Raw genomic sequence first — 56,922 nt, forward strand, 5'->3', positions numbered from 1 at the left:
ATCTTGCGGATCAGAGAGTAGCCGTTGGAGTGGGGGCCGGAGGAGGCGAGGGCGATCAGGGTGTCGCCGGTGTTCACCTTGCTGCCGTCGATAATCTCATCTTTTTCCACCACGCCGACGCAGAAGCCAGCCAGGTCGTAATCATCACCTTCGTACATGCCTGGCATCTCGGCGGTCTCACCACCGACCAGTGCGGCACCTGCCAATTCACAACCGGCGCCAATTCCGGTCACGACATCGGCGGCCATATCCACGTTCAGGTGGCCGGTAGCGTAGTAGTCGAGGAAGAACAGCGGTTCCGCGCCGGCGACTACCAGATCGTTGACGCACATTGCGACCAGGTCGATACCGATAGTGTCGTGTTTGCCCAGGTCCATGGCCAGGCGCAGCTTGGTGCCGACACCGTCTGTACCTGAAACCAGTACCGGCTGGCGATAGCCGGCAGGTATCTCGCACAGTGCACCGAAACCGCCTAGACCCCCCATCACTTCGGGACGCGAAGTGCGTTTGGCGACGCCTTTTATGCGTTCGACCAAGGCGTTACCGGCATCGATATCAACACCTGCATCCTTGTAGCTCAGGGATGTTTTTTCAGAACCTGTAGACATGGGACGAATCAACCTTTCAACAGCGGGAAGAGTAGCATTTAAGAAGGCGCCTAGTTTACAGCGCGCAGTAGGGGTAAGGCCAGTTTTAGAGCCTCGCTTTGTCGATGCCGATATCGGTGGCGCTGGCTGCATGGCGCCGTTTGTGTGATAGAGTTGTGCCGGCGCACAGGGTTCCGGCTGATGATCGGGGTTTAATGTGCATGATATATACGAAGACGGTCGCCAGTTGCCAGGGGAAGAGGCAGAGATGTATTCCGCACAGTTAGTCCGCGTAATCCAATACGGGATCCTGTTTTTATTGTTCGCAGGGGGCGCTGCGTCTGCCGCGCAGGTCACTGGGCTTTACAGTGCTAGTGTAGACGCGGATACGCCGGTTGAGCGTCGCGTTGAGAATGCGTTGGCTCAGGTCTTGGTCAAGGTCAGTGGCCATCGCGATATCATGCAGCGTCCGGAAACCCAGACCTTGCTTGATAACGCCAGCTTGCTGCAACAGGCGCAGGCGGACGAACGGAGCATAGGCTTCGATCCGGTCGGTCTGAAGAATCTCATGAGTAGCTTAGGCTTGCCGGTGTTGCCCGATGATCGGCCAGAGCTGCTTGTGTGGCTTGCGCAAGATAATGGCGAAGTGGCTGAGCTGGTAGAATCCGGTGGCGATATCTACGGAGAGATCTATCTCGCCATGCAGCAGCGAGGCGTTCCTCTGCGCCAGCCGCTGCTCGATCTGACCGACCAACTGGCGCTTACCGCCCAGGACCTGTTAAGCGGAGATCCCAGTGTGTTGCAGCAGGCTTCGGCTCGCTATCAACCGGATGCCATTCTTGTCGGGGTGCGCAAGGGGGCAGCATTGAGCTGGACCCTGTGGTGGGATGGACGGCAGATTCGTGAGCAAAGCGCTACCGAGCCCCCGGCACTGCATCAGGTTGCGCATGCGTTGGCAGATCAGGTGTTGGGTATACGTGATCTCGAGCAGGAGTCCTCCGTACAGGGTACGCTGGTACCTGAGCCGGTCGGTGCATTCCAGCCGGACGGTATAACGCTTGAAATAGAGGGGGTCGCAACGTCTGCAGCCTATCTGGATCTTACCGGTTGGATACGCCGGCAACCCGGAGTACTGCAACTCTATACAGCGGGGCAAAACGGTCAGCGTCTGACGCTGATTGTGCAATTCGAGGGCGGTAGCGGTGCACTGGGGCAGTTGCTGGCGCAGAATCCGCAGTTGATGTACGAGACTGAAGGGCGTTATCGATGGATAGGGCTCTGAAGCCTTAAAAGGGGGAACAAGGATGAGCGAATCCCAACGTTGGTTTCTTCTGATTACGCTGGTCGTGGCCTGCGGGTTGGTCTATCTGCTTGCACCGATCCTGTCGCCCTTTCTGATTGGGGCGTTGCTGGCCTATCTGACCGACCCCATCGCCGACCGCTTGGAGGCGAAGAAGTTAAGTAGAACCCAGTCCGTGGTTCTGGTGTTCATTGTATTGACGCTGTTACTGGTGTTGGCGGTGCTGCTGTTAATCCCTCAATTGACTGAGCAGATCCAGACCATGGTGCGGCAGGTGCCCGCCGTTATCGAGGTATTGCATGGTCGTTTGTTGCCTTGGATCGAGCAGAATACGGGGCTCAGTATCGACCGGCCCGATCTGGAGAGTGTCCGGCAGCTGTTCGCTCAGTATTGGCAGCAGACCGGTAGCGTTGCGGCCAAGTTGATGGGCGGTATTACCCGTTCGGGGTTGGCGTTGGCGGGTTGGGTCGCCAATCTGGTGTTGATTCCCGTGGTTACCTTCTATCTGTTGCGTGACTGGGATGTGATGATGGCGAACATTCAACATCTGCTGCCGCGTAACCTCGAGCCCAAGGTGACGCTTTGGGCGCGTGAGTGCGACGAGGTGCTGGGGGCTTTCGTTAAGGGGCAGTTGCTGGTGATGCTGGCACTTGGCGTAGTGTATGCCACCGGTTTATGGATCGTTGGGCTTGATCTCGCGCTGTTGATTGGTATGCTTGCCGGCCTCGCCAGTATCGTGCCGTACATGGGGTTCATCATCGGTATCCTGGTGGCAGGTGTAGCGGCCTATGTGCAGTTCCAGGAGCCAACCATACTGGCCTGGGTCGGACTGGTGTTCGCAATCGGCCAGATGCTGGAAGGGATGGTATTGACTCCGCTGCTGGTTGGCGACCGTATCGGGCTGCATCCGGTGGCGGTGATCTTTGCGATCATGGCGGGCGGTCAGCTGTTCGGCTTTGTCGGTATACTGCTGGCGCTGCCTGTTGCGGCGGTGATCATGGTACTGTTGCGCCACCTGCACGATGGGTACAAGAAAAGTCGGTTGTACAGTACCGACGAGCCGGAACAAACCGGTGAAGTAGAGTGAAATGACGACGAAAAAGGCTCCAATTCAGCTTCCTCTTGGAATTACCTTGCGGGACGATGCTCGCTTCGAGAACTTTGTCAGCGGGGAGAATGGGCTTGCCTGCGCCCAGCTCGAACAGGCGGCCCGTGGCGAGGGGGAGCAGTATATCTATCTTTGGGGTCATCAGGGCGTCGGCTGTTCTCATCTGTTGCAGTCCTGTTGCCACGCCGCAGATCCGGTACGAAGGACTGCCGTATACCTGCCGCTTGCCGAGTTGAGCTACGCGGGTCCCGAACTGCTGGACGATCTCGACCAGCTGCAGATCGTTTGCATCGATAATCTTGAGCAGATAGCCGGCCTGCCGCAATGGGAGGAGGCGCTGTTCCATCTGTTCAACCGCATGCGGGCCGCCAACAACGTGCTCGTACTTGCGGCCGATCGTTCGCCGCGCTCGCTCGGTGTCAAACTACCCGACCTGGAGTCGCGCTTGAATTGGGGGCTGGTGTTCCAGGTCAGGCCGCTCGACGATGCGACTAAAGAGGTGGCGCTAAAATCGCGGGCCCGGGCGAGGGGGTTACAGCTCTCGGATGAGGTTGTGCGTTACCTGATGCATCATGGCAGTCGGGATATGGCAAACCTGCTGGTCACATTGGATCGGCTCGATCGGGAATCGCTCAGTGCCCAGCGGCGCATTACAGTTCCCTTCGTAAAACAGGTGATGGACTGGTAGCAACCCGGCCCGTTGTCATCTGCATTTAACCCAGGATTTATATGCTGTACCGATCGAGTCAAACTCAGTCGGGTATTCAGTTATGGGGCATTCTGCGAGGCAGGGCCAGATCGAAGCGGGGAGTGCTGGCCAGTATGTTCTCCAGTTGGCTGATGTGCCTATGACGTTGGCGCATAGGGTCTCGCCTCAGCGGGGATACGTGCCGGCGCTCGCCCGGCATTGGTTCAGAGGTAGTGTCGCGATGGCGCCGTCCTGTTTGCTGATCTCCAGTGCCGGCCTGGTGATCATGGAACTCTTGATCCCTCCCGAGATCGACTACTGCTGCCTGAGCCTCGAGCTGCCGACGCCGGCCTGCCTGGAGTTGATGATCGATGCCGATTATTGTACCCGTCAGTTGCGAGGGCTATGGGAGCTAAGGCTATATACCGCTGAAGCTGAGCGGGTGGCTGGCTACCTGGATGGGGCGTCTCGCTCAGCTTGAACTGGTTGTGACTTTTGGTGACAATCGCCTGTCAATTCGCAACTCTTCCCCTCATCACATGTATCAGCTCATTGCTCAGACCGAGCAGTTTATCGTTATCAGTAAAGATCCTGGCGTCAGTGTGCATCGTGACCAATCCGACAAAGGCTTGGTGATGCAGCTGGAGCAGGAGTTGGGCATCAAACTGTGGCTCGTGCATCGCCTGGATCGGATCACCTCCGGCGTGATGCTGTTGGCGACCTCTGCAGAGGCATGTAACCAACTGGCTGAGCTTTTTCGTCAGCGGCGGGTCGAGAAATATTACATCGCGTTGAGTGATCGCAAGCCGAATAAGAAACAGGGGCGAGTGATCGGCGATATGCTCAAGGGGCGGCGGGGTGGTTGGCGCTTGGCGCGTACCCGGGAAAATCCGGCCATTACCGAATTTTACAGCCGCTCAGCCGGTGAGGGGGGGCGGTTGTTGCTGTGTCGTCCGAGTACAGGCCAGACCCATCAGATCCGGGTGGCGATGAAGAGTGTGGGCGCGCCGATCATCGGCGATCCGCTCTATCATGAGCACATGGAGCCGGCGCCCGATAGGGGCTATCTGCATGCCTGGCAGCTCAGCTTTGAGTTGGCCGGGCGGGCATATCATTATGTCGCCGAGCCTGACCGGGGGCAGCTGTTCCGCCTCGAGTCGGTTCGCGAGGCTTTGGCGGCCTGGGATCCAGCGTCTATGCGTTGGCATGAGGCTGGATCCCGGGATACGCCGGCGGTATGATGCGGCAGATTTACTGTAGGCAGTCTGTGTGATGAGTGAGCCCCCCATTTCCCGCGATTTTTTTGCCCGGGACGCCGAAGAGCAAGCCCTTTTCCTGCACGAAACCTGGTGTGACCACTGTCAGCAGCTCAATCTCGGCATGCGTGACCCGATCGAATATGAGCTGCACGGCATCGTCTTCATCGAGGGACGTTGCTGTCAGTGTGGTGAGGTTGTACTGACTGAGCTCACCGACGACGATTTCTAGCCGCGAGAGGTACCCTGTGGACGATCAGCGACAGCGTTTTGGTGGAACCGTCCGTCTCTATGGGCATGAGGCGGTCGACCTGTACCGCAATAGTCATATCGCAGTCGTTGGCGTCGGCGGTGTCGGTTCATGGGTGGCGGAGGCGTTGGCGCGCTCGGCGGTCGGCGAAGTGACGCTGATCGATCTGGACGATGTGTGCGTGACCAATACCAATCGTCAGATCCATGCGCTTAACTCAACCATCGGTCAATCGAAGGTTGCGGTGATGGCGGAGCGTATGCGTGATATCAACCCCGACTGCCTGGTGCATGAGGAGGAGGCATTCGTCAGTCGGGATAATGTTGATGAGCTGATTCATGATGGCTTTGATTACGTCATCGATGCGATCGATGCGGTGGGCGTCAAGGCGGCGATGATTGCGCACTGTAAACGCAGGAAGATCCCGATTATCACGGTTGGTGGTGCTGGTGGACAGGTCGATCCCACGCGTATTGCGATTACTGATCTCAGTCGTACCGAGCACGACCCTCTGGCTGCCAAGCTGCGCAACCTGCTGCGGCGGCACTACGGCTTCAGCAAGAGCGGGCGCCGGTTCGCGGTTGACTGTGTCTACTCCACAGAGCAGTTGCGCTATCCTCAGCCTGACGGCTCTGTTTGCCAGCAGAAAACCCTGCATGAAGGCCAGACACGGCTGGATTGCTCGGGCGGATTCGGTGCCTCAACCTGTGTTACGGCGACCTTTGGCTTTGTTGCGGTCTCTCGGGTATTGCAAAAACTTTATGAACGGCATCAGCGGCTTACGGCCGGATGATGGTTGGTGCGACAGGCTGAAAGCGCTGTTGCGCCCGTTCGCTGGACTATGCTTTAATCCAGTCACTCCTTTCGCGCGGGTGTAGTTCAATGGTAGAACGGGAGCTTCCCAAGCTCTTAACGTGGGTTCGATTCCCATCACCCGCTCCAGCTTCTCTTCTCTTGTGTAACAGTCCTTAGGCGCATATCGGCTTCAGCTGAGTGGCGGGCGTGTCGCTGTCTCTGCGTAAACGTCGGAAGTGTATGCGATCACGCAAAACTGATTACTATGGCTGGAAACAAAACTGCCCGCGAATGCGGGCAGTTTGGCCAAACTATATGCGATTACTTGCTCGGGTAATCGCGGAACTTTGGTCCTGTGTAGAGCTGGCGTGGGCGCCCGATCTTGTTCGGGCTGGAGTGGAACTCGTTCCAGTGTGAGATCCAGCCGATGGTGCGCGACAGTGCGAAGATTACGGTGAACATGCTGGTCGGAATGCCGATTGCCTTCAAGATAATGCCTGAGTAGAAGTCGACGTTCGGGTAAAGCTTGCGCTCTACGAAATAGTCGTCTTCCAGGGCGATCTGCTCGAGACGCTTGGCAATCTTCAGCAACGGATCGTTTTCGATTCCAAGTTCCGCCAGAACTTCGTCGCAGGTCTGCTTCATGACCTTGGCGCGCGGGTCGAAGTTGCGATATACGCGGTGACCGAAGCCCATCAGGCGGAACGGATCGTTGGGATCCTTGGCGCGCTCGATAAACTCGGGGATGTTTGCTTCGTCACCGATCTCTTCGAGCATGACGAGTACGGCTTCGTTGGCGCCGCCGTGGGCAGGTCCCCAGAGGGCTGCGATACCGGCTGCGATACAGGCGAACGGGTTGGCCCCGGAGGAGCCGGCAAGACGTACAGTGGAGGTGGATGCGTTCTGTTCATGATCTGCGTGCAATACGAAGATCTTGTCCATGGCGCGTGCCAGGGTCGGGCTTACCTTGTACTCACCGCAGGGGGTGGCGAACATCATGTGCAGGAAGTTTTCTGCATAGCTCAGTTCGTTGCGCGGATACATGAACGGCTGGCCGATGGAGTACTTGTAACACATCGCTGCCAGGGTTGGCATCTTCGCGATCAGGCGATAGGCGCAAACTTCACGGTGGTGGGCATCGTTGATGTCCAGAGAATCGTGGTAGAAGGCGGACAGGGCGCCAACGCAGGCCACCATGATCGCCATTGGGTGCGCATCGCGACGGAAGCCATTGAAGAAGTGGCTCATCTGCTCGTGCACCATGGTGTGGTTGGAGACGATGTTGACGAACTCTTCTTTCTCTTCAGGTGTCGGTAGCTCGCCATTGAGCAGCAGGTAGCAGACTTCCAGGTAGTCAGAGTGGTTGGCCAGTTGCTCGATCGGGTAGCCGCCGTGCAGCAGGATGCCTTTGCCGCCATCTATATAGGTCAGCTTGGATTCGCAAGCCGCTGTTGATACGAACCCGGGGTCATAGGTGAACAGGCCTTGTCCGGTTAAAGGACGGACATCGATAACGTCCGGGCCTTCTGTTCCGCTATACACTGGAAGTTCGATCTCTCCTTCCAGACCATCGACTGTCAAACGTGCTTTCTTGTCAGCCATTCGAGGCTCCTATCATTCAGTTGTAATAGCTGCGACTTGTTGTCAGCCGCTTGTCTCCGGCGTACAGGATCAGCTGTACCCCCGAATTAAGTGAGCATCCACTATAGTGTTTGAAGCGTGATTGTCAATTTAGTCATTGGGTTAATATGCTGCAATGCATCATGAGGAAAATTGCAATCCAATCAATGTCGTCCCGCCGTTCGGTCGGTGCGCATTTCAACTGACCTTTTGTGCTGCTGGGGTATTGGACATAAGGCTAATGCGGGCGTCGCTTCATTGTGTTCGCAGGGCGAAGTGTCTATACTCCGGCTCCTGAAATAGCTCCTAAAGCAAAATAATAATTGAGCTCATTTCAGCATCTCGAGGTACTACTCTCTGAGCACTTCCAAGCAACCGAGCCTTGCAACAGGGCCGCAAGAGTGTGAACTAGAGCCGTGAACAAAAAAAGACCTGTAAACCTAGATCTGCGAACTATTAAACAGCCACTACCGGCGATTACTTCCATCCTGCACCGTGTATCGGGTGTTGCGCTGTTCTTTGGCGCCATCTTCATGGTGTACGCGTTGGGATTGTCGCTGGAATCTCCGCAGGGCTTTGCTGAAGCCCAGGAGATGCTCCAGGAATCCTTCCTGGCAAAACTCATTGCATGGGGTCTGGTATCAGCGCTGCTTTACCATTTCTTTGCAGGGATCAAGCATCTGATTATGGATGCTGGCTTCTGTGAAGAGCTGGAGAGCGGTCAGCGTGCAGCTAAAGTCACGCTGATTGTTGCGGTGGTAGCAATCCTTCTGGCGGGGGTGTGGATATGGTAACAAGTATTACAAGCTTCGGCCGCAGCGGTCTGTATGACTGGATGATGCAGCGTATTACCGCCGTCATCCTGCTGACTTACACCGTTTTCATGATTGGCTACCTGCTGTTCAACCCGGATCTGGATTACAACCAGTGGAGAGGGCTTTTCGATGGTACCGGTATGCGTATTTTCTCGCTGCTGGCTCTGCTCTCTATGGTAGCTCATGCCTGGATCGGCATGTGGTCGGTTTCCACTGACTATATCAAGCCGACCGGTGCTCGTTTCGTATTCCAGTCCGTATGTGGCCTGCTGGCGTTTATCTACGTTGTGTGGGGCATCCAGATTCTTTGGGGTATCTAAGACATGTCTAAACTGCGTACGCTCTCTTTCGACGCGATTGTGGTCGGCGGTGGCGGTGCGGGCATGCGTGCTGCACTGCAGCTGGCACAGTCCGGCTTGAACACTGCTTGTGTGACCAAGGTTTTCCCAACTCGTTCCCACACCGTTTCTGCTCAGGGTGGTATCACCTGTGCGATCGCCAGTGCCGATCCTAACGATGACTGGCGCTGGCATATGTACGACACCGTCAAGGGCTCCGATTATATCGGTGACCAGGACGCTATCGAGTACATGTGCTCAGTCGGTCCGCAGGCGGTATTTGAGCTGGATCACATGGGGTTGCCGTTCTCCCGCACTGAAACCGGTCGTATCTATCAGCGCCCGTTCGGCGGTCAGTCCAAGAACTTCGGTGAGGGTGGTCAGGCTGCTCGTACCTGTGCTGCTGCCGACCGTACCGGTCATGCACTGCTGCATACCCTGTATCAGGCCAACATGAAGGCGGGTACTACCTTCCTGAATGAATGGTATGCCGTCGATCTGGTCAAGAATGCCGATGGCGCGGTCGTTGGCTGTATCGCTATCTGCATCGAGACAGGTGAAACCGTCTACATCAAAGCCAAGGCAACCGTGCTGGCGACTGGTGGTGCCGGTCGTATCTATGCCTCAACTACCAACGCGCTGATCAATACCGGCGATGGTGTCGGCATGGCCCTGCGCGCGGGTGTGCCGGCGCAGGATATGGAGATGTGGCAATTCCACCCGACCGGTATCGCCGGTGCGGGCGTTCTCGTAACCGAGGGCTGCCGCGGTGAAGGTGGTTACCTGATCAATAAGAACGGCGAGCGCTTCATGGAGCGTTATGCGCCGAACGCGAAAGATCTGGCCGGTCGTGATGTTGTGGCTCGCTCGATGATCCTGGAGATTCTGGCCGGTAATGGTGCCGGTGAGAACGGTGATTACGTGTTCCTGAAGCTCGATCACCTGGGTGAAGAGGTTCTGCACTCACGTCTGCCTGGTATCTGTGAGCTGTCCAAGACCTTCGCGGCGGTCGATCCGGTGAAGGAGCCGATTCCGGTAGTGCCGACCTGTCACTACATGATGGGTGGTCTTGCCACCAATATTGGCGGTCAGGTAATTGCGCCGGATGCCGAGGGCAACGACCAGATCATCAATGGTCTGTACGCCTGTGGTGAGGTGGCGTGTGTGTCCGTACACGGTGCCAACCGTCTCGGCGGTAATTCCCTGCTTGACCTGGTGGTGTTCGGTCGTGCCGCGGGTATGCAGATCGAGCAGCAGATGCGTGAAGGTTACGAAGTGGCCGATGCGACAGATGCCGATATCGAAGCTGCGATGTCACGCCTGAATCGCGTGAACAATAGCACTGGCGGTGAAAGTATTGCGGACGTGCGCAAGGATCTGCAGAGCACCATGCAGCTCTACTTCGGCGTGTTCCGCGATGGTGAGAGCATGGAGAAGGGGCTTGAGCTGCTTCGGGGTATCCGTGAGCGCGTTGCCAATGTCCATCTGGAAGATAAGAGTCAGGCGTTTAATACCTCCCGTATTGAGGCGCTTGAGCTTGAGAACTTGATGGAAGTGGCCGAGGCGACCGCTATTGCGGCGGTGGAGCGCAAAGAGTCTCGCGGTGCACATGCCCGTAATGACTACACTGAGCGTGATGACGAGAACTGGCTGTGCCACTCTGTCTTCTTCCCGCAGGATAAGCGCATCGGTAAGCGTGCGGTTAACTTTGCACCGAAGACGATGGAGCCGTTCCCGCCGAAAGTTCGAACCTATTAAGGGGCTGGTACGATGCTGGTAAGTGTATATCGCTATAACCCTGAGATTGATGACGCGCCGTACATGCAGGATGTCCATATCGATATCCCGGGCGGCAAGGACATCATGGTGCTGGATCTGCTCCAGCTGCTGAAAGAGAAAGATTCCACGCTGGCCTATCGTCGCTCTTGCCGTGAAGGTGTTTGCGGTTCCGACGGTATGAACATGAATGGCAAGAACGGCCTGGCCTGTATCACGCCGCTGTCAGCTGTGGTTGAGGCCGATAAGCTGGTGCTGCGCCCGCTGCCGGGCCTGCCGGTGATTCGTGACCTGGTGGTCGATATGACCCAGTTCTATCGCCAGTATGAGAAGATCAAGCCTTACTTGATCAACAATACACCGGCGCCGGCTATCGAGCGTCTGCAGTCGCCGGAAGAGCGTGCTGAGCTGGATGGTCTGTACGAGTGTATTCTCTGTGCATGCTGTTCAACCGCCTGTCCGTCGTTCTGGTGGAATCCGGACAAGTTTGTCGGGCCTTCTGGTCTGCTGCAGGCTTACCGTTTCCTGGCGGATAGTCGTGATACGGCGACTCGCGAGCGTCTGGCTGATCTGGACGACCCGTTCAGCGTATTCCGTTGCCACGGGATCATGAACTGCGTCAATGTCTGTCCGAAGGGGCTTAACCCCACCAAGGCGATCGGCAAGATTCGAAACATGCTGATCCAGCAGGCGACCTGATCCGGGTCTTGAAAAAAGCGGCACCAAGTGCCGCTTTTTCTTTGTCCGCCAGCAGGCAATCCGTCGATGGGTCGGAAAAGGAGAAAAAAGAGGGAACTTTAGTATTATCCGCGACGACAAGCTGTGTTAAGGCTGGATGAAAAGTCGTAGAATATTCCCCGCAATTTTGCGCGACCCGTTAGATTGCAGCTGAATAACAAGTCAGTAATTCAAAGAAGGGGCGGTGGAATTCGTGAGCAGGAAATGGTGCACCCTGAGCGCGCCCTCGACCCCTGAAGCCAGGGTGATATCATAATGCAAGACGGCATAATGGAGCTGATGTGGAAAAATGCCCATCTGTACGGTGGCAACCTTTCCTACGTTGAGCAACTATACGAAACTTATCTGATGGATCCGAACGCCGTTCCACAAGAGTGGCGTGAAGAGTTTGACCGACTCCCTAAAGTCGGTGACAGCATCTCTCAAGACGTTCCCCACTCTCCTATACGGGAACACTTTCTCTATCTCTCCAAGAATCAGAAACGCGCTCAGCCGGTAGCGGTAAGCAGCGTCAGCTCAGAACACGAGAAGAAGCAGGTTCGTGTGCTGCGTATGATCAACGCCTATCGTGTACGTGGTCATCAGGCCGCTAATATCGATCCGTTGAGCTTGCTTGAGCGTGAGCACGTGCCTGATCTGGAACCGCGTTTCCATGAGCTGTCCGAGGCGGATTACGACACCGTATTTCAGCTCGGCTCGCTCTTCTTCGGTAAGGAAGAGGCGCCGCTGAAGGAGATCCTGGCTGATCTTAAGAAAACCTATTGCACCACAGTCGGCGCTGAGTACATGCACATCGTCGACACCCAGGAGAAGCGTTGGATTCAGTCTCGACTGGAGCCCGTTCGCTCTCATCCCGATGTCGAGCACGAAAAGAAATTGATGGTGCTCGAACGCCTGACTGCGGCAGAAGGGCTGGAGAAATATCTAGGATCCCGCTATGCCGGTGCCAAACGCTTCGGTCTCGAGGGCGGCGAGTCCCTCATCGTGTCTTTGAATACGCTGGTCCGTCGAGCCGGTAAGCAGGGCGTGAAAGAGGTTGTTATCGGCATGGCCCACCGTGGCCGCCTTAACACCCTGGTCAACATCTTCGGTAAGAACCCGGCTGAACTGTTCGGCGAGTTCGAAGGTAAGAAGCTGGTTGAGACCTCTGGCGACGTGAAATACCACCAGGGCTTCTCCTCCAACGTCATGACCGAGGGCGGTGAGGTGCATCTGGCGATGGCGTTCAACCCGTCGCATCTCGAGATCGCCGCGCCGGTGGTTGAGGGTTCTGTGCGTGCACGACAGGATCGCCGCAAGGATACTGTCGGCGATACCGTGCTGCCGGTGAACCTGCACGGTGATGCTGCTTTTGCGGGCCAGGGTGTGGTCATGGAGACGCTGCAGATGTCTCAGACCCGTGCCTACAAGACCGGTGGCACCATCCATATCGTCATTAACAACCAGGTTGGCTTCACCACTTCCAAGAAGGAAGATGCGCGCTCCACCGAGTACTGTACTGACGTTGCGAAAATGGTTCAGGCGCCTATTTTCCACGTAAATGGCGATGATGCGGAAGCGGTGCGTTTCGTGACCCAGTTGGCGGTAGATTACCGCAACGAGTTCAAGAAAGACGTGGTTATCGATCTGGTCTGCTACCGTCGTCGCGGCCATAACGAAGCGGACGAGCCGTCTGGCACTCAGCCGCTGATGTACGCCAAGATCAAGAACCATAAAACCACTCGCACGATCTACGCTGAGCAGTTGGTCAGCGAAGGCGTGATCTCGGCCGAAGAGGCTGCCGAGATGGAGAAGGAGTATCGGCGCGCGCTGGAAAACGGCGAGCATGTGGCCAAGTCGCTGGTGCTGGAACCCAACACCGAGCTGTTTGTGGACTGGCGCCCCTACCTGGGCCATGAGTGGAGCTTCGAGTGCGACACGCGTGTCGACATGAAGCTGCTGCAGGAACTGGCGAACAAGACCTGCGAAGTGCCGGAAGGCTTCGCTGTGCAGCGTCAGGTACAGAAGATCTACGAAGATCGCAAGAAGATGGCGGCCGGTGCCATGGAAGCCAACTGGGGCTTTGCTGAGACTCTGGCATATGCCACTCTGCTGGCAGAGGGCTACCCAATTCGCCTGACCGGTCAGGACGTTGGCCGTGGTACCTTCTCGCACCGTCACGCCGTGCTGCATAACCAGAAAGATGCATCGACCTACGTATCGTTGCAGAATCTGGCCGATGAGCAGCCACCGTTCGATATCTATGATTCATTGCTCTCGGAAGAGGCGGTGCTTGGTTTCGAATACGGCTATGCCACCACCACGCCCAATGCGCTGGTGATCTGGGAAGCGCAGTTTGGTGACTTCGCCAACGGCGCGCAGGTCGTTATCGACCAGTTCATTACCTCCGGTGAGCAGAAATGGCAGCGTCTGTGCGGCCTGACCATGCTGCTGCCGCACGGTTTTGAAGGACAGGGGCCGGAGCACTCCTCTGCGCGTCTGGAACGCTTCCTGCAGCTGTGCGCCGAACACAACATTCAGGTTTGTGTGCCGACTACACCGGCGCAGATCTTCCATCTGCTGCGTCGTCAGGTCGTGCGTCCGCTGCGTAAGCCGTTGGTTGTGATGTCACCGAAGTCGCTGCTGCGTCATAAGCAGGCTATCTCTACGCTTGAAGATCTAGCAGACGGTGGTTTCCAGCCGGTGATCCCGGAAGTCGATGCTCTTGACCCGAAAAAGGTCAAGCGCCTGGTACTGTGTAGCGGCAAGGTCTACTACGACCTGTACAACCGTCGCACCGAGTTGGCGAAAGACGACGTGGCGATTCTGCGTATCGAGCAGCTCTATCCGTTCCCGGAAGATATCCTGCTTGAAACGATCAGCCAGTACAGCAACCTGGAATCAGTGGTGTGGTGTCAGGAAGAGCCGATGAATCAGGGCGCCTGGTACTGCAGCCAGCATCACATGCGTAACGTATTGCACAAGCTCGACCCCAAACTTTACCTGGATGGGGTGGGTCGTCCGCACGCGGCGGCACCGGCTGTTGGCTATATCTCTGTTCATCTTGAGCAGCAGGAAAAGCTGGTCAACGAGGCAATCAACGGTTAATGACAGTTCGTTAGCAGAAAAAACGAGCACAGTATTTAAGGAAATAGCATGTCCATCGATATCAAAGCGCCAACTTTTCCGGAGTCCGTAGCGGACGGTACCGTTGCAACCTGGCACAAGCAGCCTGGAGAGGCCTGCTCTGCTGATGAGCTGATTGTCGATATCGAGACCGATAAAGTGGTTCTCGAGGTCGTTGCACCAGCTGATGGTGTGATCAAGGAGATCGTGAAAGGCGAAGGCGACACCGTACTCAGCGACGAGGTCATCGCGATCTTTGAAGAGGGTGCTGCCGGTAGTTCCGCATCAGCCTCTGCGCCGGCTGCTGCGGAAAGCAGCGCCGAAGCTCCGGCTGGCGAAACCGGTGAGGGCGACAAGATCGGCCCGGCGGCTCGTAAGCTGATTGACGAGAACAACCTGGATGCCAAGTCGATTCCTGCTACCGGCAAGAACGGCGGGATCACTAAAGAGGATGTTCTGAACTATCTGAAGAACAAGCCTGCTGCGCCTGCTGCTGCGCCGGCTGCCGCCCCAGCGGCTGCGGCTGCCACGGTCAGTGTTCCGGCTGGTGAGCGCACCGAAAAGCGTGTGCCGATGACGCGTCTGCGCGCGACCATCGCCAAGCGTCTGGTTGAAGCACAGCAGAATGCCGCCATGTTGACCACCTACAATGAGGTTAACATGAAGCCGGTCATGGATCTGCGCAAGCAGTACAAGGATCTGTTCGAGAAGACCCACAACGGTACCCGTCTGGGCTTCATGTCCTTCTTCGTCAAGGCGGCTACCGAAGCGCTCAAGCGGTTCCCGGCTGTTAACGCCTCTATCGACGGTAACGACATGGTTTACCACGGTTATCAGGATATCGGTGTGGCCGTATCCACCGACCGCGGTCTGATGGTGCCGGTTCTGCGTGATACCGACAGCATGAGCCTGGCTGACGTCGAAGCCACCATTGCGGACTTCGGTAAGCGTGGTCGTGACGGTAAGCTGGGTATGGACGATATGCAGGGCGGTACCTTCACCATTACCAATGGTGGTGTTTTCGGTTCTCTGATGTCCACTCCGATCCTGAACCCGCCGCAGACTGCGATTCTGGGTATGCACAAGATTCAGGAACGTCCGATGGCGGTAAACGGTCAGGTCGTAATCCTGCCGATGATGTATCTGGCTCTGTCATACGACCATCGTATGATCGATGGCAAGGAGGCGGTACAATTCCTCGTCACCATCAAGGATCTGCTGGAAGATCCGGCGCGTATGCTGCTGGATATCTAAGCGGACTCACAATCGAACGAGTGAACAGACAGACAGGATTAAGTGATGTCAGATAAATTTGATGTAATTGTTATCGGTGCAGGGCCTGGTGGTTATGTGGCGGCTATTCGCGCTGCCCAGCTGGGTTTGAAGACTGCTTGTGTCGAGAAGTGGGTTGACGAAAAAGGCACCGCAGTCCTTGGTGGTACCTGTTTGAACGTGGGTTGCATACCGTCCAAGGCGCTGCTGGAAACCACGCATAAGCTGCACGAAGCTCAGCACGGTTTCGCCGCTCAGGGTATCGTTGCCGATAATGTGCAGATCGATACCAAAAAGATGGTCGAGCGCAAAGACCAGATCGTCAAGAACCTGACCGGTGGTATCGGAGGTCTGTTCAAAGCCAACGGCGTTACCCTGTTGCAGGGTACCGGTAAGCTGCTGGCGGGCAAGCAGGTCGAAGTTACCGATAAGGACGGCAATGTCTCCGTTCATGGTGCCGAGAACGTGATTCTCGCGTCCGGTTCTGTGCCGGTCGAGATTCCGCCGGCTCCGCTGACCGAAGGTCTGATTCTGGATAACGCTGGTGCACTGGATATCACCGAGACGCCGAAGCGTCTGGGTATCATCGGTGCGGGTGTTATCGGTCTCGAGATGGGCTCGATCTGGGCGCGTTGCGGATCCGAAGTTACCGTGCTTGAAGCGATGGACGATTTCCTGGCTCTGGCCGATATCGATGTCGCCAAGGAGGCCAAGAAACTGCTGACCAAGCAGGGGCTGGATATCAAGCTGGGTGCACGTTGCACCGGTACCGAGGTCATCGATGGTAAAGAGGTGAAGGTCAAGTACACCGACACCAACGGCGATCAGGAGATCGTCGTCGACAAGCTGATCGTAGCAGTCGGCCGTCGCCCGCAGACCAAGGGACTCCTTTCTGAAGATTCCGGCGTCAAGCTGGATGAGCGCGGTTTCATCTTCGTTGATGAGAACTGTCGCACCGACGCACCGGGCGTCTACGCGATCGGTGACTCCGTTCGTGGCCCGATGCTGGCACACAAGGCCTCGGAAGAGGGCATCATGGTTGCAGATATCATCGCTGGCCATAAGGCTGCGATGAACTATGACTGCATCCCTAACATCATCTACACCTTCCCGGAGCTGGCCTGGGTAGGTAAGACTGAGCAGGAGCTCAAGTCTGAAGGTGTTAAATATAAAGTCGGCAAATTCCCGTTTGCGGCGTCTGGACGTGCGATGGCAGCCAATGCCACTGACGGCTTCGTCAAAATGATCGCAGATGAAGCGACCGACCGCATACTGGGCGTGCATATGGTAGGTGGCATTGCATCCGAGTTGATCGCTCAGGGTGTGATCGCTATGGAGTTCGCCTCCAGCGCCGAAGATCTTCAGCTTACTGTTTTCGCTCACCCGACAGTAAGTGAAGCGGTGCACGAGGCGGCGCTGGCCGTGGACAATCACGCCATCCATATCGCCAACCGTAAAAAACGTTAAGTACTGAGGGTTGCATTACGCGGGTCGGGCCAAAAGCTCGTCCCCTGTGTGATAGCACTGATGAAAGCGCACGGCGCCGTCTACTCATGGCGCCGTGTATGAACAACCGACACAACAACGGATTAGAGCATGAACCTTCACGAGTACCAGGGTAAACAGCTGTTTGCCGCCTATGGTCTGCCGGTTTCCAAGGGAATCGCGGTGGATACTCCGGAAGCAGCAGTAGAAGCAGCCAAGCAGATTGGCGGAGACAAGTGGGTCGTCAAGGCTCAGGTACACGCCGGCGGCCGCGGTAAAGCGGGCGGCGTGAAGCTGGTCGACTCCCCGGAAGAAGCTAAGGCCTTCGCTGAAAAGTGGTTGGGTCAGCGTCTGGTCACCTACCAGACAGACGCCAACGGACAGCCGGTTTCCAAGATCCTGGTTGAAACCTGCACCGACATCGCCAACGAACTCTACTTGGGCGCTGTCGTAGACCGCTCCAGCCGTCGTATCGTCTTCATGGCCTCCACCGAAGGCGGTGTTGAGATCGAGAAGGTTGCCGAAGAGACTCCAGAAAAGATCCTGAAAGCAACCATCGACCCGCTGACCGGCGCGCAGCCCTACCAGGGCCGTGAACTGGCGTTCCAGCTGGGCCTGAAAGGCGACCAGATCAAGCAGTTCGTCAATATCTTCCTGGGTCTGGCGAAGATGTTCGAAGAGAAGGATCTGGCCCTGCTCGAGATCAACCCGCTGGTCATCACTGACCAGGGCAACCTGCACTGCCTGGATGCCAAGGTCGTGATCGATGGCAACTCCGTGTACCGTCACAAAGATCTGCAGGCGATGCACGATCCGTCTCAGGACGATGCCCGTGAAGCCCGTGCGGCAGAGTGGGATCTGAACTACGTGGCGCTGACCGGTAACATCGGTTGCATGGTTAACGGCGCAGGCCTGGCCATGGGTACCATGGATATCGTATCCCTGCACGGCGGCTTCCCGGCCAACTTCCTCGACGTAGGCGGTGGTGCGACCAAGGAGCGTGTTACCGAAGCGTTCAAGATCATCCTCGAAGACAGCAAGGTTAAGGCCGTTCTGGTCAACATCTTTGGTGGTATCGTTCGCTGCGACCTGATCGCCGAAGGTATTATCGGTGCAGTCAAGGAAGTGGGTGTAGAAGTACCGGTTGTGGTACGTCTGGAAGGTAACAACGCAGATCTTGGCTCCAAGCTCCTGTCCGAGTCTGGCCTGGATATCATCGCCGCAACCAGCCTGACCGATGCGGCTCAGCAGGCGGTTAAAGCAGCGGAGGGTAAATAATGTCCATTCTGATCAACAAAGACACCAAAGTTATCTGTCAGGGTTTCACTGGTGGTCAGGGTACCTTCCACTCTGAGCAGGCGATCGCATACGGCACCAAAATGGTTGGCGGTGTAACCCCGGGTAAGGGCGGTACCGAGCACCTGGGTCTGCCGGTTTTCAACACCGTCAAAGAAGCGGTAGAGGCCACTGGTGCTGAAGCATCCGTTATCTACGTTCCGGCTCCCTTCTGCAAGGATTCCATCCTGGAAGCGGCTAATGCTGGCATCAAGCTGATCGTTACTATCACCGAGCACATCCCGGTTATGGATATGCTGCAGTGCAAGGTGAAGTGTGACGAGCTGGGCGTGCGCCTGATCGGCCCGAACTGCCCGGGTGTTATCACTCCGGGTGAGTGCAAGATCGGTATCATGCCGGGCCACATCCACCTGCCTGGTAAGGTTGGTATCGTATCCCGTTCCGGTACCCTGACGTACGAAGCGGTCAAGCAGACCACTGATGCAGGCTTCGGTCAGTCCACCTGTGTCGGTATCGGTGGTGACCCGATTCCGGGTTCCAACTTCATCGATATTCTGGCCATGTTTGAGCAGGATCCGCAGACCGAAGCGATCGTTATGATCGGTGAGATCGGCGGTTCGGCTGAAGAGGAAGCGGCTGCCTTCATCAAGGCCAACGTGACCAAGCCGGTGGTTTCCTACATCGCCGGTGTGACCGCACCTCCGGGCAAGCGCATGGGTCATGCCGGTGCGATCATCTCCGGTGGTAAGGGTACGGCAGACGAGAAGTTCGCGGCGCTGGAAGATGCTGGTGTGAAGACCGTGCGTTCCCTGGCCGATATCGGCAAGGCACTGTCGGAAGTTACCGGCTGGTCTATGAAGTAAGGGTTTTATCCCTGGATAAAAAGGCAGCTTCGGCTGCCTTTTTTGTTATAAATCATGAGCTATTGATTCGGCTGAGTATAAATGTTTTCTAACGGAGTCATTTCTGCTTTGATAGGCAAAAAGTCGCCAGTCGTGGAGTTGATAACGCATGAATAGAGTATCAGTCTTAATCATATTGAGCGCGATGCTAGTACTGCCCGCTCAAGCATCGCTTGCACAAACCGCAGAAGAGACCGTTGTTAAGCATTGCCAGTCCTGTCATAACGCAGGACTGGGCGGTGCACCAGCGCTTGGCGACAACGCGGCCTGGGCGCCCCGGTTGGATAAAGGGGTGGATGGCATGTTGGCGACAGTGCGTGCCGGCAAGGGAGCGATGCCGCCCAAGGGTACCTGCATGAGCTGTAGCGACGATGAGTTGCGTGCAGCTATCGAGCACATGATCGCAGGCGTTCGCTAAGCCTTTCGAAGGTCCAGGGCCAACGGAGTCCGTCAGTCGCTCATTGAGTCCAGCTGCGACATGGTGTCATTGACCCATTCAAGGCTGGCAATATGGCAGCGTTGATATAGCGGGTGATCCGATACGTTCAGTTGGCTCCACTGTCCGTCGTAGTAGGCGCATACATTGGTCAGCAATGTACCCAAAGATCCGCTGCCGTCGCGAACAGCGGCGGTTATCTGATCGCTGACGGCTATCTGACGCAGCAGTTGCTCTTTTTCTATGTCGAGAATGGCGTCCAGGCGGCTCAGCAGGCCGCAGAGGAAGGCGCTGTTTGGTGGCATCTCTGCGCTTTTAAGGTTTTCTGCCAGCAGCTCGCACATTTTGGCCAGCACCAGTGTTTCTCTAACCAATTCTGACGGCTTTCTGCTTTGGCCGGAAAGTGCAATCAACGAGATCCACTTGCGAATCTCGGCAAGTCCCAGGATAACCAATGCTTCCTTGATGTTCTCGATATTGCGTTGCTGCGACAATGCGGCCGAGTTGACGATTTTGAGCAATCGGTAGGTAAGGCTCGGATCCTGTCCAATCAGAGCGACCAGTTTTTCAGTATTGGGTTCGGCATTGTTCAATTCGGCCAAAAGCTGCAACAGTACCGTCTCATTGCTGTCCAGCCGTCGGCCCTCGACGATCTCAGGTCTGCGCAGAAAGTAGCCCTGAAACAGCTTGAAACCGAGATCGATACACTCGCGCAACTGGTCGTAGGTTTCAATCTTCTCCGCCAACATCGTGAGCGGAAATCGCTTTAGCTGTCTGACCGTGTAACGTACATCCGGCATCCCCAGGGCGAGTATGTCGACTTTAACGATGTCGGCCAGGGCCAGCAGTGGATCGTACTGCGGTGAGTATATAAAGTCGTCGAGAGCAATCCGGTAGCCCGCCGCCTTGTACCGTTTAACCGACTCGATCAGCGTGTCGTCGATGGTTACGTCCTCCAGCACTTCTATCACCAGTTGGCGATGAGACATTGCCGGCAGGGAGTCTGTTTCAAACATCTCGCGGGGAAGATTAAGGAAGGCGGGTAGTTGGCGGCGCTCCTGATTGGCGATGATGCTGGTATAGGCGTTCACCAGTACGTTCGAAGTGGCTTGGTGGCCGTTGAACACATTGGCGATCTCTCTTTCGTCGTCCGAACGGTATAACAGCTCGTAGGCAACCACCCGAAGCTCCTTGTCGAAGATCGGCTGCCTAGCCATTAGTACCTGTGGCTGCTCTGGCACTATCAGACTCCCTGTTCATATAGTGATCTGTCGCAACAATATCACAATTACTCGTTCACGCTAGGTTGCTGCTAAGATTTACCGGTAACCAGGACTGTACGCTTGATCGACAATGCTAAGGGCGTCCCTCGCCTGCAGTGTTGCACTTGGCACCATGAGCATGGGGGCGTTGGTTGGCTTACCCGGTGCGGGCGCCAAGGCTGTCGGGGGAACGGTTCACGGTCATGGGTGCGGCGAATAACACTTTGATCCACAGAGATAATCCGGTAATTTCTGGGATAGCCCTTGGTGAAGGGGGCTGAGGCTCATGAAGTTCATTGGGATATGGAGCGCGGGGAGAGTCGTGATGACGCAAGAGGTCGAAAATCGGGCTGAGCGGTATGAGGCAATACTCGAGGTGTCTCGGGACCTGCTGATGGTGCTTGATGGCGAAACGGTGGTCATGTGTCGGGCGGGTGAGTCGGAATGGCTCAATGAATCGATTGTCACCGGGAGAGATCTGGAGACGCTGCTTGCCGAGGATCTCCTGGCTAAAATTCGTGCTGTTATTGCGCTTGCTCAGACTACACCGGGCTCGGTGCAATCGCTCGAATACGTACTCCGCCCGGAACAATTGCCGATGTTGCACGAAGCGGGTCTGCGCGAACCCATCTGGTACGAGGCGCGCTTCATCGCCACTCCGGCTGGTGAGCTGATCTGGAGTGCGCGAGATATCAACGAGCGTAAGAAGCTGCAGCGTAAAGTCACCAACCAGGCACAACGGGACCCGCTGACCGGGGCGTACAATCGCCGCGCATTGCTGACGGTCATGGAGCAAACGGTTGCGCAGGCTCAGCGGTATGATTGGACCTGTAGTGTGTTGCTGATCGATGTGGATGACTTCAGCAGTATCAATGAGCAGCACGGTTGGGATGCTGGCGATCAGATGTTGCAGCAGATCGTGACAGGGTTGTACAAGCTAAAGCGCACCGCCGATTTTCTGGCCCGTTACGGTGATGACCAGCTGGTGCTTTTCCTGCCGGAAACCAATCATGAGCAGGGGCTGGCGGCAGCGGAGCGAGTGCGGCGCCTGATTCAGGAGTTGGAGATGCCATACCCCACCGGGGAGTTGCGCTGCACCGCGAGTGTGGGTGTAGCGGGCATGCGGGGGATTGAGGATAGTGCGTCCGAGATGCTAAAGCGCGCGGAGGAGAGCCTGTTCATAGCGCGCAATAGCGGTGGCAATAGGGTGGAGGGCGAAGCCTGAGCTCGCTGGAGGCGTTTTGTCACCGTTTTGGGACTGTGACTAGCGTCATGACAAGCAATGGCTGGAAAGCCTGGCTGGTAAGGCACAGGCTTTCCAGCTCCTGCAAGCTGAGCGTGGCGAGCAGGCGGCAAGGTGTGCAATCAAGTTGTGTGTGAGATGTCCGGATGTGTTTCCAGCGCGGATACCAAGCGTTTCATCTCCTCATCCGTTCCGATAGAGATCCGTAGAAAATCCGCTATCGCAGGCTTGTTGAAATGACGCACGAGAATCTTGCGTTCACGCAGATAGCTCATCAGCTCAGCACCACCCAGTTGGCGATGGCGGGCGAATATAAAATTGGTGCTGGACGGCAGTACCGAAAAACCCAGCTCCTCCAACCGCTTAGCGCTACGATCCCGAGTTTCGATAATCTGTTCGCAGGTGCGTGTAAAGTACTGCCGATCGGTCAAAGAGGCGCAGGCCGCTTCAATCGCGAGCATATCCAGCGGGTACGAGTTGAAGCTGTTTTTAACCCGCTCCAGGGCGTCGATCAGCTCCGGGTGCCCGAACGCGAAGCCGATGCGCAGACCGGCAAGTGAGCGTGATTTGGAGAAGGTCTGCACCACCAGTAGATTTGGGTATGAGGCAATTAGCGCTTTTGCGCTCTCACCGCCAAAGTCGATATAGGCTTCATCGACTAATACCAGGCTGTCGGTATTGCGCTTCAGTAGTGCCTCGATCTCTTCGAGCCCGACGGCGATCCCGGTGGGGGCGTTGGGGTTGGCAAATATGATACCGCCGTTGTCGACGGGGTAGTCGCTCAGGCGAATGCGAAACTGGTCGTCGAGCGGAAGTTTGCGGAAATCGATATCAAACAGGTTGGCGTAGACATCGTAGAAGCTGTAACTGATCTCCGGCATCAACAGAGGGCGTGGCTGACGGAAAAACGCCATAAACGCCAGTGCTAATACCTCGTCAGAGCCGTTGCCAACGAACACCTGCTCCTGGGTCAGGTCGAACTCCAGCGCCAGTGCGTCTTTCAATCGACTGGCGTTGGGGTCTGGATAGAGGCGCAGACGTTCGGTGGAGAAGTGCTTGAGAGCATCCGTAACAGCTGGAGAGGGCGGATAGGGGTTTTCGTTGGTATTCAGCTTGGTCAGTCCCTCGATGCGAGGCTGTTCGCCTGGCGTATAGGGCTCCAGTGACTGAATGGCGGGGCTCCAGAATCTGTTCATTGCGGATCGCTCGGCTTGGGCTGTGTGCGCTTAAAATAGAGCAGGCAAGGATAGCAGAGCTGCCAGAGGTGGAGAAGCATCTGTTCTCGCGCTGTTCCTCTTGTGCTGGCGTCATGGAGGGCGACTATAGTTGAGTCAGCGTCTCTGTACCTGGAGGGATTGTGGTGATTACGCCCGGCGCTGATAGAATTGCGCGGGGTTTTCTGACGACCTGTCTATTGGAGTAAGTTTGCGTCAATTTAAACACAAGTATCTTGATGCTCGGCGCTTCGGCAGTGAGCTGTTGCTGGCCGCTTTGCTGTTTCTGTCAGTGTACCTGATCTCATCGGAACTGGATCTGGCTGATCGCCTCTATGCCTGGACGCGCCGTTTTGAATCGGTAAATCTAGACGAGTTTCTGATCAGTTTGTGCCTGGTTGGTCCGTTTTATCTGGTGCTTTTTGCCTACCGCCGTTTGCTCGAGATTCGTGCGCTGGTGGAGGAGGCCAATACCGATGTCTTGACCGGTATCCTGAATCGGCGGCGCGCCATGGATGTGCTGTCGGGTGAGGTGCGCCGGGCGCATCGTTACAGGCGGGATCTGTCGGTCATTCTTTTCGATATCGATCATTTCAAAGATATTAATGACGTCTACGGTCACCCGGTGGGCGATCAGGTGCTGCGGCAGTTTGCTGCCCTCGCGGCCAGTCGGATACGTAACCTGGATCTATTGGCGCGCACCGGTGGTGAGGAGTTTATGGTGATTGCGACTGAGACCGCAGGCAAGGGCGCTGCCGAACTGGCCGAGCGGCTACGCATAGCGATCGTATCTACCAATTTGGGTGTCGACCGGACCGTGACCGCCAGCTTCGGGGTGTCACAGCTGCGTCCGGGGGAGAGTTTTGCGGCTCTAATGCAAAGGGCGGACGAACGTCTTTATTGGGCCAAGCGTGAGGGGAGAAATCGGGTGGCGGGGCCGGCTTCACAAAGTGCGGTTCAGCCCCCTGGTAACGCCTCTTGAGTTGGATTGTGGCGTGAACGTCTTAAAGCATGTGGCGATCGAGAGCGCCAATGTCGAGCATTGGTGCGGCATCGATTTGATCGGCTTCCAATAGTTCCGAAACATGTTCGAGCGCCGCTATTACCATCGACTGTTCCCACTCTTTCAGGCCGGCGAACTTTTCTACAAATCGGTCCTGCAGCGTTGTCGGCGCTGATTTCAGCAGCTCTATGCCGGCCTGTGTTGGGCAGGCAAGAACCTTGCGTTTATCGCTCTGGCTGCGCTCCCTTTTCACCAGTCCTTTCAGCTCCAGCCTGTCGAGGATGCTGGTCACTGTCGCCTGGGCCAGATTCATCTTCTTGGCCAGTACGCCGATGGTGATCGAGCCCTCGGTGTCGAGTGTCTGCATGGTCATCAGCTGAGGCATGGTCAAGCCTGTCATGCGGCTGAGTTGTTTGTCGTGCATATCGGTTACACGAATGATCTGGCGCAGCAGCACCAGTACTTCCTGACTTCTAGACATTGGAATCCGAGGGTTGTCTGACGGGGCAATCAAATTCTGTAGCGGGTTTTTAGCCTGATTTGCAAACCATCGCAATAGAAAGCTGGAATTATGTCGTAAAAGTATTGTAGCGCGATGCAATGTAAAATGACATCTTTTATGTGTATTAATCTATTAAGTATATGATAAATAAAGATTATAAAATATTAGCTCGATTAGTGTATCGATCGAGCTTGTGGTTGATTAATGCTCACCAATATGTTTTAAAATAAAAAGCATCGTAAAGCTAAGCAATCAGGGATGCTATGGATACCCATAAGAAAATTCACTTCCGGAAGCCGAGGGCTCAAGACGGTGCCGAGGTTTTCCGACTCATTGAACGTTGCCCCCCTCTCGACACCAACTCTATGTACTGCAACTTGCTGCAGTGTGGTGATTTTGCCGATACCTCAATCGCTGCTGTCGACGACAGTGGGAAATTGGTGGGATTTATCTCCGGTTATCGCCCGCCCGAGCGACAGGACACCCTGTTCGTTTGGCAGGTCGCTGTTGATCCCGCGGCTCGCGGTCAACGACTAGGTAATCGCATGTTGATGGCGCTGGCTGACCGGCTGTCGGATGACGGTGTTCACTACATCGAGACGACCATTACGCCCGACAATCAGGCGTCCCGGTCCATGTTCGCGCGCTTCTTCTCCAGGTTGAGCGCACCCGTCGAGGAACGAGTTCTGTTCGCACGGGAAGAGCATTTCGATGGCGCTCATGAAGATGAGGTGCTGTACCGCGCGGGGCCGTTCAAACTCGCCGTTGCACTGGCGTCTTGAAGCAAATCACTCACTCAAGCAGGAGTTTGTAATGAATATTTTTGAGCAGGTTGAGTCTGAAGTACGTTCCTATTGCCGTTCGTTTCCAGTCGTTTTCAACCGGGCCCAAGGGGCTGAGCTCACTACCGAGGAAGGGCGGACCTATATCGATTTTCTGGCTGGTGCCGGAACGCTCAACTACGGTCATAACCATCCTGAGCTCAAGGAAGCGCTGATCGATTACATCAGCTCCGAGGGGATCACCCACGGCCTGGATATGCACTCGAGTGCCAAGGCGCGCTTTCTTGAGGCGTTCCACGAATGGATTCTGAAGCCGCGTGGAATGGAGTCGTTCCGCGTGATGTTCACCGGTCCTACCGGTACCAACGCCGTCGAGGCGGCGATGAAGCTGGCGCGCAAGGTAAAAGGCCGCAGCACCATCGTCTCCTTTACCAACGGATTCCATGGTTGCAGTGGTGCAGCCCTGGCAGCGACCGGTAACCAGCATCACCGTGGTGCCATGGGGACCTCGCTCAATGATGTCTTTCGCATCCCGTTCGACGGCTATCTCGGCGAAGGCGTCGACTCCACCGAATATTTCGAGAAGCTGCTGAGTGATCCGAGCAGCGGACTGGATCATCCGGCAGCGGTTATCGTTGAGACCGTGCAGGGCGAGGGTGGTCTGAATGCCGCCAGTGCCGAATGGCTGCGTAATCTGGAAGCGGTGTGCCGTCGTCATGACATGCTGCTGATTGTCGACGATATTCAGGCTGGTTGCGGACGCACCGGCAGCTTCTTCAGCTTTGAGGAGATGGGTATTCACCCCGATATGGTGACGCTATCCAAATCTCTTAGCGGTTACGGCCTGCCGTTTGCGATCCTGACCTACCGGGATGAGCTCGATATATGGGAGCCGGGTGAGCATAACGGTACCTTCCGTGGTAACAATCTCGCCTTTGTGACCGCAGCCAAAGCGATTGAGCTGTTCTGGCGTGATAGCGAGTTTGCGGATGAGGTCAAACAGAAAGCACAGCACCTGCGTAACGGGCTAGAGCGTCTGATTCGCCGCTACGGCCAGAACAGCCTGACGCTCAAGGGACGCGGCTTGATGAGCGGCATTGAGTGTCCGGATGGTGAAATGGCGGGCGAGGTGATCCGCGATGCTTTCCAGAACGGGTTGGTAATCGAAACCAGCGGCGCACATGACCAGGTCGTCAAGTGCCTGGTACCGCTGACCATCAGCACGGCGCAGATCGATTTCGGTCTGGGGGTTTTGGATAAAGCCTTTGCCAAGGCGGCTGCCAAGCGCGAGCGCAAGGCTTCGTAAGCGGACAGCGGGTTAATTCGACATACTTTCCTTTAAAGCCTCTGGAACAGGATACTGACATGATTGTACGTACGCTGAAAGAGTGTGCAGAAAACGGCCGCAAGATCTTTTCTGAGACGAATACCTGGGATAGCACACGGCTCTCTTTGAAAGATGATGGTATGGGCTTCTCCTTCCATATCACCAATATCTACCCCAACTCTGAGACCCACATCTGGTACCAGAATCATCTGGAAACCGTCTACTGCATCAGCGGCTCCGGCGAGGTGGAGACTCTGGCTGACGGTAAGATCCACAAGATCGAGCCCGGTACGGTCTACATTCTCGATAAAAATGACCGCCACCTGCTGCGTGGCGGTCCGGATGGGATGCAGGTCGCCTGTGCCTTTAACCCGCCGCTAAATGGGAAGGAGGTGCATGATGAGAATGGCGTCTATCCACTTGAAGCGGAGGTCGTTAATGCCTGATCGGAAGCGGGCTGCAGCGGGATTGCATAGCGTAGAGAAGATCGGCGGTACCTCCATGAGTCGATTCGCCGAGCTGATGGACACGATCCTGATTGGCGGACGCAAAGGAACCGATCTGTACCAGCGGATCTTCGTTGTGTCTGCCTACGGCGGGATGACCAATCTGCTGCTGGAACATAAGAAATCAGGAGAGCCTGGCGTTTACGGGCGTTTCGCCAACGGTGAGCAGGAAGCAAGTTGGCATGAGTCACTCGACGGCGTTCATCAGCGTATGCTGCAGATGAATGCCTCCCTGTTTGGTGCGACCGAGGCCTGCAAGCGGGCGGACGCCTTCATTACGGAACGTATCGAAGGCGCGCGCAGTTGCATGCAGAACTTGCAGGCGCTGTGTCGTTACGGCCATTTCCAGCTCACCGATCATCTGATGCGAGTACGTGAGATGTTGGCGGCGATCGGCGAGGCCCACAGTGCTCACAATACGGTCCTGGCGCTGCGTGATGCCGGAGTGAATGCTCGCCTGGTCGATCTCAGCGGCTGGCATGAGCCGGAGCCGCGGCCGTTCGAGGATATGCTCGAGCATCACCTGAATGATATCGATCTCGCCACGGAGTTGCCGATCGTGACCGGCTACACCCACTGCAAGGAGGGGTTGATGCGGACCTTCGATCGCGGCTACAGCGAGATGACGTTCAGCAAGATCGCCACCCTGACCAAGGCCAGAGAGGCGGTGATTCACAAGGAGTTTCATCTCAGTACTGCCGATCCCGGTATCGTGGGTCTGGATCGTATCGTCACCATTGGCCGGACCAATTACGATGTTGCCGATCAGCTCTCCAATCTTGGTATGGAGGCGATCCATCCCAAGGCGGCGAAAGGGCTGCGCGAGCTTGGTATCGAGCTGCGCATCAAGAACGCGTTCGAACCTGAGCATGCGGGTACGCTGATCAGTCAGGATTACTGCAGTGTCGAACCCTGTGTCGAGATCATCGCCGGCCGAACCGGAGTGGTGGCGCTGGAGGTGTTTGATCAGGATATGTTGGGCGATATCGGTTATGAGATCGAACTGCTGCAGCTGTTGCAGCAGCTCAAGCTATCCGTCATCAGTCGGGATTCCGATGCCAACAGTCAAACCTACTACCTGTCCGGCACACGCAAAATGATCAATCGGGCGGTGCGCCTGATCGGCGAGCGCTACAGCGGCGCAGAGGTGCAGCTGCATCGTGTCGCCATCGTGTCGGCGATCGGCTCGGATCTGAAAGTCTCGGGCATATTGGCGCGCACGGTGTCGGCGCTATCCGACGCCAACATCAGCGTGCAGGCGCTGCATCAGTCGGTACGTCAGGTCGAGATGCAGGCGATCGTCCGGGAAGAGGACTACGAGAGTGCCGTGAAGGCGATGCATCACGCACTGATCGAGAAAGAGGAACATGGCGACGTCATCTGTGCCGCCTGATCCAGGGTTGCATTGAGCCGGGCAGCCTACGCTTGGCTGTCATCCAGGCAGCTCTTAAGCAGAACGGCCCGCTGGCGTTGGACGCGAGCGGGCCGTTTCCGTTTCAGATGAAAGGGATCAGATACGGTCGTCGTAACCGTCGCTGATCTGACGTGCCAGTGCTCGCTCCTCCATCAGATCTTCAATCTGACGGCGGCGTTTGCCGTCGTAGCGCTGGCGGGTCTGTGCCACTTCATCATCGTCTGTAAGCTGTTCGCTCCAGTCATCCAGGTCGTCCAGAGATTGATCGACGCGAATTTTGGTGCCCATCGGCGGTATTCTCACGCTTAAAGTTAGCAGTACGCAGCATGCTGCGAATTCCTCGTTCAAGAGTGAAAAACGCGGTCCGCACACGCTCGTATTCGATTCGCGTTTTCCATACCTCTCTGGCGCGAATATAGATCAGCTTCGGCAAAACCAGAAAATTGATTTTTGCTATCGGATTTATGAAAAAAACGTTTTTTGATCTATCGTTCAATTTGCCCGAGAGTCCCACCGTATGGGCGCTTCAGCCTATCACTTCTCGAAAACGTACAGCCCCGGCGCAGCACAGATCGGTGCGTATCCGGCATCCGTATTTCCCATGGACGGTGGCTCGGTTTGCGCTCCCGAGCGTTCCGCAAGCCATGTGCTCCACGGCTCCCACCAGGACCCTTCCTGCTTGGCATAACGATTGAGCCACTCGTCGGGGGAGATGTATTTGTCTTCAACCCGGTTCAGCGCCAGGCGGTAACTCCGCCTTGGATGGCCCGGCTCGCTGACGATGCCCGCGTTATGGCCGCCGCTGGTAAGTACGAAGGTGAGGTCGGTCCGCACCAGACTGTGCAGTTTGTAAACCGAGCGCCAGGGAGCAACATGATCCTTTTCGGTGGCGACGCAGAAGATCGGTACGCGAATATCGCGTAGCGAAACCGGGCGATCGTCAACGATGAAACGCCCGCTGGCCAGGTCGTTGCGCAGGAACATGCGCTTCAGGTACTGGGTATGCATCTTGTACGGCATGCGGGTGGAATCGGAGTTCCAGACCATCAGGTCGTTCATGCTCGGACGCTCGCCGAGTAGGTATTCGCTGACGATGCGTGACCAGAGCAGGTCGTAGGAACGCAACAGGGTGAAGGCGCCCGCCATCTGGCTGGTGTCCAGATAGCCTCTATCCCACATCATATCTTCCATATAGCTGAGCTGGCTCTCATCGATAAACAGCATCAGCTCGCCGGCATCGGTAAAGTCGGTCTGCGCAGTAAACAGGGATATGGACGCCAGTCGCTCATCTTCGTCCCGGGCCAGTGCGGCGGCGGTTGTCGCCAGTAACGTACCTCCGAGACAATAACCGGCGGCGTGCACCTTGCGTTCGGGTAGGATGGCATTGATCGCCTTCAATGCGTCACGCACGCCACGGTTGATATAGTCCTTCATCGCCAGGTCGCGATCTTCGGCATCCGGGTTGTGCCAGGAGATCATGAATACGGTGTGACCCTGTTCGACCAGGTAACGCACCATCGAGTTATGGGGTGAAAGATCAAGAATGTAGTACTTCATGATCCACGCCGGCACGATCAGGATCGGTTCGGCATATACACTGGCGGTTTTCGGGCTGTACTGGATCAGCTCGATCAGGTTGTTACGGTAAACGACCTGTCCTTCGGTGACGGCGAGGTTCTCGCCAACACAATACTCCTTGCACTCCCGTGTGCTGCCCAGCGTATAGGCCTGAAGGTCCTCTAGCAGGTTCTGCAGCCCCTGGTACAGACTATTGCCTGCGGTTTCGACGGCACGGTTGATGATCTCGGGGTTGGTTGTCGGGAAGTTGGTCGGTGACATCATGTCCAGCCACTGGCGGGCGGCAAAGTACACCACATTCTCATGGTGTCGGCTGACGCCAGGAATGCCGGTTGTGGCATAGTGCCACCACTGCTCGTGCAGCAAGAATCCCTGAGCAATGGTATTGAACGGGAAATTCGACCAGGCCGGTTTATCGAAACGGCGATCCTGCGTTCTCGGTTCGATCAGCGGTGGCAGGTTAGGATCGCTGGCGGCGCGGGCACTCCAGACCAGGTAGGCTTGATGCTTGCGCACAACGTTTTCCATCAGCTCGCTGATCTTGCCTGGCGAGTGTCCCAGGTGGATCAGCCAATCCAGATAGGCCAGTGTGAGCGAGGCCGGTGATACGCCTTGCGTAAACCTGCCTTCCAATGCGTGGATTACGCGATCGACGCTATTCTTGAGCTCGGTAAAGCGGGTCTGGGACATGCAACTGGACTCCCTGCTCCTGGCTGTGTGGGCTAAGCTTCTTTTTTGGCCGTATTCGCGGATGCTGCTGAAAGCCGGTGGTTCAAGGTTGGCAACCGCGCGTTACGCCATGATGGCGACGGCTGTCTATCCTTAATGGAATGACTGTCGGCGGGACGGCGCGAGGCGTCCTGCCCACTCGCTTAGTGGTGAATAGCTTAGTGGTGAATCAGCCCTGGATCCAGATTGCGCGCTGCACAATACGCAATGAGGCGCGTCATTGGGGTGGTAACCGCCCAGGTGTATCGCTTCACGCGATTCCACTGTAGAGATGAAAGGTGGGCTCAGATCATGGATCTGAATTTTTGCTGCAACTGCGAAGAGATATCATTGGATTCCTGATCCACAGTCAGACATATTCCTAATATCAGTCGGATGAATGCAGGAACTGTCGAGTGTCTACCCGGTATTTGAAGCGCTTCTTTAAGCCTCGGTCGATTGCGGTATTCGGAGCTTCCGAGCGAGAGGACAGCATGGGTGGTATCGTGCTGAGAAACCTTCTCGATAGCGGCTACGAAGGCACGTTGATGGCCGTGAACTCGAAGGGATATGACCGCGTAAACGGCGTCGCCTGTTACGTGGGTGTCGCCGAGTTGCCGGAGATGCCGGACCTGGCGATTATCTGTTCCCCCCCTGACGCCGTCGCGGGCATCGTGCGCAAGCTTGGCGCCAACATGGTAAAAGCGGCGCTTATCCTGACCGGAGGGCTGTCACTGCATCAGAGCAGTCATGCCCGCGCCCTGCGTGAAGAGGTGCGCGAAGCGGCGAAGCCCTACGGTATCAGAATCCTGGGACCGGACTGCATGGGTATGCTGGTGCCGGGGTCGAAGCTGAATGCCAGCTACTCGCACGTCAATATCCTCAAGGGCAAGGTGGCCTACGTTGGTCAGTCGGGGCTGTTGGGGACGGCGATGATCGACTGGGCCAATGGTCAGGAGATCGGCTTTTCCCACTTTCTGACGCTGGGTGATGGCGTCGATGTGGATCTGCCCTCGATTATCGATTATTTGGCCCGTGATCCTTGGACCCATGCCATATTGCTGCAGATGGATCGGGTGATCGGCGATGCGCGCAGCTTCGTCTCGGCGATTCGTTCGGCGTCGCGTAACAAGCTGGTGCTGGTGCTGAAGTCCAATATCATCCAGGATGCCGAGCATCGGCTTGAGCTCGCCCCCGGTATTGCCGACCCCGACCTGGTATACGATGCGGCGCTACGCCGTGCCGGCGTGGTCCGGGTTGAAACGGCGGATGAGCTGTTTAATGCGCTGGAAACCCTGTCCCGTATGAAGCCGATGCGTGGCGAGAGACTGGCCCTGGTGTGCAACGGCATGGGGCCAAATGCATTGGCGACCGATCGGTTGCTGCGTAAGGGCGGCCAGCTTGCCAGGCTAACCGAGGAGACCGAGCAGCAGCTGCTTGAGCTGTTGCCCCCGGAGGCGCGAATACAGAACCCGGTCGACCTAAACGCCGATGCCGATCCGCAACGCTTTGCCGAAGTGACCCGTCTGTTGACCAAGGACCCCAATGTGGACGCGGTATTGGTGATTCATGCGCCAACCCGTCTGGCGGCCAGCGTCGATACCGCGGAAGAGGTGATCAAGATTGCGCGCAAAACCCCCCGCAACGTGCTGACCTGCTGGATGGGGCGTTTCTCCGCGATTGCTGCGCGCAATGCCTGCAACTCAGCGGGGATTGCAACCTTCCTGACGCCGGAGGAGGCGGTCAACGCCTTCATGCACATGGTGGACTACCATCGCAATCAGCAAGTGATGCGCCAGACGCCGGCGCCCATTCAGCAGCAGAATACGCCAAACCGGCGTCGAGTCGGCGAGCTGATTACCGCCGCCAAGGAGGTGGGGCGGGACTATCTGCATCACTCTGAGGTCTCAGAGCTGCTCAATCTGTATGAGATCCCCACGGCGAATACGCGCTATGCCGAGGATATCGCCGGCGTGGTGGAGTGCGCCCGGCAGATGGGCGGCTCTGTGGCGGTCAAGGCGCTGCACAGCTCCAACGTCTATCCGTTCAGCTATGACGACAGCGCGCATCAGCGTTGGCACGACCTGGCGCTGGATCTTTACTCCATCAACGAGGTGCGTCATGCCACCACGAAGCTGGCGTATCGAGTGGGTGAGCTGTACGCCTCCGACCAGATGTTCGGCTTCGCCGTTCAGCAGATGAAACGTGGTTTCCAGTCGCTGCAGATCAACGTCGGTATTACACGCGATAAGGTATTTGGGCCTTTGCTGGTGTTTGGTGTCGGTGGCTACACCGTGGACGTGCTGGCTGATCGCAATATCATGCTGCCGCCGCTGAACCTGGCGCTTGCGCGGGAGATGGTGAAACGCTCACGGGTTTATCGCATCATCGCGGAGAACAGCTATCAGGTGGAGCGCGATGTCGATCAGCTGAGTGAGCTGCTGTTACGCCTGTCTGACCTGCTGGTGGACCTGCCCGAGCTCTCGACGTTGGAGATCAACCCGCTGCTGCTGAACAAGCGTGGCCTTTTGGCGGTGGACTATTCGGCGTCGGTTGCCGAGCCGGGGCGCCTGGCGATCAGCCCCTATCCCGAACATCTGACCGAGCAGATTTTACTGAAACGCTCAGGGCGGCCGGCGACGTTGCGGGCGATTCGCGGCGAGGACGAGCCGGCGCACCTGGAGTTTTACAACCGGTTGAGTCCGGAATCGATTCGCCTGCGGTATTTCTACAGCCGCGGTGTACCCACCCATGATGAGCTGGCCAACTGGACGCAGATCGATTACGACCGTGAGATGGCGTTTATCGTCTCGGCTCCGCGTCTTGACGGCAAGGGCTGTGAGACGCTGGGGGTAGCCCGGGCGGTAACCGATGCGGACAACGTGCGCGCTGAGTTTTCGGTGGTGATTCGGGATGATCTGCAGGGTGAGGGGCTGGGCGTGATCCTGATGCGCAAGATCATCGATTACTGCCGTTCCCGCGGAACGCTGGAGCTTTCCGGATCGACACTGACCACCAATAAAGGGATGCAGGCGTTGGCACGCAGGTTGGGCTTCCGTATAAGCTATAACGCCGAGGAGGAGGTCGTGGAGATGAAGATGCTGCTCAACGAACCCGCGGAGGATTGGCAGATCTATCGTCTGCAGCAGTGAGCACGCCTGCTAGGTCACTTACCAGGACGGCAGCCCCCAGAAAAGTGGCTCTCGCTCAGGGCAGCGTTTCCGGGCAGTACATTTCGTGCAGGGTTCTGATCAGCCGTTTGGCCGTATCACCTTCGAGAGAGTAGTAGATGGTCTGTGACTCGCGGCGGGTTTTAACCAGGCCATCCTTGCGCAGCACGGCAAGATGCTGGGACAACGCGCTCTGGCTCAGATCCAGGCAGCGATTGAGTTCGCTGACCGACAGTTCCTGGCCGTCCAGATGGCAGAGAATCAGCAGACGGCTGTCATTGGCCAGCGCTTTCATCAATTGTGCCGCACGTGAGGCGTTTGCCTTCATCAACTCAAGTGTGGGGTTTTCAGGCTGTATGTTACAGGCGATGGGCTGCTCGGATACTTTGCTCACGGACGGTCTCCCCGGCGGCGGTGCATTTGCATAGTCTTATTGGAGTGTCGATACAGCAACAGCGGGTGTTTGGCTGGGGAACGCATTCGCCACGCAGAGTCGCTTGTTTCTCTGCAAAGAGTTTATCCCATCCTGACCGCAGCGCTCAATTATTCATTCCGATTTGTAGTATTAGTTAATTCTAATATAATGCAGATATTCTAAATCGCAAATTGGGTAAGAATCCAGATGAAGCTGCGTGATGCTCTGCTAACTTTCTCCGTCGATCGACCGAAATGGGTATTCGCATTGCTGCTGTTGCTCTGCTTGCTCGCAGGGCTGCAGATCCCGTCGATCAAGGTTGATACGGATCCGGAAAATATGCTGCCTCACGATCAAGTGGATCGTGTGTTCCATGACCAGGTGAAAGAGCGTTTTGCGCTCTATGACATGATTGTGGTCGGAATGGTGAATACGAAAACCGATGCCGGGATCTATAACCCCCGGTCGCTCGAGGCGTTGCACCGGTTGTCGGAGCAGATAGGGCGGATGAAGGGGGTCATTGCCAAGGACCTGATGGCGCTGGACCGTGTCGATAACATCAGTCAGGAGGGGCCGGGAACGATCCGTTTTGAATGGATGATGCGCGATGCCCCCCAAACGCTGGCACAGGCGGCGCAGATTCGTCAGGCGGTAGAGCGTCTGCCATTGCTGGACAACACGCTGGTGTCCGGCGACGGACATGCTGCGGGGCTCTATGTACCGATCGAGAGCAAGTCGCTCAGTTACCAGTTGTCGCAGCAGATCGAAGAGGCTATCTCTCAACTCGGTGTCGAGGATCAGTTCCATATTGCCGGCCTGCCGGTGTCCGAGGATACCTTTGGCGTTGAGATGTTCGTGCAGATGGCGATCTCTGCACCGCTGGCGGGATTGATGATCTTCATCCTGATGTGGGTGTTCTTCCGCAGTCTGCTGCTGATCACGGCACCGATGCTGGTAGCGATGGCGTCGGTCATCATCACCATGGGGCTGCTGATCGGACAGGGTTACACAGTACACATCATGAGTTCGATGATTCCGATCTTCCTGATGCCGATCGCCGTGGTGGACTCGGTGCACATCCTGTCAGAGTTTGCCGATCGTTACCGCCCCGGTGAGGATGCCCGCCCCGCGGTGATGGAGGTACTGGGTCATCTGTTTACACCAATGCTGTTTACCTCGTTGACCTCGTCGGTAGGCTTCGCATCGCTGGCCTTTACACCGATTCCGCCGGTGCAGATATTCGGTTTGCACGTGGCGTTCGGGATCATGCTGGCATTCCTGCTGACCGTGACCTTGGTGCCGGCCTATATCATCAGCCTGTCGCCGAAGCGTATGGCCCAGCTCAAGGATCACAACATCCAGGAGGATGATAACAGTCGCCTGGGACGTTTAATGTCCCTGATGGGGCGCCTGTCCATGCTTAAGGCGCGTCTGCTGGTTGTCGCGTTCAGCATGCTTACCGCACTCAGCATCTGGGGGGTAAGCCAGATTCAGATCAACGACAACCCGGTGCGCTGGTTCAAGTCCGATCACCGCCTCAGGGTGGCCGACCGGGTGCTGAATGAGCACTTCTCCGGCACCTACAACGCCTACCTGGTGTTTGATCGTAACGCGCAGCAGGATCCGGTGCTCGCGCTGAATAGCGACCTGCTTGCTGAACTGGATGCGGATCCGAGGAGCACCCAGCTGAAGCCGGAATTGCAGCAGATGATGGACGATGCAGCTTCGGCCGATTTCGACCAGTACGCCAGTGCTCTGGCGGGCTTGCTGGATGAAGCCGGCTTCTCCCGTCCGGCTGATGAGGAGGAACTCTGGCTGGCCCTGTTCCGCCGGGTCGAGGCCGCGCAGATTGACGCCAAGTATTTCCTCAATCCCGAGGTGCTTGCCTACCTCGATGCGCTGGCCAGCGATCTGGAGCGCCATGCGCAGGTGGGTAAGGTCAACAGCCTGCCGGTACTGATTAAAACCGTGTATCGCGAGCTGACCGGGGGCGGAGATGAACAGTTCCGGCTGCCGGACTCGCCACGCGGGGTGGCGCAGACGATCCTCAGTTATCAGTCATCTCACCGTCCGGACGATCTCTGGCACTTCGTGACGCCGGATTATCGCTCGACACTGCTCTGGCTGCAGTTGAAGAGTGGCGATAACCAGGTTATGACCGATGTGATCGAGCATGTTGACGCCTATATTGACGCGAACCCCTTACCTCAGGGACTAAGCGTCAACTGGGCCGGACTGACCTATATCAACGTGGTCTGGCAGGAGCAGATGGTCAACGGCATGCTCAAGAGCCTGATGAGTGCGTTCGTTATGGTTCTGGTGATGATGATCGTGCTGTTCCGCTCGTTCAGTATCGGCCTGCTGGCGATGTTGCCGTTGAGCGTCACGATCCTGTTCATATACGGCCTGATCGGCTTTGTCGGCAAGGACTACGATATGCCGATCGCGGTGCTCTCGGCGCTGACGCTGGGGCTTTCGGTCGACTTCGCGATCCACTATCTGGAACGTGCAAGGGCGATCTACCGCCAGTGCGGCAACTGGCCGCAGGCGATCGCCGAGATCTACAAGGGGCCGTCCCGCGCGATCAGCCGCAACGCAATTGTTATCGCCATCGGCTTTACCCCGCTGCTGCTGGCGCCTCTGGTGCCCTATATCACTGTCGGTTTCTTCCTGGCGTCGATCATGGCGGTATCCGCACTGGTCACCCTGCTACTCTTGCCGGCTGTGATTACACTGGTAGGCAATAAAGAGAAACTGTTCAGCACCCTTAACGTAGAACACGAGTCAGTTTGAAGGAGGAGGTCTGAATATGCGGACTTCAATGCAAGCCCTGTCACTGTTATTCACTGGTGCACTCTGGACCGGTACCGCCTTGGCGGAGGACCTGACCGACGTCGGTACGATCGTCGACCAGGCCAACCATGCAGCCTACTATCAGGGGGAGGATGGCCGCAGTGAGGTACGGATGGTGATCCGTGACGACCAGGGGCGCGAACAGCTGCGCCAGTTCACCATCCTGCGCAAGGATGTGACAGATGGTGGCGACCAGAACTTTTACGTGGCGTTCAGCCGTCCAGCGGATGTGCGCAACACTGTCTTCATGGTCGCCAAACACGTGGATCGGGATGATGACCGTTGGCTCTATCTCCCGGGACTGGATCTGGTCAAACGCATCTCCGCCGGCGACAAGCGGACCAGTTTCGTCGGATCCCATTTCTTCTACGAAGATGTGTCCGGGCGCAATCCGGCGGAGGATAGCTTCGAGCTGATGGAGACTACCGCCGATCAGTATCACCTGAAGGCGACGCCCAAGGATCCGCAGAGTGTGGAGTTCAGCCAGTACCAGCTCTGGATAGATAAAGCCTCTATGCTTCCGGTACGTATCGACTATTTTGATTCCGGCGCCGAACCCTATCGCCGGGTGGAGGCGCTGGAGATACAGGATATCCAGGGTTTCCCGACCGTGGTCACAAGCCGGGTGTCGGACCTGCGCGGGGGCGGTGCAACCACCATGGAGTTTGGTTTCATGAAGTACGATATCGGGCTGCCGGATGAGGTATTTACCGAACGCTCGCTGCGTACCCTGCCGCGTGACTGGCTGCGGAGGCCGCAATGAGACGCACGTTAACGTTGCTGCTGGCGCTGGGTATGTGCTGGGGTGTCCAGGCCGCACCAGACAGCGGCGCGACAGAGGGCGACGCTTGGGGGGGGGATGCCTGGGGCGACGATTCCTGGTCAGAAGAGGAGAGTGGGCCGGCGCTGCATGGGTTTTATGAAACGGCGCTTGGTGGCCGATTGCAGGACGATCCGGCGTTGGCGGAGGATAAGACACTGGCAGAGCTGCGCAGCCATTTCGAGTGGGAGCGAGGCTTCGGCTCCGCGCATTATAGCCTTAAGGGTGACCTCTATGCGGATGGGGTCGAGGACGGCCTGCAGCTTGATCTGCGCGAGGCAATGGTACAGCTGACGCCGCTGGACTGGCTCGACCTCCAGGCCGGTCAGCAGGTGTCGACCTGGGGCACGGGCGACATGCTGTTTCTCAATGATCTATTCCCTAAGGACTGGAAATCCTTCTTTGCTGGTCGGGATGAGACCTATCTCAAGGCGCCGGCAGCGAGTATCAAGAGCAGCCTGTATGCGGACAGCTTCAGTCTGGATCTGATCTGGACCCCTCTGTTTGAGCCCGATCGTTATATTGACGGTGAACGCTTCAGTTACTTCTCGCCAGTCAGCGGCCGACAGATGGCGGCTCCTGACGCTGTCATCGATGCGGATGAGCCTGACCGGTTTCCGGAAGATGGTGAACTGGCCGCTCGGCTCTATGGACGCCAGGGCAGTCTGGAGTGGGCCTTGTATGGTTATCGCGGTTTCTGGAAGCAGCCAAACGGGCTGAACAGCGTTGGAGAACCGATCTTTCCCCGCCTGGATGTGTTCGGCGCCAGTCTGCGGGCACCGTTGGCCGGCGGTATCGCCAATAGCGAGATCGCCTGGTATGAGGGGCGTGACGAGCGTGGAGATGATCCGCTGATCCCCAATGATCAATTGCGCTGGCTTGCCGGTTATGAGCATGAGCTGGTGCCCAAACTGACCGGGTCGATGCAGTACTATGTCGAGTGGATGCAGGACTACGATGAGTTGAAGCGCAGTTCACCGGCTCAGTATCGTCCGGACGAGCTGCGTCAGGTTGTGACCCTGCGTCTCACCTGGAGGTTGATGCGCGATAATCTGACGCTGTCCTGGTTCAACTACTGGTCACCGACAGACGAGGACTACTATCTGCGCCCGTCAATCAGCTACCGGTTGGATGACAACTGGACGCTGAGTACTGGTGCAAACCTGTTCGGTGGCGAGCAGGAGCACACCTTCTTCGGCCAGTTCGAGGAGGGGAGCAATCTCTGGGCGAGAGTTCGCTACGGGTTCTGAGTTCAGGCGACCGCGCGGCGACGCTGGCGTCGCGGATCGGGACCGTCGGTCATTACGCGGTTGCGCCCGGCGCCCTTGGCCTTGTACAGCGCCTTGTCGGCGCGTTTGACAACCATTTCCGGCCGTTCATCCGCGTCGCGCCAGGCTATGCCGATACTGATGGTCACGCTGACCTGCTCGGTATCCTGGCCGCCACGTTGGCGTGCTTGTTTCCCCTGCCGATTGCTGCGTGGACGCTGTGGTGCGCGCACCCGCATCGGATACTGTTCAACACGCTGTCTAACCTCATCCAGCGCCTCGACGACCTCCTCTTCACGGCGGCCGCTGAACACGATGGTGAACTCTTCGCCGCCGTAACGAAACAGGGTACCGCCCGCCTGCACCTTGCGCAGTTGCGCAGCCACCATGCGCAGTACCTGATCACCCACATCGTGACCGTAGGTATCGTTAAACTTCTTGAAGTGGTCGATATCGAGCATGGCGATACCGTACTGTCGGCCAAGCCCGGCGAGCTTGTGTTCCAGCGCGCGGCGGGCAGGCACGCCGGTCAGGCTGTCGACAAAGGCCATCGCATAGATGTGGCTGATCACGGCGACGATCAGCAGTGTCGGTGCGAGTATCAGCAGTTGCGTGCTGAGATGGGTCTGTTTGAGGGTGCTGATGGCCAGAATCTGGGCCAGCAAGGAGCCGAACAGCGCTACCTCGTCGGTGGTGCGGCGGGTGAGGGTCAGCAGCAGACTTAACGCCAGTACCGGCGCGCTGATCCAGGCACAGGCGCGATTCAGCAGGGAGTCTTCGCCAAGGGTTTCCAGCAACGAGGGGTGCAGGTCGGGTATCCAGCCGCCAAGTTGGCCCGGGATCAGCCACATCCCCAGAAGAATCGCAGAGGGTGTCAGGGTCAGTATCAGCTTGACCACGCCCCTGCGGCAGAGGGGGGAGGTATCCCTCTGTATTAGCAGCCAGCCGTGCAGCAGCGGGATGATGAGGCTGGTTAACGTGAACAATACGTAGGCGTCGGGGGCATCCACGCCTTTTGCTGCAGCAGCATGCAACAGATAGCCGGTGAAGCCCAGGTGAGCGGCGGCCAGTGCTATACGGCCGCGTTTGAATCCAGCAGCGAGCAGAAACGCGAGGACAGCGAGCAGCATCGGCAAGCTGCTGATCACCTGCTGCAGCAGAGGATCGAGCGAGCGCAACGAGGGTGCAACCGCCCATGGCAGTATCAGCAGAAGCAGCGGCAGGTAGAGACGAAACAGTCTAAACAACGGCGGAACGTTCCCTGAAAATCCTGCCGAGATACTATCATGAAGCCGGACGGCCCGCATGCGGACCGTCAATTAATTTATCCGGTTATCAACTCAGTGGGCTGGCCGATGAAAACCCAGCAGGCGTGACAGCATGATCGCCGGGCACCAGCCGGTGAAGGCGGACTGTGCCAGGCTCAGTCCGATAACGGCGGTGACCAGCAACAGTTCGATCGGCAACTGAACGATAAAGACAAGGGCCAGCGTCAGCAAAACCAGGGAGCCGGCAATCAAGTGAACACCCTGGTGTACGCTCATACCGGTCTGGCAGCGTTCCTCTTTCAGGCCTAGGGCGCGGAAAATGCTCATTGCGGGACACCAGTTGGTGAACGCGGATTGCAGCAGGTTCAAGCCGACAAATGCGGTCAGATAGTAACCCCAGGGGTGAAGGCTATAGCCGATCACAAGGCTGACTAGAATGACAGAGCCTGCCATCAAGCGCAGGGCAGCGTGGAGGGTCATACTATTATCTCCTGTTGCTTAATTAGATAAAGCTAATATAGCAGTAAATATTGCGCTGTGCCAAGGCTTTGATTGGGTTGGGAGCGCCGTTAGGCGCTATGCTTCCAGAAGGAAGTGGTTTGTCAGGGGGAGAGCGAGCCTATGTTCCACAAGCTGCTGGTCAACATTGATGACGACACAGAGCATCTACCGATGGTGGAAAAGGCCGCCAGGCTTGCCGCCTGTGAAGGCGATCTGGAGCTATTCTGCGTCGCGTTTCAACCGCTGATCCGCTCGGCAGGTGTATTCAGTGAAGAGGCTGAGCGGCGCTCGCGCCATGCCTACATGACCCAGTGCGAAGGGCGTCTGGATTACCTTGCCGACCGGATTCGCCTGGACGAGTCGCGGGTGGGTACGGATGTCTGCTGGGATGAGAACCGGGCCGAAGCGGTACTGCGCAAATGTGAACGATACTGTGCCGACCTGCTGGTCTATCCGGTGTCGACACAGCCTGCACTGCTCCATCATCTATTGGCACCCGAAGACTGGCGGGTGCTGCGCAAGTGTCCGGTACCGTTGTTGCTCAGCCGGGACCGTAATTGGCCCGAGCATCCACGTATAGCGGTCGCGCTGGACCCTTTTCATCCGCTCGATGAGCCTGCCGCGCTGGACGGCAAGCTGTTCGGTATCGCCCACCGTCTGGTGCGCGAGCTGGAGGGCGAACTGCATGTGTTGCATGCGTTCAATACGCTACCGCAGTCGGCGGTGTTTGATGAGCATCGCATAACTGACTTTGCGGGCCTGCAGGCGAATGTAGCCAAGGAGCATCGCGAACGCTTGGAGGCGCTGTTGGCCCCCTGGCAGGGGGAAGCCGGCGCGGCTCAGCTTCATCTGCTTGAGGGTGAGTTGCACCACCGGGTACCCCGTATCTGCGAGGAGCAGCGTATCGATATGCTGATCATGGGCAACGTCCATCGAGGACTGCTCGAGCGACTGCTGGTGGGCAGCAGCGCCGAGCGGGTGCTCGACCGTATCCATTGCGACCTGATGGTGGTCAAGCCGGATTGATTCGGGCGCTGATTTGTTTAGATATCGAAACAGGCCCAGATCGGAGCATGATCGGAGGGTTTCTCCATACCTCGAATCTCATAGTCGATACCGGCCTCGGTGCAGTGATCGATGAGGGGCTGTGTCGCCATAATCGCATCGATGCGTAGCCCCCGTTTGGGATCGTCCTCGAACCCCCGGCTGCGGTAGTCGAACCAGCTGAAGCGGTCGGCGCACTCGGGATGGCAGTGGCGGAAGGTGTCCTGCAGCCCCCAGTCATAGAGGCGCTGCAGCCACTCGCGCTCCTCCGGCTGAAAGCTGGTCTTGCCGGTTTTCAGCCAGCGCAGGCGGTTGGCTTCGCCGATGCCGATGTCGAGATCGGTCGGCGAAATATTCAGGTCACCCATGACCACCAGGGGGCGCGATGCGGAGCACTGGGTGTGCAGATGCTCCAGCAGATCGGCATAAAATTTCCGTTTGGCCGGAAACTTGATTTCGTGCGCGACATTTTCGCCCTGGGGAAAATAGCCGTTGATAACGGTAAACCGTTGTCCGGAGTCGCTTTCATACTCGCCGATGATCAGCCGGCGTTGTGCCAGATCATCGTCACCGCTAAAGCCTTTTTGAATCGACAGCGGTGGGCGACGCGACAGCAGGCATACCCCGTAGTGCGTTTTCTGACCAAAGTACTCGGCGTGATATCCCAGTGCCTGCATCGCCTCGATCGGGAACTGATCGTCGGCAACTTTGCTCTCCTGTATACCGATGACATCCGGCGCATGACGTTCGACCAGCTCCTCGAGCTGATGTTGGCGGGCGCGGATACCGTTGGTATTGAACGATACGACTTTGATCACAACCTGAAACTCCCTGAAACGATTCGGACAGTCGCCGGATACTAGCAAAAATGGGGTAGGGGGTGCTCGTGGATGTGATAGATTTTCTCTATATGAAGCTTTTACCCGATCTATTGGCGCCTCTGTGACTGAAAGAGGTATGTTCTACACCAGTAAAATGGATATGTACGGTTATTGGGGAGTGTGTACGTGGCAGAGTTTGATTATGAGTTGTTTGTTATCGGTGCCGGCTCCGGCGGTGTGCGCGCCGGCAGAATGGCCGCAGCCAAGGGCGTTCGAGTCGCGATTGCCGAGGACCTCTATCTGGGCGGCACCTGTGTCAATGTAGGCTGCGTACCGAAGAAGCTGTATGTCTACGCCTCCCACTACGCGGAGTCTTTCCATGAGGGTGAAGGCTTTGGCCTGAGTGCGCAAAGCGTGAGGTTTGACTGGGCGGTGCTGAGAGACAACAAGAAGTCGGAGATCGCGCGGCTCAACGGCATCTACGGAAACCTGCTGCGTAACTCCGGTTGCGACATCGTGAATGGACGCGCTCGAATTACCGGTGCGCACAGTGTCGAAGTGGCCGGGAAAACCTATACCGCCGAGCGAATTCTGGTGGCGACCGGTGGCTGGCCCTTTGTGCCCGAATTCCCGGGCAGCGAGCATGCGATCAGCTCCAACGAGGTCTTCGATCTCGAGCAGTTTCCAAAGCGGCTGATCGTCGTCGGAGGCGGTTATATCGCGGTTGAGTTCGCCGGCATCTTCGCCGGGTTGGGCGCACAGACCGATCTGCTCTACCGCGGTGACATGATTCTGCGTGGTTTCGATAACGAGGTTCGCGAGTTCACCGCGCAGGAGATCGTGAAGAAGGGGGTCAACCTGAACCTGAACGCCGATATCGTCAAGATCGACAAGCTGGGGGACGGTTCCCTGGTTGCTGAGCTGACCGACGGCCGGGTACTGGAGGCGGATCAGATCCTCTATGCCACCGGGCGCAAGCCGAAGACTCAGGGGCTGGGACTGGAAGAGATTGGTGTCGAGCTGAACAAGTCGGGCGCGGTAGTCGTCAATGACAATTTCCAGAGCAGCGTACCCTCTGTCTATGCCATTGGCGACGTGATCGATCGGGTACAGCTGACACCCGTGGCCTTGGCCGAGGGGATGGCGCTGGTGCGCCATCTGTACGCCGATGGCGAGGCGAAAGTGGATTACGAGCTGATCCCGACGGCAGTTTTCTGTCAGCCCAATATCGGTACTGTTGGACTAAGTGAAGAGCAGGCGGTGGAGCGCTACGCCAAGGTCGATATCTATCGATCCGAGTTCCGTGCACTCAAGCACACCATCAGCGGTAGTGACGAGCGTACCCTGATGAAGATGATCGTCGACAGGGAAACCGATAGGGTAATCGGTGTGCACATGGTGGGTGCTGAAGCCGGCGAGATCATCCAGGGCATCGCGGTGGCATTGAAAGCGGGTGCTACCAAGGCGGTGTTCGACAGCACCATCGGTATCCACCCGACGGCAGCCGAGGAGTTCGTCACCATGCGCGAGCCGACTCGACGCTTAGGGCACTAAACAACCGGCAAGAGTATCTAAACGGTTGGTTCGATCAACGCGGTGCCCTGGAGCACCGCGTTTTTATTGGCCGTCGCTATCGCTACAGACACGGTTGCGGCCCTGGAGCTTGGCCTGATACAGCGCCTGATCGGCTCGCTCGATCAATGTCGAGTGGTCATCGTTACTGCGCAGGCAGGTGATGCCGAAGGATGCGGTGATCGAGCTGATAACTGACCCCGAGCTTTTCTGGCGGATGCGGATCGCTTCAATTCGTTTACGCAGGCGCTCAGCAATCGCCTTCGTCGCATCCTTGCCAAGGCCGGGAGCGATGACGGCAAACTCCTCGCCGCCGAACCGTACGGGGATGAGTGGCTCGGCGCACTCATCCTTCAGTATCCGGCCAACATACTGCAACACCTTATCGCCCATCAGGTGGCCGTAGGTATCATTGAAGCGCTTGAAATGATCCACGTCGAGCAGAATCAGGCTCAGCTCCTGCAGCGAACCGAGCTGCATCAGCTGCTCGAGTTCGGTGTCGAACACGCGACGGTTGAACAGGTCGGTCAGTACATCCACACTGGCGTCCTGTCGTGTTTGGTGCAGCTCCTGTTTCAGCGCCGCAATTTCCGATTGGGCGGCGTCTATCTGTTGCTGAAACAATCGTGTGGCGTCATTGATCGCTTCTGTCTTCAGGGACAGTGTGCGAATGATCGATTCCAGCGGCAGAGCATCCGTGTCAGTGAGATTGAAATCGGTCAGGGCCTCCAGGCTTTCACGCAACACCGCGGAGTAGCTGTCAGTTTGCTCCCAGGCGACCGATGCCTGCTCATGCAGGGTGTTGACCAGATTGACCAAGCCGTTATGGATCTCTTCCGTGTCTTTCGCGTCATCGCTTACCAGGTGCTTACGGAACAGTTGTTCGCTGAGCAGGTTGGGACAGGTACCGTAGGTTTTCAGGGTAGAGTCCAGCGCTACATTCAGCTCTGGTAGCTGATTAGAGACATAGGCATACCACAGCGCATAGTTAAGCGGGTTGGGTGGAATCCGGTTTCGCACCATCAGAGGAACCGCTTGGCGGAGATAGTCTGCGGCTTGGCTGGGGGTCTCTTTATACTTCATTAGAGAACTTCCTGTAGCTGACATTCATCCCGAACGGGACGGTAACACGTCTATGCAGCGGGTAACCACACGTTGAGTCGGCGAAACCAGAACTGGCTGTCGAGTTGCTCCGCCAGGCGCGATTCGAACTCAGTTGGCGAAATCTCGTTCAGTTGCAACAGATTATGCAGCTCGCTGGAAGCCTTGATTTCGATATCGATGTATTCCGGGTGGTAGTACAGCGTCAACTCATAATCCGGGCACTCACCCAGTTCACGACTGATGACAGCATCGACATGTTGGGTGATCTCGGCACGAGGGGGCATAACCGGACAGTCTTCATCTGGATAGGCCTGATCATCATAGGTATCGATATGAAAAATCACATGTCCTATATCATCAAAACGATCTTTGAGCCTTAGCACCGCAATATCGCCGATATAGTGAGCTTCGGCGGCACTTAGATGAGGTGCTACCTGAAGATGCATCTCAAGCATGCTCTGATTGCCCATGGCGCGGCTTTTGAAGCTGTGGACACTCTCGATGCCGTTGACGGACATGATGGTTTCTCGCAGCGCCTTGACCTTGTTCTCCGGCAGCGCCGTATCGACCAGCTCCTCAACGCTGCGTGCTACCAGGTCCCAGCCGATCTTGCCGACCAGCAGAGCTACGAGGATGGCCGCCAGACCATCTAGCCACCAGATGCCCAGCATCGCGCCGGCAACGGCGACCAGTACTACCACCGACGACAACGCGTCGGAGCGGCTGTGCCAGGCATTGGCGATGATCAGGTCCGACTTGAGCGCTTTGCCAATTCTCAGGGTGTAGTGGAAGATCCACTCTTTGCCAAAGATGGACGCTGCGGCGGCAACAAGCGCCGGCCAGGTGGGCAGAGGCGGTCGCGTCTCGGCGAACAGCCGCAGGATGCTCTCATAGGCCATCAGTCCGCCGACGGCGATCAGTATGATACCGAGCACAACCGTGCCCACAGTTTCAAAGCGGGCATGCCCCCAGGGATGGTTGCGGTCAGGAGCCTGATGAGAAAGACGCAGTACCGCGATTACCATAAAGTCGGTGAGCAGATCGGACAGGGAGTGAAGCCCGTCAGCAACCAGCGCGGCAGAGTTGGCAAAGATCCCAATGATAATTTTCAGTGTGCCCAGTACGGCATCGACCACCGATCCTATCAACGTGACCCGCTCTGCAGCTTTTCGGCGTTGGTCTAACTGTTCCTGCATCTGGAATTGCCCATATCAACTTTCCAATCTGTGCCGAAGTTTACAGCGCGAGAGGGGGAATATACCAGAAACGGGAGCTATCTACCGATGTAAAGCATACGAAACATTGAGAGGAGCCTCACAGGCATACGGGAATCAAAATGTCTGTCGGAAAAGTGACAAAAGGGTGTAGCTTTAATCTGTCTTGATATAACTACCGTTCTTTCCATAAATCGGCCATTGGTTGTGTTTAACTATTTGAATTTAAAAGCCAAAAAACAGGTGGTTAAAAAATGATCAATCCGTATGAGGTGACGGAATGATGGGCGTTTGGAGGGTGTTTTGTGGCAGTTTGCACAGTCTTATCCACAAGAGATGTGGGTAGTGGCTGTAAGCCCCCGTGGTTGCTGAAGTGTATCTTTTGTGAACAGTTTGGCGGAGCGGGGGAGCCGCTGCGACTCGACCATAGGGGTGGTAGAAGTTTCAAACTGGTTGTAGACTCGTCCGGATAACTAGAAGGGACATCATTGCGAATGGAAGCCTCCTCACTTAGCCAGCTGGTTTTACCTGCGGCGCTTTTCCTGATGATGCTTGGCATCGGTATCACCCTGCAGGGGGCGGATTTCAAGCGCGTATTGATTGCGCCTCGCGGACTGCTGCTGGGCGCCCTCGGGCAACTGCTTCTATTGCCGCTGCTTGGTGTTTTGGTCTGCTGGCTATTCGCATTGCCGCCGCTGGTTGCGGTGGGCCTCATGATTGTTACCTTCGCGCCTGGTGGCGTAACCTCGAACATGATCACGCTGGTGTCACGTGGTGATATCGCATTGTCGGTCAGCCTGACAGCGTTGAGTAGTCTGGTAGCGCCCTTTACACTGCCGCTACTGACAGCCTTGGCGCTGACGCAAATGGACGTGGACTCTCAGCTCAACGGTTTCCCTTTACTGCCATCGATTGTGAAACTGGCTACCGTCACGCTGCTTCCGGTTTTGCTGGGGCTGGCGCTTCGGCGGCGTTATCCCTCGGCGTGCAGGCGTCTGCAGCCAGCGGTCAAAGCGTTGGCGGTGGTGGGGTTCGTCATCATCGTGGCCGGTATCGTGCGTGCTAACTGGGAGCGTTTGCCGGCCTTGCTGGAGCTGTATGCGCCCGCGGTGATTACCCTGGCGCTGGCAGCCATGGCGCTTGGCGCCCTGTTGGCCCGTCTGGGCGGGCTGGCGGCGGCCGGGCAGCGAACGCTTGCAATCGAGGTTGGGATTCAGAACGCCGGCACTGCGTTGATGGTCAGCAGCTCACTGCTGGGTAGCGTGGAGATGTCCGCTATCGTACTGATATACGGTGTCCTGATGCAGATTCCGGCGGCGTTTCTGATGCTCCTGAGCAATCTTCCTATCCGCCCCCGGGTGTGGCAGACGGATTAGTCGATACCGACTATTTTGTGTGTCTGCAAGCTTAACCGCCACTGTGGATGCTCCATGCAGTAATCGATGCAGCGTTGCGTATAACCGCTCTGCAGGGGGCCATCCATCGGTTGCAGGAAAAAGTGATTGAACGCCAGTGCTTCAAAACGTGTCGGCATTGCCAGTGGTTGTGGATAGACCAGTTTCAGCTCATCACCCTGTGTGACCACCAATTCGGTCGCCGCCTTAGGACTTACGCATATCCAGTCGATGCCCGCCGGCAATGCGCGCGTGCCGTTGGTTTCGATCGCTATCTCAAACCCTCGCGTGTGCAGTGCGTTTACCAGTGCTTCGTCGACCTGCAGAGCCGGTTCGCCTCCGGTACAGACCACGTAGGGAGTACCGCTGTTGGTTTGCGGCCAGAGCGCGGCGATCTGATCTGCCAGTTGCTCGGCATCTCGATATTTTGCGCCATGTCGGCCACCGGTACCGACGAACTCGGTATCGCAAAAGTCGCAGATGGCTCCGCTGCGATCCTGCTCTCGACCGGACCACAGGTTGCAGCCGCTGAAGCGGCAGAATACTGCCGCACGGCCGCTTTGAGCGCCTTCCCCCTGCAGGGTGTAGAAGATCTCATAAACCGTGTACATGGCGGTTCAGTGCTCCTGCTCGCCATCGAAGGCGGCGAGAATCTGTGGAATCAGTCGGGTGAACTCCAATCCCAATTGCGTGACATCGGCGTCAAGCGCAGCGAGCTCCTCCTCCGGAGCCTGTTCCTCCAGCTGATCCCGATATTCATCGGTCAGTTTGAGTCGGTGCAGGGTCAGGTCGTCGTGCAGTACCAGGCGTATCTGCTGCTCCCAGCAAAGGGCGAGGCGGCTGACTCTCATGCCACCCTCAATGTGCGCCCGAATCTCGTCACTGGTTAGCACCTGGCCCTTGACGCGGATAACGCCGCTTTCGTCGGCCAGCGTATCCTTGAGCTCACACTCCTGCTCCAGTTCAAAACCCTGGGGCAGGGCGGGTTCGCCCATTACCCAGCCAGAGAGTCGATCGCTGGGAGCATGGTTGACCTCCGGCAGGCGGACGCGCAGGGACCCGAGCGCCTCCCTAAGCTCGGACAGCAGCTGCTCGGCGCGGTTCAGCGACGAGGCATCGACCAGAATCCACCCCTGGTCCGGTGCTATCAATGCGTGTGTCGGGCGGCGGCGGGTAAAGGCGCGGGGCAGCAACTCGAACGTCACCTCATCCTTCAGCTGGGCGCGCTCGGTTCTGTATACCTTGCGGCCCTCGTCGTGCTCGATCTTTTCCACCTTCTCGTTCAGCGCATCACGTACCACGCTGCCCGGCAGTATCCGCTCCTCCTGCTGCAGGCAGATCAGCAGATAACCGTTACTGACAAATACCGGCGTTTCGGTCAGTCCATAGGTGGGAGAGGTCCAACCTGAGCGTTTCTGCTCATGGCGGTTGCAAGGGGTGAAAGGCTTGCTCTCCAGGGCCTGCTCGAGCCGTTGTGCATTGAATTCGGCATCGGGCGTAAAACGGTACCAGACAGCATTTTTAAACCAGAGCATCGCGCCTCCTGATCGGTACCCTGATCACAGGGTATGAGTGTAGAGGCGCGCATTATTGGGGGGGAGGGGCCGGGATGCAAGTTTTCCGGCCCGATATCCGAGTGCTTTTAAACGCCTTCGTAGGCGATCAGCGTGTATACCGGTACACCGGCTTCCTGAATGCGTGCTGAGCCCTGCAGGTCCGGCAGGTCGATCAGCGCAGCTGCTTCGACCACCTCGGCGCCAAGCTTCTTGATCAGCGTGCAGGAGGCGAGGATGGTGCCGCCAGTTGCGATCAGGTCATCGAAGATCAGTACCCGGTCACCCTGGCCAACCGAATCGGTTTGCATCTCGACAGCGGCGCTACCGTATTCGAGTTCATATTCCTGATGGATGGTGTCGCCGGGCAGTTTGCCTTTCTTGCGCACCAGGACCAGCGGCAGGTTGAGCTGGTGCGCTAGAATTGAGCCGAACAGAAAGCCGCGGGCATCGATGCAGGCGATATGCGAGATGTCGCTGTCCAGATAGCGCTGGATAAACGCATCGGCCACCATGCGCACCGCGCGAGGGTCCTTGAATATCGGGGTAACGTCCCGGAAGATCACTCCAGGCTCCGGCCAGTCTGGCAGAGAGCGGATGATTGATTTGACGTAAAACTCGTCATAGGACATCGGGCTGGGCTCCTCGGCTCTTTGTCGTATAGGTTTGGACTGAAATCGAGCACATTCTATTGGATCTGAGGGTACATGCTCATTGAGTTGATCTACCTCAATGTGTCATCGGCTCGATGGATGTCTAATAGCAAGCGTTGGGTTACACATTGAGATGGCTACTTCATTGTGCAACTGTACTGGCGCTTATCCCTTCAAGGTTAAGCGCCTTTTTTATTGTCTTCGGTTTGGTTGCAGGTCAAACCTGCTGCGAACTGCTGCCTTCCGCGTTTTCGAACGGGTTGCACTCACCCGCCAGATCATATAGGTCCGACAGGCTGACCAGCTCGATCTCCTTGCCGTCGACGCGGATCAGTGACATCGCCTGAAAGCGGGTAAATATGCGGCTGACCGTTTCCACGGCGAGGCCCAGGTAGTTACCGATCTCGTTGCGTGACATCGACAGGCGGAACTGGCTGGCGGAGTAACCGCGTGCCCGGAACCGGGTCGACAGTTTGATCAGGAAGGTGGCGACGCGTTGCTCGGCATTCTTCTTTGACAGCAGCATCATCATCTGCTGATCGTCACGCAGTTCTTTACCCATGGTGCGCAACATCTGCCGACGAAGCTCCGGCATCTGTCCGGCGAGGTCATCCAATCGTTCGAACGGGATTTCACAGACGGTGGTGGTTTCCAGCACTTTCGCCGATACCGGGTATGTCACACCATCCACGCCGCTCATGCCAACCAGCTCTCCCGGAAAATAGAAGCCGGTAATCTGCTCTTCGCCCTCGTTGGTCAGCGTGTAGCTCTTGATCGTACCGGCACGCACCGCGTAAACCGATGAGAACGACTCGCCCTGGTGAAAAAGATGTTCCCCTTTTTTCAGCGGACGACTCTTCTCGATGATGTCATCGAGTCGTTCCATTTCCGTCATATTCAGTGATACCGGCAGGCAGAGCGAGCTCAGGCTGCAGGTACTGCAATGAACCTGCTGCAGGCTACGCAGCTTGCCGTCACATTTATGGTCACCCATGGGACTGTCCCTTTCTTGCGTTGGGTTGAATCAGGCTACGCGTTGCATTATGTAACATTTGCCGTTGGCGTTGAAGTGCGCCACTAAATGATGCGTGAGTAGCGCGCGGTGCTCTGTTCTCGCGGAATGTAGGCGTCGAAGGCCATGCAGATGCGCCGGATCAGCAGACGCCCTGCGGGTGTGACACGTATGCGTCCCCCTTCGAGCTCCACCAGACCGTCGGTTGTAAACTGCTTTAGATCGTCGAGTTCGGCCTGGAAATATTGACTAAAGTCGATGTCATATTGTTGTTCGATACGCTGTTGGTCGAGTTCGAAGTGGCAGATCAGCTGGGTGATGACGCTGCGTCGAATATGGTCGTCCCGGGTAAGCGTGACGCCGCGACGGATGGCATGCTGGTGATCTTCAACCGCCTGCGTGTAGGCGGTGATGTCGTGCTCGTTCTGGTAATACACGTCGCCGATCTGGCTGATCGCGGATACGCCCATCGCCACCAGGTCACAATCCGAGTGCGTTGTATAGCCCTGGAAGTTGCGGTGTAACTGGCCGTTGGCCTGGGCCTGGGCCAGCTCGTCATCCGGTTTGGCGAAGTGATCCATGCCGATGTACACGTACCCGGCCGCGAGCAGGCGCTCTATGGTGCTCTGCAGGATTGCCAGCTTGGTCTCGGGGGAGGGCAGGTCCTCAGCCTTGATATGGCGTTGCGGGCGGAAACGATCAGGCAGGTGGGCGTAATTGAATACCGACAGGCGGTCCGGTGACATCTCGATTACGGTATCCAGGGTGGCATTGAAACCCTCGAGTGTTTGGTGCGGCAGGCCGTAAATCAGGTCCATGTTGATCGACTTGAAACCCAGCCTGCGCGAGGTGTCGAGTACCCTCTGGGTTTGCTCTACGGGCTGGATTCGGTTGACCGCTTCCTGCACCTTTGGGTCGATATCCTGCACGCCAAGGCTCACGCGGTTAAAGCCGATCTCACGCAGCACGGCAAGAGTCTCGTCCTGAGCTTCCCGAGGATCGACCTCGATGGAGTAATCGCCTTGATCGTCGTCACGCAGGTTGAAGTTGCGCCGCAGTGCACTCATCAGCTCGCGCATCTGCTCATCTGCTATGAACGTGGGAGTGCCACCGCCCCAATGCAACTGGTTGACCTGCCGGTTATCGCTATACAGCTGCGAGAGCTTCTCCATCTCGCGATATACCGTATCCAGATAGGGTTGTGCCTTGTCCCGGCGGCGGGTAATCACCTTGTTGCAGGCGCAGTAGTAGCACACATGTTCGCAGAACGGGATATGCACATACAGTGATAGAGGACTTTGCTTGTCAGCACTCTGGCGGGCTTTGTCAATCAGGGCGCCGGCCGAAAGCTCCGGATCGAACTGCAGTGCAGTCGGGTATGAGGTATAGCGTGGGCCGGAGAGATCGTAACGGCGGATCAGGTCGATGTCCCATTGGATGCGGTTGGAGCTGCTCACTTCTGCTATATCCTCGTTCTGGTTTTGCGCGGTGCGTCAGTATACCAGCCCTCCCGGGCGGGCGCTTGACCGATATCAAAAGCTGCCGGTCAGAGCGCTGAACGGCAGGGTGTAGATACCGAAGAGTATAATCAGAATCCCGGCGCCGCGCCGGACGCCCTGATTCTGCATCAGCACGCGTACCTGCTGGGCCAGCAAGCCTGTTGTCAACATGGCGGGAAGAGTGCCAATGCCGAAGCCGATCATCAGTAGGGCGCTGTCATGCCAGTGTCCGGCAGCCGAACTCCAGAGTAATGTGCTGTACACAAGACCACAGGGCAGCCAGCCCCAAAGCGCGCCGAGCAGGAGTGCGCGTGGTAGTGTGTCGGCCGGTAGCAGCTGGGCTGCAAATGGGCGCAGGTGGCGCCATAACAGGCCGCCGGCGCGCTCCAGTCGCGTGAGTAACTGCCACCACTGGGCCACGTAGAGTCCCATGGCGATCAGCAGCATCCCGGCCAGGGTGCGCAGTAGAACGGCAGCGCCTCCGCTGCTGATCTGGTGGCCGATCAGGCCGATCAGTGCCCCCGCGACGGCGTAGCTGGAGATGCGTCCGATGTTGTAAGCGAGTATCAGCCAAAAACCGCTCTTTGCTTTTGTCTGACTCATGCTGACACTGGCCGCTATGCCTCCACACATGCCGACACAGTGAGTTGCGCCGAGCAAACCCAGTACCAGCGACGTGGAGAAAGCAAGGGAGTCAGTCATCAGAGGCAGCGTCGTCCCCGCTTCGCTTTTTGTTGCTGGTCTTGTCGACTCTGGCGTCTTCGGGGATCAGCTCCTCGTCGTCATCGTAAAGAATGCTGTGTGCCGGTGATTCGAGGTCGTCATACTGGCCGGTGTTAACGCTCCAGAAAAAAGCCCAGATGGCGATGCTGGCGAGGATGATCGCGATGGGGATCAGGAGATAGATGATGCTCATAACGGACTTTCCTAAGTTCTCTGCGTCAACTGCTCGCCTTCGGCCGGCGACTCAAACGCAATGCGTTGCCAACGACGACAAGGGAGCTGGCGGACATGCCGATCGCGGCCATGTAGGGAGCAATGAAGCCGGTCGCCGCGAGCGGCAGGGCCAAGAGGTTGTACAGTGCCGCCCAGGCCAGATTTTGGCGTATGATCAAGCGGGTCTTGCGTGCCAGGCGTACCGCTTCGACCAGGCGCGTCAGGTCGTTGGCGATCAACACCGCATCGGCGTTGGTTTTGGCGAGATCGGTGGCGCCGGCCATGGCGACCGAGACACGTGCGCCGGCCAGGGCGGGGATGTCGTTGATGCCATCGCCCACCATGATGACTTCTGCACCTTCGCCGGCGAGCTGATTCAGTATCTGCAGCTTCTGTTCCGGCGACACACCCTTGTAAAGCTTATCGATATGAAGGGCGTCGGCGACCCGTTCTGCCGAGGCCGAGCTGTCGCCCGTGAGCATCACGCTACGCAAGCCCAATTGGCCCAGCGTATCGACTGCGGAGCGGGCTTCCGGACGAATCTGGTCATCCAGACGGAACCAGCATAGTGCCGAATACTCGCTGCATAGTAATAGCCAAAGCCCATCCTCGCCAGGTAACGCCGGCATTGCGTCAGCGACAAGCTCGGCGGCGAACTTTGGCTGGCCGATTCGATAGCGCACGCCGTTGACTACACCCTCCAGTCCCAGGCCAAGATGGTTCTTGACCGCCTCCGCTCTGTGAGCGGTAAAGGGTATGAACGCGCGCGCGATCGGATGTTCCGATTCGGCTTCCAGCGCGGCGGCAATGTTGAGCAGGGTTTGCTCGGGATCGTTGCTCAGCGGTTTGACCTCATGGATCTGCAGATTGCCCTCGGTGAGAGTGCCGGTCTTGTCGAACACGATGTGGGTTGCCGTAGCGAAGCTCTCAAGGACATGACCTCGGCTTATCAGTACGCCACGCGTGCGCAGCGTGCCGGTGGCGGTTGTCAGAGCCGTCGGTGTCGCCAGCGAGAGTGCGCAGGGACAGGTAACCACGAGTACCGACAGGGTGATCCAAAAGGCGCTGCTGGGGTCGATAAACCACCAGCTAGAGGCCACCACTGCTGCCGTGATCAGTGTCGCCGCCACGAAATAGCGAGAGACCCGGTCGGCAATGCGTGCAACTGCTGGCTTTTCGGCCTGGGCTCGATCGAGCATGCGCACGATCGTCGATAGCCGCGACTCGCCTCCGGTTTCTGTTACTTCGATCTCGATCGGGTGCTCAATGTTCTGCGTGCCGCCGACCACGGCATCATCGACACTGCGGGAAAGCGGGAGATACTCTCCGGTCAGTGCCGACTCATCTACCGACGTCTGTCCTTTACGCACTAAGCCATCTGCGGGGATGGTGTGCCCCGGCTTGACCAGAACGCGGTCGCCCTGGCGCAGTTGCGCGGCGGGTACCAGTTGCTCATCACCGTCGACCAGTCGGATAGCGCTGTTGGGCAGCAGGTTGAGCAGGGCATTACCCGCTCGTCCAGTGCGGTGGCGTGCCTGCATCTCCATAAAGCGACCGACGAGCAGGAAAAAGGTGAACATGGTGACGGAGTCGAAATAGACCTCTCCACTACCGGTTACTGTTGCCCAGGCGCTGGCGCAGTAGGCAGCGATGATCGCCAGCGATACCGGGACATCCATACTCAACTGGCGGGTGCGCAGATCACGCAGTGCCGCGTCATAGAAGGGGCGGGCGGAATACAGCGCCACTGGGGTGGCCAGAACGAACGATGCCCAGCGGATAAAATCGACGATACGCCCCTCCATGGAGGCGCTCATATCACCGGCGTACAGGGCGGCCGCGAGCATCATCACCTGCATGGTGCCGACACCGGCGACGCCCAGACGTCTGACGGCACGTTTGCGCTCCCGCGCCAGCAGTTGCTCTTCGCTATTGGGCTGGTAGGGGTGTGCCTGGTAGCCAATACGATCGACTTCCGCGAGCAGGGTGCTCAGTTTGGTTTCGCTGTCGTCCCAGTTCAATCTCGCGCGGTGGGTGGTGAGATTGACGCTGGCGTCGGTGACGCCGGGCTGTTTCTTCAGATGATGTTCGAGCAGCCAGACACAGGCGGCACAGGTGATGCCTTCAATCACCAACAACGCCTCGCGCGTAGCGTCGTCCGCAGTATGGACGAAACTCTGCTGAACCTCAGGGTCATCGAACAGGCTCAGTTCGAGCGCGCGTTGCCCCGCGCTGTCGTTTCGCGCACGCTCATTCTTCGCATTCTGATTGTCCCGGTGACGATAGAAGTTATCGAGGCCGCCGTCGACAATTGTCTGTGCGACGGCGAGACAGCCGGGACAGCACATCTGGCGCTCTTTGCCATCTATCCGGGTGACGAAATGGCTGCCGGTTGGTACCGTCAGCCCGCAGTGATAACACAGTGCTTGCGAGTCTGTATCGACGCGAGAGTTCATTCAGCCAAGGTTCTCAAGAGGCGTTGCCAATATCGAAGCTGTTCTGTTCGTATGGGGGATCGA

52 protein-coding genes and 1 tRNA gene (2 of these 53 running past the window's edge) are annotated in these 56,922 nt (G+C 57.1%); 31 read left to right on the forward strand and 22 right to left on the reverse strand.

Features of this window, described 5'->3' with window-relative positions:
- Nucleotides 1-608 carry the 5' portion of a phosphoribosylformylglycinamidine cyclo-ligase gene (gene purM / locus IEX40_RS07335; RefSeq protein ID WP_188746847.1) on the reverse strand. 451 nt of this gene lie to the left of the window's left edge, so only the first 608 of its 1,059 coding nucleotides appear in the window; it begins with the start codon at nucleotides 606-608; its stop codon lies beyond the left edge, outside the window.
- Nucleotides 609-855: 247 nt separating this feature from the next.
- Here purM and IEX40_RS07340 point away from each other — a divergent pair, with 247 nt between their 5' ends.
- The 8 genes from IEX40_RS07340 (at nucleotide 856) to IEX40_RS07375 (ending at nucleotide 6,131) form a co-directional block, all read left to right on the forward strand.
- The gene (locus tag IEX40_RS07340) at nucleotides 856-1,869 is read left to right on the forward strand and encodes a DUF2066 domain-containing protein (RefSeq protein WP_229680636.1); all 1,014 of its coding nucleotides are present in this window, start codon (nucleotides 856-858) and stop codon (nucleotides 1,867-1,869) included.
- A 22-nt stretch (nucleotides 1,870-1,891) separates the two neighbouring features.
- Entirely contained in the window at nucleotides 1,892-2,974 is a 1,083-nt protein-coding gene (locus tag IEX40_RS07345; protein ID WP_188746851.1) for an AI-2E family transporter, read from the forward strand.
- Between the two features lies 1 nt (nucleotide 2,975).
- On the forward strand, nucleotides 2,976-3,683 hold the full coding sequence (hda, locus tag IEX40_RS07350; protein WP_188746853.1) for a DnaA regulatory inactivator Hda: 708 nt from the start codon (nucleotides 2,976-2,978) through the stop codon (nucleotides 3,681-3,683).
- Between the two features lie 241 nt (nucleotides 3,684-3,924).
- Nucleotides 3,925-4,164: a hypothetical protein gene (locus IEX40_RS07355; protein WP_188746855.1), complete on the forward strand. Its 240-nt coding sequence runs from the start codon at nucleotides 3,925-3,927 to the stop codon at nucleotides 4,162-4,164.
- Nucleotides 4,165-4,222: 58 nt separating this feature from the next.
- On the forward strand, nucleotides 4,223-4,924 hold the full coding sequence (locus tag IEX40_RS07360; RefSeq protein ID WP_188747691.1) for a TIGR01621 family pseudouridine synthase: 702 nt from the start codon (nucleotides 4,223-4,225) through the stop codon (nucleotides 4,922-4,924).
- A gap of 31 nt (nucleotides 4,925-4,955) precedes the next feature.
- On the forward strand, nucleotides 4,956-5,171 hold the full coding sequence (locus tag IEX40_RS07365; RefSeq protein ID WP_188746857.1) for a hypothetical protein: 216 nt from the start codon (nucleotides 4,956-4,958) through the stop codon (nucleotides 5,169-5,171).
- A 16-nt stretch (nucleotides 5,172-5,187) separates the two neighbouring features.
- A complete protein-coding gene (tcdA, locus tag IEX40_RS07370; protein WP_188746859.1) occupies nucleotides 5,188-5,982 on the forward strand; it encodes a tRNA cyclic N6-threonylcarbamoyladenosine(37) synthase TcdA in 795 nt (264 codons plus the stop codon).
- Between the two features lie 75 nt (nucleotides 5,983-6,057).
- Nucleotides 6,058-6,131: transfer RNA gene (locus IEX40_RS07375), tRNA-Gly, on the forward strand.
- A gap of 174 nt (nucleotides 6,132-6,305) precedes the next feature.
- Here IEX40_RS07375 and gltA read toward each other — a convergent pair.
- Nucleotides 6,306-7,586, reverse strand: a complete 1,281-nt coding sequence (gltA, locus tag IEX40_RS07380) for a citrate synthase (RefSeq protein ID WP_188746860.1) — start codon at nucleotides 7,584-7,586, stop codon at nucleotides 6,306-6,308.
- A gap of 434 nt (nucleotides 7,587-8,020) precedes the next feature.
- On the opposite strand from gltA, the gene sdhC reads away from it, so the two are divergent.
- The 10 genes from sdhC (at nucleotide 8,021) to IEX40_RS07430 (ending at nucleotide 19,749) form a co-directional block, all read left to right on the forward strand.
- Entirely contained in the window at nucleotides 8,021-8,398 is a 378-nt protein-coding gene (gene sdhC, locus IEX40_RS07385) for a succinate dehydrogenase, cytochrome b556 subunit (protein ID WP_188746862.1), read from the forward strand.
- A complete protein-coding gene (sdhD, locus tag IEX40_RS07390; protein ID WP_188746864.1) occupies nucleotides 8,392-8,739 on the forward strand; it encodes a succinate dehydrogenase, hydrophobic membrane anchor protein in 348 nt (115 codons plus the stop codon). Before sdhC ends, sdhD begins: the two co-directional genes overlap by 7 nt.
- A gap of 3 nt (nucleotides 8,740-8,742) precedes the next feature.
- Complete coding sequence (gene sdhA, locus IEX40_RS07395) at nucleotides 8,743-10,515, forward strand: succinate dehydrogenase flavoprotein subunit (protein ID WP_188746866.1); 1,773 nt, start codon at nucleotides 8,743-8,745, stop codon at nucleotides 10,513-10,515.
- Nucleotides 10,516-10,527: 12 nt separating this feature from the next.
- Nucleotides 10,528-11,232 (forward strand): succinate dehydrogenase iron-sulfur subunit, encoded by a 705-nt coding sequence (locus tag IEX40_RS07400; RefSeq protein ID WP_188746868.1) that lies wholly within the window; start codon nucleotides 10,528-10,530, stop codon nucleotides 11,230-11,232.
- A gap of 294 nt (nucleotides 11,233-11,526) precedes the next feature.
- Nucleotides 11,527-14,358, forward strand: coding sequence for a 2-oxoglutarate dehydrogenase E1 component (locus IEX40_RS07405; protein WP_188746870.1), 2,832 nt, complete (start codon nucleotides 11,527-11,529; stop codon nucleotides 14,356-14,358).
- A 48-nt stretch (nucleotides 14,359-14,406) separates the two neighbouring features.
- The gene (gene odhB / locus IEX40_RS07410) at nucleotides 14,407-15,630 is read left to right on the forward strand and encodes a 2-oxoglutarate dehydrogenase complex dihydrolipoyllysine-residue succinyltransferase (protein ID WP_188746872.1); all 1,224 of its coding nucleotides are present in this window, start codon (nucleotides 14,407-14,409) and stop codon (nucleotides 15,628-15,630) included.
- A 45-nt stretch (nucleotides 15,631-15,675) separates the two neighbouring features.
- The gene (lpdA, locus tag IEX40_RS07415; RefSeq protein WP_188746874.1) at nucleotides 15,676-17,115 is read left to right on the forward strand and encodes a dihydrolipoyl dehydrogenase; all 1,440 of its coding nucleotides are present in this window, start codon (nucleotides 15,676-15,678) and stop codon (nucleotides 17,113-17,115) included.
- Between the two features lie 129 nt (nucleotides 17,116-17,244).
- On the forward strand, nucleotides 17,245-18,411 hold the full coding sequence (gene sucC, locus IEX40_RS07420) for an ADP-forming succinate--CoA ligase subunit beta (protein ID WP_188746876.1): 1,167 nt from the start codon (nucleotides 17,245-17,247) through the stop codon (nucleotides 18,409-18,411).
- On the forward strand, nucleotides 18,411-19,292 hold the full coding sequence (gene sucD, locus IEX40_RS07425; protein WP_188746877.1) for a succinate--CoA ligase subunit alpha: 882 nt from the start codon (nucleotides 18,411-18,413) through the stop codon (nucleotides 19,290-19,292). The genes sucC and sucD overlap by 1 nt, the downstream gene beginning before the upstream one ends.
- Before the next feature lie 184 nt (nucleotides 19,293-19,476).
- Entirely contained in the window at nucleotides 19,477-19,749 is a 273-nt protein-coding gene (locus tag IEX40_RS07430; RefSeq protein ID WP_188746879.1) for a c-type cytochrome, read from the forward strand.
- Between the two features lie 32 nt (nucleotides 19,750-19,781).
- Here the strand turns inward: IEX40_RS07430 and IEX40_RS07435 are convergent, their stop codons facing one another.
- Nucleotides 19,782-21,008: an EAL and HDOD domain-containing protein gene (locus IEX40_RS07435; RefSeq protein ID WP_188746881.1), complete on the reverse strand. Its 1,227-nt coding sequence runs from the start codon at nucleotides 21,006-21,008 to the stop codon at nucleotides 19,782-19,784.
- A gap of 346 nt (nucleotides 21,009-21,354) precedes the next feature.
- Here IEX40_RS07435 and IEX40_RS07440 point away from each other — a divergent pair, with 346 nt between their 5' ends.
- Nucleotides 21,355-22,254, forward strand: a complete 900-nt coding sequence (locus IEX40_RS07440; protein ID WP_188746883.1) for a GGDEF domain-containing protein — start codon at nucleotides 21,355-21,357, stop codon at nucleotides 22,252-22,254.
- Between the two features lie 140 nt (nucleotides 22,255-22,394).
- Here IEX40_RS07440 and hisC read toward each other — a convergent pair whose 3' ends face one another.
- The gene (gene hisC / locus IEX40_RS07445; RefSeq protein WP_188746885.1) at nucleotides 22,395-23,468 is read right to left on the reverse strand and encodes a histidinol-phosphate transaminase; all 1,074 of its coding nucleotides are present in this window, start codon (nucleotides 23,466-23,468) and stop codon (nucleotides 22,395-22,397) included.
- A 229-nt stretch (nucleotides 23,469-23,697) separates the two neighbouring features.
- Between hisC and IEX40_RS07450 the strand changes: the two genes are divergently transcribed.
- Nucleotides 23,698-24,468 carry a GGDEF domain-containing protein gene (locus IEX40_RS07450; RefSeq protein ID WP_188746887.1) on the forward strand — a complete coding sequence of 257 codons (771 nt, stop codon included), beginning with the start codon at nucleotides 23,698-23,700 and terminating at the stop codon, nucleotides 24,466-24,468.
- 22 nt (nucleotides 24,469-24,490) lie between these two features.
- On the opposite strand, the gene IEX40_RS07455 is transcribed toward IEX40_RS07450, so the two are convergent.
- A complete protein-coding gene (locus IEX40_RS07455) occupies nucleotides 24,491-24,970 on the reverse strand; it encodes a MarR family winged helix-turn-helix transcriptional regulator (protein WP_188746888.1) in 480 nt (159 codons plus the stop codon).
- 284 nt (nucleotides 24,971-25,254) lie between these two features.
- Here IEX40_RS07455 and ectA point away from each other — a divergent pair, with 284 nt between their 5' ends.
- From ectA to IEX40_RS07475, 4 genes are read left to right on the forward strand one after another with little or no spacing between them, the layout of a single operon-like run.
- Nucleotides 25,255-25,773 carry a diaminobutyrate acetyltransferase gene (gene ectA / locus IEX40_RS07460; RefSeq protein ID WP_188746890.1) on the forward strand — a complete coding sequence of 173 codons (519 nt, stop codon included), beginning with the start codon at nucleotides 25,255-25,257 and terminating at the stop codon, nucleotides 25,771-25,773.
- A 31-nt stretch (nucleotides 25,774-25,804) separates the two neighbouring features.
- Nucleotides 25,805-27,079, forward strand: coding sequence for a diaminobutyrate--2-oxoglutarate transaminase (ectB, locus tag IEX40_RS07465; RefSeq protein WP_188746892.1), 1,275 nt, complete (start codon nucleotides 25,805-25,807; stop codon nucleotides 27,077-27,079).
- 59 nt (nucleotides 27,080-27,138) lie between these two features.
- Entirely contained in the window at nucleotides 27,139-27,546 is a 408-nt protein-coding gene (locus tag IEX40_RS07470; protein ID WP_188746894.1) for an ectoine synthase, read from the forward strand.
- Nucleotides 27,539-28,999 (forward strand): aspartate kinase, encoded by a 1,461-nt coding sequence (locus IEX40_RS07475; RefSeq protein ID WP_229680638.1) that lies wholly within the window; start codon nucleotides 27,539-27,541, stop codon nucleotides 28,997-28,999. Before IEX40_RS07470 ends, IEX40_RS07475 begins: the two co-directional genes overlap by 8 nt.
- Nucleotides 29,000-29,116: 117 nt before the next feature.
- Here the strand turns inward: IEX40_RS07475 and IEX40_RS07480 are convergent, their stop codons facing one another.
- Entirely contained in the window at nucleotides 29,117-29,308 is a 192-nt protein-coding gene (locus IEX40_RS07480) for a PA3496 family putative envelope integrity protein (protein WP_188746896.1), read from the reverse strand.
- 246 nt (nucleotides 29,309-29,554) lie between these two features.
- Nucleotides 29,555-31,288 carry a PHA/PHB synthase family protein gene (locus IEX40_RS07485; protein WP_188746898.1) on the reverse strand — a complete coding sequence of 578 codons (1,734 nt, stop codon included), beginning with the start codon at nucleotides 31,286-31,288 and terminating at the stop codon, nucleotides 29,555-29,557.
- Nucleotides 31,289-31,722: 434 nt separating this feature from the next.
- Here IEX40_RS07485 and IEX40_RS07490 point away from each other — a divergent pair, with 434 nt between their 5' ends.
- A complete protein-coding gene (locus IEX40_RS07490) occupies nucleotides 31,723-34,458 on the forward strand; it encodes a bifunctional acetate--CoA ligase family protein/GNAT family N-acetyltransferase (protein WP_188746900.1) in 2,736 nt (911 codons plus the stop codon).
- 55 nt (nucleotides 34,459-34,513) lie between these two features.
- Here IEX40_RS07490 and IEX40_RS07495 read toward each other — a convergent pair whose 3' ends face one another.
- The gene (locus IEX40_RS07495; RefSeq protein ID WP_188747694.1) at nucleotides 34,514-34,804 is read right to left on the reverse strand and encodes an ArsR/SmtB family transcription factor; all 291 of its coding nucleotides are present in this window, start codon (nucleotides 34,802-34,804) and stop codon (nucleotides 34,514-34,516) included.
- A gap of 294 nt (nucleotides 34,805-35,098) precedes the next feature.
- On the opposite strand from IEX40_RS07495, the gene IEX40_RS07500 reads away from it, so the two are divergent.
- From IEX40_RS07500 to IEX40_RS07510, 3 genes are read left to right on the forward strand one after another with little or no spacing between them, the layout of a single operon-like run.
- A complete protein-coding gene (locus tag IEX40_RS07500; protein ID WP_188746902.1) occupies nucleotides 35,099-37,684 on the forward strand; it encodes an efflux RND transporter permease subunit in 2,586 nt (861 codons plus the stop codon).
- Between the two features lie 16 nt (nucleotides 37,685-37,700).
- Nucleotides 37,701-38,507, forward strand: coding sequence for an outer membrane lipoprotein-sorting protein (locus IEX40_RS07505; RefSeq protein ID WP_229680639.1), 807 nt, complete (start codon nucleotides 37,701-37,703; stop codon nucleotides 38,505-38,507).
- Nucleotides 38,504-39,814, forward strand: coding sequence for a hypothetical protein (locus tag IEX40_RS07510; protein WP_188746904.1), 1,311 nt, complete (start codon nucleotides 38,504-38,506; stop codon nucleotides 39,812-39,814). The genes IEX40_RS07505 and IEX40_RS07510 overlap by 4 nt, the downstream gene beginning before the upstream one ends.
- A 2-nt stretch (nucleotides 39,815-39,816) precedes the next feature.
- Here IEX40_RS07510 and IEX40_RS07515 read toward each other — a convergent pair whose 3' ends face one another.
- Both IEX40_RS07515 and IEX40_RS07520 read right to left on the reverse strand, forming a co-directional pair.
- The gene (locus tag IEX40_RS07515) at nucleotides 39,817-41,079 is read right to left on the reverse strand and encodes a GGDEF domain-containing protein (protein WP_188746905.1); all 1,263 of its coding nucleotides are present in this window, start codon (nucleotides 41,077-41,079) and stop codon (nucleotides 39,817-39,819) included.
- A 93-nt stretch (nucleotides 41,080-41,172) separates the two neighbouring features.
- The gene (locus IEX40_RS07520; protein ID WP_188746907.1) at nucleotides 41,173-41,580 is read right to left on the reverse strand and encodes a YgaP family membrane protein; all 408 of its coding nucleotides are present in this window, start codon (nucleotides 41,578-41,580) and stop codon (nucleotides 41,173-41,175) included.
- Between the two features lie 141 nt (nucleotides 41,581-41,721).
- Here IEX40_RS07520 and IEX40_RS07525 point away from each other — a divergent pair, with 141 nt between their 5' ends.
- Nucleotides 41,722-42,627: a universal stress protein gene (locus IEX40_RS07525; RefSeq protein WP_188746910.1), complete on the forward strand. Its 906-nt coding sequence runs from the start codon at nucleotides 41,722-41,724 to the stop codon at nucleotides 42,625-42,627.
- A 17-nt stretch (nucleotides 42,628-42,644) separates the two neighbouring features.
- On the opposite strand, the gene xthA is transcribed toward IEX40_RS07525, so the two are convergent.
- Nucleotides 42,645-43,460, reverse strand: a complete 816-nt coding sequence (gene xthA, locus IEX40_RS07530) for an exodeoxyribonuclease III (protein ID WP_188747698.1) — start codon at nucleotides 43,458-43,460, stop codon at nucleotides 42,645-42,647.
- 192 nt (nucleotides 43,461-43,652) lie between these two features.
- Between xthA and gorA the strand changes: the two genes are divergently transcribed.
- Nucleotides 43,653-45,020: a glutathione-disulfide reductase gene (gorA, locus tag IEX40_RS07535; protein ID WP_188746912.1), complete on the forward strand. Its 1,368-nt coding sequence runs from the start codon at nucleotides 43,653-43,655 to the stop codon at nucleotides 45,018-45,020.
- Nucleotides 45,021-45,083: 63 nt separating this feature from the next.
- On the opposite strand, the gene IEX40_RS07540 is transcribed toward gorA, so the two are convergent.
- On the reverse strand, nucleotides 45,084-46,121 hold the full coding sequence (locus tag IEX40_RS07540; protein ID WP_188746914.1) for a GGDEF domain-containing protein: 1,038 nt from the start codon (nucleotides 46,119-46,121) through the stop codon (nucleotides 45,084-45,086).
- 50 nt (nucleotides 46,122-46,171) lie between these two features.
- Nucleotides 46,172-47,338 (reverse strand): cation diffusion facilitator family transporter, encoded by a 1,167-nt coding sequence (locus IEX40_RS07545; RefSeq protein WP_188746915.1) that lies wholly within the window; start codon nucleotides 47,336-47,338, stop codon nucleotides 46,172-46,174.
- Nucleotides 47,339-47,850: 512 nt separating this feature from the next.
- Between IEX40_RS07545 and IEX40_RS07550 the strand changes: the two genes are divergently transcribed.
- Nucleotides 47,851-48,732: a bile acid:sodium symporter family protein gene (locus IEX40_RS07550; RefSeq protein WP_188746917.1), complete on the forward strand. Its 882-nt coding sequence runs from the start codon at nucleotides 47,851-47,853 to the stop codon at nucleotides 48,730-48,732.
- Here the strand turns inward: IEX40_RS07550 and queE are convergent.
- From queE to IEX40_RS07595, 9 genes are all read right to left on the reverse strand, one after another.
- Nucleotides 48,729-49,361 carry a 7-carboxy-7-deazaguanine synthase gene (gene queE, locus IEX40_RS07555; protein WP_188746919.1) on the reverse strand — a complete coding sequence of 211 codons (633 nt, stop codon included), beginning with the start codon at nucleotides 49,359-49,361 and terminating at the stop codon, nucleotides 48,729-48,731. The genes IEX40_RS07550 and queE overlap by 4 nt on opposite strands.
- 6 nt (nucleotides 49,362-49,367) lie before the next feature.
- Nucleotides 49,368-50,285, reverse strand: a complete 918-nt coding sequence (locus tag IEX40_RS07560; RefSeq protein ID WP_188746921.1) for a recombination-associated protein RdgC — start codon at nucleotides 50,283-50,285, stop codon at nucleotides 49,368-49,370.
- A 107-nt stretch (nucleotides 50,286-50,392) separates the two neighbouring features.
- On the reverse strand, nucleotides 50,393-50,935 hold the full coding sequence (locus IEX40_RS07565) for an adenine phosphoribosyltransferase (RefSeq protein ID WP_188746923.1): 543 nt from the start codon (nucleotides 50,933-50,935) through the stop codon (nucleotides 50,393-50,395).
- Nucleotides 50,936-51,173: 238 nt separating this feature from the next.
- Nucleotides 51,174-51,950 (reverse strand): fumarate/nitrate reduction transcriptional regulator Fnr, encoded by a 777-nt coding sequence (gene fnr, locus IEX40_RS07570; RefSeq protein ID WP_188746925.1) that lies wholly within the window; start codon nucleotides 51,948-51,950, stop codon nucleotides 51,174-51,176.
- An 83-nt stretch (nucleotides 51,951-52,033) separates the two neighbouring features.
- Nucleotides 52,034-53,425 carry an oxygen-independent coproporphyrinogen III oxidase gene (gene hemN / locus IEX40_RS07575; protein ID WP_188746927.1) on the reverse strand — a complete coding sequence of 464 codons (1,392 nt, stop codon included), beginning with the start codon at nucleotides 53,423-53,425 and terminating at the stop codon, nucleotides 52,034-52,036.
- Between the two features lie 75 nt (nucleotides 53,426-53,500).
- On the reverse strand, nucleotides 53,501-54,169 hold the full coding sequence (locus IEX40_RS07580) for a sulfite exporter TauE/SafE family protein (RefSeq protein ID WP_188746929.1): 669 nt from the start codon (nucleotides 54,167-54,169) through the stop codon (nucleotides 53,501-53,503).
- The gene (gene ccoS, locus IEX40_RS07585; protein ID WP_188746931.1) at nucleotides 54,162-54,383 is read right to left on the reverse strand and encodes a cbb3-type cytochrome oxidase assembly protein CcoS; all 222 of its coding nucleotides are present in this window, start codon (nucleotides 54,381-54,383) and stop codon (nucleotides 54,162-54,164) included. The genes IEX40_RS07580 and ccoS overlap by 8 nt, the downstream gene beginning before the upstream one ends.
- Before the next feature lie 25 nt (nucleotides 54,384-54,408).
- Nucleotides 54,409-56,859: a heavy metal translocating P-type ATPase gene (locus IEX40_RS07590; RefSeq protein WP_188746933.1), complete on the reverse strand. Its 2,451-nt coding sequence runs from the start codon at nucleotides 56,857-56,859 to the stop codon at nucleotides 54,409-54,411.
- A gap of 13 nt (nucleotides 56,860-56,872) precedes the next feature.
- Nucleotides 56,873-56,922, reverse strand: the final stretch of a protein-coding gene (locus IEX40_RS07595) for a FixH family protein (RefSeq protein WP_188746935.1). The gene runs 457 nt beyond the window's last position; 50 of the gene's 507 nt are visible here — the last part of the coding sequence; its start codon lies off the right edge, out of view; its stop codon occupies nucleotides 56,873-56,875.

Origin of the sequence: Marinobacterium zhoushanense, from assembly GCF_014641945.1 — a bacterium.
In the GTDB taxonomy this organism is placed as follows: Bacteria; Pseudomonadota; Gammaproteobacteria; order Pseudomonadales; family Balneatricaceae; genus Marinobacterium_D; species Marinobacterium_D zhoushanense.

What these genes read in the sequence shown, in the direction of transcription:
- sucC (WP_188746876.1), top strand. Translation starts at nt 17,245, where the DNA reads ATGAACCTTCACGAGTACCAGGGTAAACAGCTGTTTGCCGCCTATGGT.
- IEX40_RS07560 (WP_188746921.1), bottom strand. Translation starts at nt 50,285, where the DNA reads ATGCTCTGGTTTAAAAATGCTGTCTGGTACCGTTTTACGCCCGATGCC.
- ccoS (WP_188746931.1), bottom strand. Translation starts at nt 54,383, where the DNA reads ATGAGCATCATCTATCTCCTGATCCCCATCGCGATCATCCTCGCCAGC.
- IEX40_RS07470 (WP_188746894.1), top strand. Translation starts at nt 27,139, where the DNA reads ATGATTGTACGTACGCTGAAAGAGTGTGCAGAAAACGGCCGCAAGATC.
- IEX40_RS07400 (WP_188746868.1), top strand. Translation starts at nt 10,528, where the DNA reads ATGCTGGTAAGTGTATATCGCTATAACCCTGAGATTGATGACGCGCCG.
- IEX40_RS07430 (WP_188746879.1), top strand. Translation starts at nt 19,477, where the DNA reads ATGCTAGTACTGCCCGCTCAAGCATCGCTTGCACAAACCGCAGAAGAG.
- IEX40_RS07500 (WP_188746902.1), top strand. Translation starts at nt 35,099, where the DNA reads ATGAAGCTGCGTGATGCTCTGCTAACTTTCTCCGTCGATCGACCGAAA.
- gltA (WP_188746860.1), bottom strand. Translation starts at nt 7,586, where the DNA reads ATGGCTGACAAGAAAGCACGTTTGACAGTCGATGGTCTGGAAGGAGAG.
- sdhA (WP_188746866.1), top strand. Translation starts at nt 8,743, where the DNA reads ATGTCTAAACTGCGTACGCTCTCTTTCGACGCGATTGTGGTCGGCGGT.
- IEX40_RS07455 (WP_188746888.1), bottom strand. Translation starts at nt 24,970, where the DNA reads ATGTCTAGAAGTCAGGAAGTACTGGTGCTGCTGCGCCAGATCATTCGT.
- IEX40_RS07365 (WP_188746857.1), top strand. Translation starts at nt 4,956, where the DNA reads ATGAGTGAGCCCCCCATTTCCCGCGATTTTTTTGCCCGGGACGCCGAA.
- IEX40_RS07525 (WP_188746910.1), top strand. Translation starts at nt 41,722, where the DNA reads ATGTTCCACAAGCTGCTGGTCAACATTGATGACGACACAGAGCATCTA.
- IEX40_RS07345 (WP_188746851.1), top strand. Translation starts at nt 1,892, where the DNA reads ATGAGCGAATCCCAACGTTGGTTTCTTCTGATTACGCTGGTCGTGGCC.
- IEX40_RS07580 (WP_188746929.1), bottom strand. Translation starts at nt 54,169, where the DNA reads ATGACTGACTCCCTTGCTTTCTCCACGTCGCTGGTACTGGGTTTGCTC.
- IEX40_RS07475 (WP_229680638.1), top strand. Translation starts at nt 27,539, where the DNA reads ATGCCTGATCGGAAGCGGGCTGCAGCGGGATTGCATAGCGTAGAGAAG.
- fnr (WP_188746925.1), bottom strand. Translation starts at nt 51,950, where the DNA reads ATGGGTGACCATAAATGTGACGGCAAGCTGCGTAGCCTGCAGCAGGTT.
- IEX40_RS07545 (WP_188746915.1), bottom strand. Translation starts at nt 47,338, where the DNA reads ATGCAGGAACAGTTAGACCAACGCCGAAAAGCTGCAGAGCGGGTCACG.
- IEX40_RS07505 (WP_229680639.1), top strand. Translation starts at nt 37,701, where the DNA reads ATGCGGACTTCAATGCAAGCCCTGTCACTGTTATTCACTGGTGCACTC.
- ectB (WP_188746892.1), top strand. Translation starts at nt 25,805, where the DNA reads ATGAATATTTTTGAGCAGGTTGAGTCTGAAGTACGTTCCTATTGCCGT.
- lpdA (WP_188746874.1), top strand. Translation starts at nt 15,676, where the DNA reads ATGTCAGATAAATTTGATGTAATTGTTATCGGTGCAGGGCCTGGTGGT.
- IEX40_RS07590 (WP_188746933.1), bottom strand. Translation starts at nt 56,859, where the DNA reads ATGAACTCTCGCGTCGATACAGACTCGCAAGCACTGTGTTATCACTGC.
- IEX40_RS07495 (WP_188747694.1), bottom strand. Translation starts at nt 34,804, where the DNA reads ATGAAGGCAAACGCCTCACGTGCGGCACAATTGATGAAAGCGCTGGCC.
- IEX40_RS07520 (WP_188746907.1), bottom strand. Translation starts at nt 41,580, where the DNA reads ATGACCCTCCACGCTGCCCTGCGCTTGATGGCAGGCTCTGTCATTCTA.
- odhB (WP_188746872.1), top strand. Translation starts at nt 14,407, where the DNA reads ATGTCCATCGATATCAAAGCGCCAACTTTTCCGGAGTCCGTAGCGGAC.
- IEX40_RS07440 (WP_188746883.1), top strand. Translation starts at nt 21,355, where the DNA reads ATGACGCAAGAGGTCGAAAATCGGGCTGAGCGGTATGAGGCAATACTC.
- IEX40_RS07405 (WP_188746870.1), top strand. Translation starts at nt 11,527, where the DNA reads ATGCAAGACGGCATAATGGAGCTGATGTGGAAAAATGCCCATCTGTAC.
- hda (WP_188746853.1), top strand. Translation starts at nt 2,976, where the DNA reads ATGACGACGAAAAAGGCTCCAATTCAGCTTCCTCTTGGAATTACCTTG.
- IEX40_RS07510 (WP_188746904.1), top strand. Translation starts at nt 38,504, where the DNA reads ATGAGACGCACGTTAACGTTGCTGCTGGCGCTGGGTATGTGCTGGGGT.
- sucD (WP_188746877.1), top strand. Translation starts at nt 18,411, where the DNA reads ATGTCCATTCTGATCAACAAAGACACCAAAGTTATCTGTCAGGGTTTC.
- IEX40_RS07565 (WP_188746923.1), bottom strand. Translation starts at nt 50,935, where the DNA reads ATGTCCTATGACGAGTTTTACGTCAAATCAATCATCCGCTCTCTGCCA.
- IEX40_RS07355 (WP_188746855.1), top strand. Translation starts at nt 3,925, where the DNA reads ATGGCGCCGTCCTGTTTGCTGATCTCCAGTGCCGGCCTGGTGATCATG.
- sdhD (WP_188746864.1), top strand. Translation starts at nt 8,392, where the DNA reads ATGGTAACAAGTATTACAAGCTTCGGCCGCAGCGGTCTGTATGACTGG.
- IEX40_RS07340 (WP_229680636.1), top strand. Translation starts at nt 856, where the DNA reads ATGTATTCCGCACAGTTAGTCCGCGTAATCCAATACGGGATCCTGTTT.
- IEX40_RS07480 (WP_188746896.1), bottom strand. Translation starts at nt 29,308, where the DNA reads ATGGGCACCAAAATTCGCGTCGATCAATCTCTGGACGACCTGGATGAC.
- IEX40_RS07550 (WP_188746917.1), top strand. Translation starts at nt 47,851, where the DNA reads ATGGAAGCCTCCTCACTTAGCCAGCTGGTTTTACCTGCGGCGCTTTTC.
- IEX40_RS07540 (WP_188746914.1), bottom strand. Translation starts at nt 46,121, where the DNA reads ATGAAGTATAAAGAGACCCCCAGCCAAGCCGCAGACTATCTCCGCCAA.
- hisC (WP_188746885.1), bottom strand. Translation starts at nt 23,468, where the DNA reads ATGAACAGATTCTGGAGCCCCGCCATTCAGTCACTGGAGCCCTATACG.
- queE (WP_188746919.1), bottom strand. Translation starts at nt 49,361, where the DNA reads ATGTACACGGTTTATGAGATCTTCTACACCCTGCAGGGGGAAGGCGCT.
- IEX40_RS07485 (WP_188746898.1), bottom strand. Translation starts at nt 31,288, where the DNA reads ATGTCCCAGACCCGCTTTACCGAGCTCAAGAATAGCGTCGATCGCGTA.
- ectA (WP_188746890.1), top strand. Translation starts at nt 25,255, where the DNA reads ATGGATACCCATAAGAAAATTCACTTCCGGAAGCCGAGGGCTCAAGAC.
- IEX40_RS07360 (WP_188747691.1), top strand. Translation starts at nt 4,223, where the DNA reads ATGTATCAGCTCATTGCTCAGACCGAGCAGTTTATCGTTATCAGTAAA.